70 protein-coding genes (1 of these 70 cut by a window edge) are annotated in these 53,659 nt (G+C 64.1%); 33 read left to right on the forward strand and 37 right to left on the reverse strand.

The window, feature by feature from the left end; genetic code table 11:
• The 10 genes from E4P29_RS23250 to E4P29_RS23290 all read right to left on the reverse strand — a co-directional run.
• Window positions 1-613 (reverse strand): HMA2 domain-containing protein (locus E4P29_RS23250; RefSeq protein ID WP_348539777.1); only part of this gene is annotated, 613 nt, incomplete at its 3' end.
• A 25-nt stretch (window positions 614-638) separates the two neighbouring features.
• Window positions 639-923 carry a DUF1490 family protein gene (locus tag E4P29_RS23255; RefSeq protein WP_135047367.1) on the reverse strand — a complete coding sequence of 95 codons (285 nt, stop codon included), beginning with the start codon at window positions 921-923 and terminating at the stop codon, window positions 639-641.
• 33 nt (window positions 924-956) lie between these two features.
• Window positions 957-1,505 (reverse strand): hypothetical protein, encoded by a 549-nt coding sequence (locus E4P29_RS23260; protein WP_135047368.1) that lies wholly within the window; start codon window positions 1,503-1,505, stop codon window positions 957-959.
• The gene (locus E4P29_RS23265) at window positions 1,495-2,256 is read right to left on the reverse strand and encodes a class I SAM-dependent methyltransferase (protein WP_135047369.1); all 762 of its coding nucleotides are present in this window, start codon (window positions 2,254-2,256) and stop codon (window positions 1,495-1,497) included. The genes E4P29_RS23260 and E4P29_RS23265 overlap by 11 nt, the downstream gene beginning before the upstream one ends.
• Before the next feature lie 9 nt (window positions 2,257-2,265).
• Window positions 2,266-2,748 (reverse strand): GNAT family N-acetyltransferase, encoded by a 483-nt coding sequence (locus E4P29_RS23270; RefSeq protein WP_135047370.1) that lies wholly within the window; start codon window positions 2,746-2,748, stop codon window positions 2,266-2,268.
• Between the two features lie 14 nt (window positions 2,749-2,762).
• Window positions 2,763-3,098, reverse strand: coding sequence for a hypothetical protein (locus tag E4P29_RS23275; protein WP_135047371.1), 336 nt, complete (start codon window positions 3,096-3,098; stop codon window positions 2,763-2,765).
• Between the two features lie 39 nt (window positions 3,099-3,137).
• Window positions 3,138-3,647: a putative immunity protein gene (locus E4P29_RS23280; protein ID WP_135047372.1), complete on the reverse strand. Its 510-nt coding sequence runs from the start codon at window positions 3,645-3,647 to the stop codon at window positions 3,138-3,140.
• Window positions 3,648-3,659: 12 nt separating this feature from the next.
• A complete protein-coding gene (locus E4P29_RS23285) occupies window positions 3,660-4,031 on the reverse strand; it encodes a VOC family protein (protein WP_135047373.1) in 372 nt (123 codons plus the stop codon).
• A gap of 1 nt (window position 4,032) precedes the next feature.
• Window positions 4,033-4,173 carry a hypothetical protein gene (locus tag E4P29_RS26145; protein ID WP_165712588.1) on the reverse strand — a complete coding sequence of 47 codons (141 nt, stop codon included), beginning with the start codon at window positions 4,171-4,173 and terminating at the stop codon, window positions 4,033-4,035.
• 184 nt (window positions 4,174-4,357) lie between these two features.
• Complete coding sequence (locus tag E4P29_RS23290) at window positions 4,358-5,290, reverse strand: YafY family protein (RefSeq protein WP_135047374.1); 933 nt, start codon at window positions 5,288-5,290, stop codon at window positions 4,358-4,360.
• A 103-nt stretch (window positions 5,291-5,393) separates the two neighbouring features.
• Between E4P29_RS23290 and E4P29_RS23295 the strand changes: the two genes are divergently transcribed.
• Genes E4P29_RS23295 through E4P29_RS23305 form a run of 3 tightly spaced genes read left to right on the forward strand, consistent with a single transcriptional unit; the run spans window position 5,394 to window position 7,628 of the window.
• Entirely contained in the window at window positions 5,394-5,987 is a 594-nt protein-coding gene (locus E4P29_RS23295; RefSeq protein ID WP_209205495.1) for a TIGR03086 family metal-binding protein, read from the forward strand.
• 47 nt (window positions 5,988-6,034) lie between these two features.
• Complete coding sequence (locus E4P29_RS23300) at window positions 6,035-6,715, forward strand: thiamine pyrophosphate-dependent enzyme (RefSeq protein ID WP_135047375.1); 681 nt, start codon at window positions 6,035-6,037, stop codon at window positions 6,713-6,715.
• A gap of 1 nt (window position 6,716) precedes the next feature.
• Window positions 6,717-7,628, forward strand: coding sequence for a transketolase (locus E4P29_RS23305; RefSeq protein ID WP_135047376.1), 912 nt, complete (start codon window positions 6,717-6,719; stop codon window positions 7,626-7,628).
• Here E4P29_RS23305 and E4P29_RS23310 read toward each other — a convergent pair whose 3' ends face one another.
• Window positions 7,629-8,090, reverse strand: coding sequence for a DUF6194 family protein (locus tag E4P29_RS23310; RefSeq protein ID WP_135047377.1), 462 nt, complete (start codon window positions 8,088-8,090; stop codon window positions 7,629-7,631).
• Window positions 8,091-8,129: 39 nt separating this feature from the next.
• Window positions 8,130-8,564, reverse strand: coding sequence for a PaaI family thioesterase (locus E4P29_RS23315; RefSeq protein WP_135047378.1), 435 nt, complete (start codon window positions 8,562-8,564; stop codon window positions 8,130-8,132).
• Between the two features lie 56 nt (window positions 8,565-8,620).
• Here E4P29_RS23315 and E4P29_RS23320 point away from each other — a divergent pair, with 56 nt between their 5' ends.
• Both E4P29_RS23320 and E4P29_RS23325 read left to right on the forward strand, forming a co-directional pair.
• Window positions 8,621-9,241 carry a TetR/AcrR family transcriptional regulator gene (locus E4P29_RS23320; RefSeq protein ID WP_135047379.1) on the forward strand — a complete coding sequence of 207 codons (621 nt, stop codon included), beginning with the start codon at window positions 8,621-8,623 and terminating at the stop codon, window positions 9,239-9,241.
• 187 nt (window positions 9,242-9,428) lie between these two features.
• Complete coding sequence (locus E4P29_RS23325; RefSeq protein WP_135047380.1) at window positions 9,429-9,953, forward strand: HD domain-containing protein; 525 nt, start codon at window positions 9,429-9,431, stop codon at window positions 9,951-9,953.
• Here E4P29_RS23325 and E4P29_RS23330 read toward each other — a convergent pair.
• The gene (locus E4P29_RS23330) at window positions 9,937-10,560 is read right to left on the reverse strand and encodes a hypothetical protein (RefSeq protein WP_135047381.1); all 624 of its coding nucleotides are present in this window, start codon (window positions 10,558-10,560) and stop codon (window positions 9,937-9,939) included. The two genes, E4P29_RS23325 and E4P29_RS23330, sit on opposite strands and share 17 nt — an antisense overlap.
• Before the next feature lie 183 nt (window positions 10,561-10,743).
• Between E4P29_RS23330 and E4P29_RS23335 the strand changes: the two genes are divergently transcribed.
• Window positions 10,744-11,019: a PLD nuclease N-terminal domain-containing protein gene (locus E4P29_RS23335; RefSeq protein ID WP_027495096.1), complete on the forward strand. Its 276-nt coding sequence runs from the start codon at window positions 10,744-10,746 to the stop codon at window positions 11,017-11,019.
• On the opposite strand, the gene E4P29_RS23340 is transcribed toward E4P29_RS23335, so the two are convergent.
• Complete coding sequence (locus E4P29_RS23340; protein ID WP_135047382.1) at window positions 11,012-12,406, reverse strand: PLP-dependent aminotransferase family protein; 1,395 nt, start codon at window positions 12,404-12,406, stop codon at window positions 11,012-11,014. The two genes, E4P29_RS23335 and E4P29_RS23340, sit on opposite strands and share 8 nt — an antisense overlap.
• Between E4P29_RS23340 and E4P29_RS23345 the strand changes: the two genes are divergently transcribed.
• From E4P29_RS23345 to E4P29_RS23370, 6 genes are all read left to right on the forward strand, one after another.
• A complete protein-coding gene (locus tag E4P29_RS23345) occupies window positions 12,405-13,346 on the forward strand; it encodes a DMT family transporter (RefSeq protein WP_135047383.1) in 942 nt (313 codons plus the stop codon). The genes E4P29_RS23340 and E4P29_RS23345 overlap by 2 nt on opposite strands.
• Window positions 13,343-14,563: a pyridoxal phosphate-dependent aminotransferase gene (locus E4P29_RS23350; RefSeq protein ID WP_135047384.1), complete on the forward strand. Its 1,221-nt coding sequence runs from the start codon at window positions 13,343-13,345 to the stop codon at window positions 14,561-14,563. Before E4P29_RS23345 ends, E4P29_RS23350 begins: the two co-directional genes overlap by 4 nt.
• Before the next feature lie 177 nt (window positions 14,564-14,740).
• Window positions 14,741-15,385, forward strand: a complete 645-nt coding sequence (locus tag E4P29_RS23355) for an ABC transporter permease (RefSeq protein WP_032367688.1) — start codon at window positions 14,741-14,743, stop codon at window positions 15,383-15,385.
• Window positions 15,382-16,590 carry an ATP-binding cassette domain-containing protein gene (locus tag E4P29_RS23360; RefSeq protein ID WP_032367689.1) on the forward strand — a complete coding sequence of 403 codons (1,209 nt, stop codon included), beginning with the start codon at window positions 15,382-15,384 and terminating at the stop codon, window positions 16,588-16,590. The genes E4P29_RS23355 and E4P29_RS23360 overlap by 4 nt, the downstream gene beginning before the upstream one ends.
• On the forward strand, window positions 16,587-17,324 hold the full coding sequence (locus E4P29_RS23365) for an ABC transporter permease (protein ID WP_167735591.1): 738 nt from the start codon (window positions 16,587-16,589) through the stop codon (window positions 17,322-17,324). Before E4P29_RS23360 ends, E4P29_RS23365 begins: the two co-directional genes overlap by 4 nt.
• Entirely contained in the window at window positions 17,321-18,295 is a 975-nt protein-coding gene (locus E4P29_RS23370) for a glycine betaine ABC transporter substrate-binding protein (protein ID WP_032373453.1), read from the forward strand. Before E4P29_RS23365 ends, E4P29_RS23370 begins: the two co-directional genes overlap by 4 nt.
• Before the next feature lie 7 nt (window positions 18,296-18,302).
• Here E4P29_RS23370 and E4P29_RS23375 read toward each other — a convergent pair whose 3' ends face one another.
• Window positions 18,303-18,500, reverse strand: coding sequence for a helix-turn-helix transcriptional regulator (locus E4P29_RS23375; RefSeq protein WP_135047385.1), 198 nt, complete (start codon window positions 18,498-18,500; stop codon window positions 18,303-18,305).
• Window positions 18,497-18,904, reverse strand: a complete 408-nt coding sequence (locus E4P29_RS23380) for a hypothetical protein (RefSeq protein WP_230592058.1) — start codon at window positions 18,902-18,904, stop codon at window positions 18,497-18,499. Before E4P29_RS23380 ends, E4P29_RS23375 begins: the two co-directional genes overlap by 4 nt.
• A gap of 181 nt (window positions 18,905-19,085) precedes the next feature.
• Between E4P29_RS23380 and E4P29_RS23385 the strand changes: the two genes are divergently transcribed.
• Together E4P29_RS23385 and E4P29_RS23390 are read left to right on the forward strand one after the other, a co-directional pair.
• Window positions 19,086-20,027, forward strand: a complete 942-nt coding sequence (locus E4P29_RS23385) for a DUF808 domain-containing protein (RefSeq protein ID WP_032367693.1) — start codon at window positions 19,086-19,088, stop codon at window positions 20,025-20,027.
• Window positions 20,027-20,512 (forward strand): GNAT family N-acetyltransferase, encoded by a 486-nt coding sequence (locus E4P29_RS23390; RefSeq protein WP_135047386.1) that lies wholly within the window; start codon window positions 20,027-20,029, stop codon window positions 20,510-20,512. The genes E4P29_RS23385 and E4P29_RS23390 overlap by 1 nt, the downstream gene beginning before the upstream one ends.
• A gap of 54 nt (window positions 20,513-20,566) precedes the next feature.
• Here E4P29_RS23390 and E4P29_RS23395 read toward each other — a convergent pair whose 3' ends face one another.
• On the reverse strand, window positions 20,567-21,241 hold the full coding sequence (locus E4P29_RS23395; protein ID WP_245154459.1) for a DUF1109 domain-containing protein: 675 nt from the start codon (window positions 21,239-21,241) through the stop codon (window positions 20,567-20,569).
• An 18-nt stretch (window positions 21,242-21,259) separates the two neighbouring features.
• Entirely contained in the window at window positions 21,260-21,631 is a 372-nt protein-coding gene (locus tag E4P29_RS23400; protein WP_135047387.1) for a VOC family protein, read from the reverse strand.
• Between the two features lie 62 nt (window positions 21,632-21,693).
• Between E4P29_RS23400 and E4P29_RS23405 the strand changes: the two genes are divergently transcribed.
• Window positions 21,694-22,128 (forward strand): MarR family transcriptional regulator, encoded by a 435-nt coding sequence (locus E4P29_RS23405; RefSeq protein ID WP_135047388.1) that lies wholly within the window; start codon window positions 21,694-21,696, stop codon window positions 22,126-22,128.
• Window positions 22,129-22,130: 2 nt separating this feature from the next.
• Here E4P29_RS23405 and E4P29_RS23410 read toward each other — a convergent pair whose 3' ends face one another.
• The 3 genes from E4P29_RS23410 to E4P29_RS23420 are packed head-to-tail and all read right to left on the reverse strand — an operon-like array spanning window position 22,131 to window position 24,142.
• The gene (locus E4P29_RS23410) at window positions 22,131-22,940 is read right to left on the reverse strand and encodes an alpha/beta hydrolase (protein WP_135047389.1); all 810 of its coding nucleotides are present in this window, start codon (window positions 22,938-22,940) and stop codon (window positions 22,131-22,133) included.
• A 30-nt stretch (window positions 22,941-22,970) separates the two neighbouring features.
• Complete coding sequence (locus E4P29_RS23415) at window positions 22,971-23,693, reverse strand: pirin family protein (RefSeq protein ID WP_135047390.1); 723 nt, start codon at window positions 23,691-23,693, stop codon at window positions 22,971-22,973.
• Window positions 23,690-24,142 (reverse strand): MarR family transcriptional regulator, encoded by a 453-nt coding sequence (locus tag E4P29_RS23420; RefSeq protein ID WP_027495110.1) that lies wholly within the window; start codon window positions 24,140-24,142, stop codon window positions 23,690-23,692. Before E4P29_RS23420 ends, E4P29_RS23415 begins: the two co-directional genes overlap by 4 nt.
• A gap of 85 nt (window positions 24,143-24,227) precedes the next feature.
• Here E4P29_RS23420 and E4P29_RS23425 point away from each other — a divergent pair, with 85 nt between their 5' ends.
• Together E4P29_RS23425 and E4P29_RS23430 are read left to right on the forward strand one after the other, a co-directional pair.
• Window positions 24,228-24,719 (forward strand): VOC family protein, encoded by a 492-nt coding sequence (locus E4P29_RS23425; protein ID WP_032373460.1) that lies wholly within the window; start codon window positions 24,228-24,230, stop codon window positions 24,717-24,719.
• A 34-nt stretch (window positions 24,720-24,753) separates the two neighbouring features.
• Window positions 24,754-25,536 (forward strand): pirin-like bicupin family protein, encoded by a 783-nt coding sequence (locus tag E4P29_RS23430; RefSeq protein WP_135047391.1) that lies wholly within the window; start codon window positions 24,754-24,756, stop codon window positions 25,534-25,536.
• Here the strand turns inward: E4P29_RS23430 and E4P29_RS23435 are convergent.
• The gene (locus E4P29_RS23435; protein ID WP_135047392.1) at window positions 25,533-27,098 is read right to left on the reverse strand and encodes a Na+/H+ antiporter; all 1,566 of its coding nucleotides are present in this window, start codon (window positions 27,096-27,098) and stop codon (window positions 25,533-25,535) included. The genes E4P29_RS23430 and E4P29_RS23435 overlap by 4 nt on opposite strands.
• 58 nt (window positions 27,099-27,156) lie before the next feature.
• A complete protein-coding gene (locus tag E4P29_RS23440) occupies window positions 27,157-27,960 on the reverse strand; it encodes an SDR family oxidoreductase (protein WP_135047393.1) in 804 nt (267 codons plus the stop codon).
• Window positions 27,961-28,031: 71 nt separating this feature from the next.
• Here E4P29_RS23440 and E4P29_RS23445 point away from each other — a divergent pair, with 71 nt between their 5' ends.
• Both E4P29_RS23445 and E4P29_RS23450 read left to right on the forward strand, forming a co-directional pair.
• On the forward strand, window positions 28,032-28,796 hold the full coding sequence (locus E4P29_RS23445) for an ABC transporter ATP-binding protein (RefSeq protein WP_032373463.1): 765 nt from the start codon (window positions 28,032-28,034) through the stop codon (window positions 28,794-28,796).
• A 26-nt stretch (window positions 28,797-28,822) separates the two neighbouring features.
• On the forward strand, window positions 28,823-30,376 hold the full coding sequence (locus E4P29_RS23450; RefSeq protein WP_245154460.1) for an ABC transporter permease: 1,554 nt from the start codon (window positions 28,823-28,825) through the stop codon (window positions 30,374-30,376).
• On the opposite strand, the gene E4P29_RS23455 is transcribed toward E4P29_RS23450, so the two are convergent.
• Window positions 30,368-30,928 (reverse strand): sugar O-acetyltransferase, encoded by a 561-nt coding sequence (locus E4P29_RS23455; protein WP_135047395.1) that lies wholly within the window; start codon window positions 30,926-30,928, stop codon window positions 30,368-30,370. The two genes, E4P29_RS23450 and E4P29_RS23455, sit on opposite strands and share 9 nt — an antisense overlap.
• 10 nt (window positions 30,929-30,938) lie before the next feature.
• Window positions 30,939-31,445, reverse strand: coding sequence for a GNAT family N-acetyltransferase (locus tag E4P29_RS23460; RefSeq protein ID WP_135047396.1), 507 nt, complete (start codon window positions 31,443-31,445; stop codon window positions 30,939-30,941).
• A 29-nt stretch (window positions 31,446-31,474) separates the two neighbouring features.
• On the opposite strand from E4P29_RS23460, the gene E4P29_RS23465 reads away from it, so the two are divergent.
• Genes E4P29_RS23465 through E4P29_RS23475 form a run of 3 tightly spaced genes read left to right on the forward strand, consistent with a single transcriptional unit; the run spans window position 31,475 to window position 33,721 of the window.
• Complete coding sequence (locus E4P29_RS23465; RefSeq protein ID WP_135047397.1) at window positions 31,475-32,428, forward strand: D-2-hydroxyacid dehydrogenase; 954 nt, start codon at window positions 31,475-31,477, stop codon at window positions 32,426-32,428.
• 54 nt (window positions 32,429-32,482) lie between these two features.
• Window positions 32,483-32,932 carry an SRPBCC family protein gene (locus E4P29_RS23470; RefSeq protein WP_032367705.1) on the forward strand — a complete coding sequence of 150 codons (450 nt, stop codon included), beginning with the start codon at window positions 32,483-32,485 and terminating at the stop codon, window positions 32,930-32,932.
• A 27-nt stretch (window positions 32,933-32,959) separates the two neighbouring features.
• Window positions 32,960-33,721, forward strand: coding sequence for a class I SAM-dependent methyltransferase (locus E4P29_RS23475; RefSeq protein WP_167735592.1), 762 nt, complete (start codon window positions 32,960-32,962; stop codon window positions 33,719-33,721).
• Here E4P29_RS23475 and E4P29_RS23480 read toward each other — a convergent pair.
• The 4 genes from E4P29_RS23480 to E4P29_RS23495 all read right to left on the reverse strand — a co-directional run bounded on the left by E4P29_RS23480 (window position 33,718) and on the right by E4P29_RS23495 (window position 37,703).
• Window positions 33,718-34,317: a hypothetical protein gene (locus tag E4P29_RS23480; RefSeq protein WP_032373468.1), complete on the reverse strand. Its 600-nt coding sequence runs from the start codon at window positions 34,315-34,317 to the stop codon at window positions 33,718-33,720. The genes E4P29_RS23475 and E4P29_RS23480 overlap by 4 nt on opposite strands.
• Before the next feature lie 106 nt (window positions 34,318-34,423).
• A complete protein-coding gene (locus E4P29_RS23485; RefSeq protein WP_135047442.1) occupies window positions 34,424-35,653 on the reverse strand; it encodes a molybdopterin-dependent oxidoreductase in 1,230 nt (409 codons plus the stop codon).
• 311 nt (window positions 35,654-35,964) lie between these two features.
• Entirely contained in the window at window positions 35,965-36,804 is an 840-nt protein-coding gene (locus E4P29_RS23490) for a DUF692 domain-containing protein (protein ID WP_230593522.1), read from the reverse strand.
• Entirely contained in the window at window positions 36,801-37,703 is a 903-nt protein-coding gene (locus E4P29_RS23495; protein WP_135047399.1) for a TIGR04222 domain-containing membrane protein, read from the reverse strand. Before E4P29_RS23495 ends, E4P29_RS23490 begins: the two co-directional genes overlap by 4 nt.
• A 160-nt stretch (window positions 37,704-37,863) precedes the next feature.
• Between E4P29_RS23495 and E4P29_RS23500 the strand changes: the two genes are divergently transcribed.
• Genes E4P29_RS23500 through E4P29_RS23510 form a run of 3 tightly spaced genes read left to right on the forward strand, consistent with a single transcriptional unit; the run spans window position 37,864 to window position 41,477 of the window.
• Entirely contained in the window at window positions 37,864-39,123 is a 1,260-nt protein-coding gene (locus E4P29_RS23500; RefSeq protein ID WP_052062931.1) for an HNH endonuclease signature motif containing protein, read from the forward strand.
• A 60-nt stretch (window positions 39,124-39,183) separates the two neighbouring features.
• Entirely contained in the window at window positions 39,184-40,482 is a 1,299-nt protein-coding gene (locus tag E4P29_RS23505) for a lipase family protein (protein WP_135047401.1), read from the forward strand.
• 14 nt (window positions 40,483-40,496) lie between these two features.
• Window positions 40,497-41,477 (forward strand): endonuclease/exonuclease/phosphatase family protein, encoded by a 981-nt coding sequence (locus tag E4P29_RS23510; RefSeq protein WP_135047402.1) that lies wholly within the window; start codon window positions 40,497-40,499, stop codon window positions 41,475-41,477.
• Here E4P29_RS23510 and E4P29_RS23515 read toward each other — a convergent pair.
• From E4P29_RS23515 to E4P29_RS23545, 7 genes are read right to left on the reverse strand one after another with little or no spacing between them, the layout of a single operon-like run.
• Complete coding sequence (locus E4P29_RS23515) at window positions 41,470-42,069, reverse strand: hypothetical protein (RefSeq protein ID WP_135047403.1); 600 nt, start codon at window positions 42,067-42,069, stop codon at window positions 41,470-41,472. The genes E4P29_RS23510 and E4P29_RS23515 overlap by 8 nt on opposite strands.
• A gap of 13 nt (window positions 42,070-42,082) precedes the next feature.
• Window positions 42,083-42,625 carry a DUF6286 domain-containing protein gene (locus tag E4P29_RS23520; RefSeq protein ID WP_135047404.1) on the reverse strand — a complete coding sequence of 181 codons (543 nt, stop codon included), beginning with the start codon at window positions 42,623-42,625 and terminating at the stop codon, window positions 42,083-42,085.
• Window positions 42,622-43,032 (reverse strand): Asp23/Gls24 family envelope stress response protein, encoded by a 411-nt coding sequence (locus tag E4P29_RS23525; protein ID WP_167735593.1) that lies wholly within the window; start codon window positions 43,030-43,032, stop codon window positions 42,622-42,624. Before E4P29_RS23525 ends, E4P29_RS23520 begins: the two co-directional genes overlap by 4 nt.
• Window positions 43,025-43,204: a DUF2273 domain-containing protein gene (locus E4P29_RS23530; RefSeq protein ID WP_135047406.1), complete on the reverse strand. Its 180-nt coding sequence runs from the start codon at window positions 43,202-43,204 to the stop codon at window positions 43,025-43,027. Before E4P29_RS23530 ends, E4P29_RS23525 begins: the two co-directional genes overlap by 8 nt.
• A gap of 54 nt (window positions 43,205-43,258) precedes the next feature.
• Window positions 43,259-43,543 (reverse strand): hypothetical protein, encoded by a 285-nt coding sequence (locus E4P29_RS23535; RefSeq protein ID WP_167735590.1) that lies wholly within the window; start codon window positions 43,541-43,543, stop codon window positions 43,259-43,261.
• A gap of 19 nt (window positions 43,544-43,562) precedes the next feature.
• Window positions 43,563-43,853 (reverse strand): Asp23/Gls24 family envelope stress response protein, encoded by a 291-nt coding sequence (locus E4P29_RS23540; protein WP_135047408.1) that lies wholly within the window; start codon window positions 43,851-43,853, stop codon window positions 43,563-43,565.
• The gene (locus tag E4P29_RS23545) at window positions 43,850-44,338 is read right to left on the reverse strand and encodes an Asp23/Gls24 family envelope stress response protein (protein ID WP_027495128.1); all 489 of its coding nucleotides are present in this window, start codon (window positions 44,336-44,338) and stop codon (window positions 43,850-43,852) included. The genes E4P29_RS23540 and E4P29_RS23545 overlap by 4 nt, the downstream gene beginning before the upstream one ends.
• Before the next feature lie 120 nt (window positions 44,339-44,458).
• Between E4P29_RS23545 and E4P29_RS23550 the strand changes: the two genes are divergently transcribed.
• The 8 genes from E4P29_RS23550 (at window position 44,459) to E4P29_RS23585 (ending at window position 53,080) form a co-directional block, all read left to right on the forward strand.
• On the forward strand, window positions 44,459-45,016 hold the full coding sequence (locus tag E4P29_RS23550; protein ID WP_135047409.1) for a sigma-70 family RNA polymerase sigma factor: 558 nt from the start codon (window positions 44,459-44,461) through the stop codon (window positions 45,014-45,016).
• On the forward strand, window positions 45,001-45,459 hold the full coding sequence (locus E4P29_RS23555) for a hypothetical protein (protein WP_045841590.1): 459 nt from the start codon (window positions 45,001-45,003) through the stop codon (window positions 45,457-45,459). Before E4P29_RS23550 ends, E4P29_RS23555 begins: the two co-directional genes overlap by 16 nt.
• 98 nt (window positions 45,460-45,557) lie before the next feature.
• Window positions 45,558-45,641: a potassium-transporting ATPase subunit F gene (locus E4P29_RS23560; RefSeq protein WP_072691966.1), complete on the forward strand. Its 84-nt coding sequence runs from the start codon at window positions 45,558-45,560 to the stop codon at window positions 45,639-45,641.
• A 7-nt stretch (window positions 45,642-45,648) separates the two neighbouring features.
• Window positions 45,649-47,313 carry a potassium-transporting ATPase subunit KdpA gene (kdpA, locus tag E4P29_RS23565; protein ID WP_135047410.1) on the forward strand — a complete coding sequence of 555 codons (1,665 nt, stop codon included), beginning with the start codon at window positions 45,649-45,651 and terminating at the stop codon, window positions 47,311-47,313.
• On the forward strand, window positions 47,310-49,310 hold the full coding sequence (gene kdpB, locus E4P29_RS23570) for a potassium-transporting ATPase subunit KdpB (protein WP_135047411.1): 2,001 nt from the start codon (window positions 47,310-47,312) through the stop codon (window positions 49,308-49,310). The genes kdpA and kdpB overlap by 4 nt, the downstream gene beginning before the upstream one ends.
• Window positions 49,311-49,312: 2 nt before the next feature.
• Window positions 49,313-49,969 carry a potassium-transporting ATPase subunit C gene (locus E4P29_RS23575; protein ID WP_135047412.1) on the forward strand — a complete coding sequence of 219 codons (657 nt, stop codon included), beginning with the start codon at window positions 49,313-49,315 and terminating at the stop codon, window positions 49,967-49,969.
• Window positions 49,953-52,406 (forward strand): sensor histidine kinase KdpD, encoded by a 2,454-nt coding sequence (locus tag E4P29_RS23580; RefSeq protein WP_135047413.1) that lies wholly within the window; start codon window positions 49,953-49,955, stop codon window positions 52,404-52,406. The genes E4P29_RS23575 and E4P29_RS23580 overlap by 17 nt, the downstream gene beginning before the upstream one ends.
• On the forward strand, window positions 52,403-53,080 hold the full coding sequence (locus tag E4P29_RS23585) for a response regulator (RefSeq protein WP_032369992.1): 678 nt from the start codon (window positions 52,403-52,405) through the stop codon (window positions 53,078-53,080). The genes E4P29_RS23580 and E4P29_RS23585 overlap by 4 nt, the downstream gene beginning before the upstream one ends.
• On the opposite strand, the gene E4P29_RS23590 is transcribed toward E4P29_RS23585, so the two are convergent.
• Window positions 53,081-53,659, reverse strand: the final stretch of a protein-coding gene (locus E4P29_RS23590; RefSeq protein WP_135047414.1) for a GTPase. Its footprint extends 855 nt past the window's final position; only the last 579 of its 1,434 coding nucleotides appear in the window; the start codon falls outside the window, past its right edge — the gene reads right to left on this strand; the stop codon is at window positions 53,081-53,083. It abuts the gene before it with no gap.

Here is a 53,659-nt window from a genome sequence, read left to right on the forward strand (position 1 = left end):
GCAGGTACTCGCCGATGTTCAGGAGCCACAGCACCGTGAGAGCGACGACGTTCTCGCGCAGCACGAGGCTGGCCACGGTTGCGGCGCTGACGAGCGCGTCGGTTCCTGCCGTCCTGTTGCCGGCCAGCGAGCGCACGGCTCCCTTGAGAAACGGGTAGCCGGTGAAGATCGTTGCGCCGGTGGCAACGAGACGACTGGTGGGACCGAGGATGGGCGGCCGACGGAACGCGTAGCGGCGAAGACCGAGAAGGACCAGTGCCGCGCCGCCGATGGTCATCCGCAGCACGTCGCCGCTTGTGACGTCAGCTGAGCGCGGACTACGGACCGGTACCAGGGCCCAATTCGTCGACCGCCCGGCATTCACTGCGTCGAAGAGTTCGGCCCTGTCGATTCGTGTGCGGGAGTACCAGATGACGACCGACGCCGTCCGCGGGTACGCATGAACGGCGCGCACTCCGCGGATCTTGTCCACGTGGTCCTCGACCGCAACGGCACGGCCCGGGCTCGAGCGGAGCCAGTCGACGCGAAGCCGCATGCGGCCGGCGGCATCGGAGAGGATCTCGATGCCATCCGCGCGGTCGGGAGCCGCATCGAGTGCGGGTTCGACGAGCATCGTCATAGTCGACCGACTGCCGTGATCAGTGCGAGTGGCCGGGGCCGACTTCGGTGGCCGAGGGTGGAGGCACTTCTTCGCCGAGTCGGTCGCGCGCCTCCGCAACGACGTCCGACACTGCCAACCGTGCGGATTCGGCGTGGATTTCGGCTTTCCGGGCAGCGCGGAGACCGATTTCGGTTGCCGATACCGCCGCCTTGCGAACGGGAGCCTTCTCGTACAGCTTCTTGGCTCCGTTGTAGGCGGCGACGCCGACTGCGCCTGTCACGACCGTCGATACTGCCTTCGCGACGATGATCGGAAACGCCATGTTGTAGCTCCTCGAATTCGAACCGATACCCACTTATTGGGAATCGTATTCGTTTCCAGTGATCATGGCGACTCGCGGGGTCCCAGGGCGCAGGGCCACCCATACGTCGATCGGGCCCGGGTGAGGTTGGGCGAGCCAGTCGCAGGCACGTCGATCGAGGTGCACATACCCCAATGTCACCACCAGTGTTCCATCGCTGTCGCGATATGCGCCCGTCGCGCTACGAAGATCCGACTCGCTCTGCTCTACGGATTCCAGGACGGCATTCCTGGTCCAGGTACTCCCGGCCGGACCAGGAATGCGCAGTGCGGGTTCCCCAGGAAATTCGGGCCTGTCGATGCCATCGATCACGTCGGCTTCGATGGCTCCATCGAGCAACGTGCCGCTCAGCGACACCCACCCACCCGATGGCATGACGGGGCTGCGTACAGACACCGGGACGGTCGCTGCGCTTTCGGCCGCTGCCCGCTCGTCGGGGGCATTGGGCGTGAAGCGAATCGATCCGTCACGGACGATCAGTGCGCCGATTCCTACGATCGAATCGCCTGATTCGACAACGAACGAACCGATGTCAGATGTCATCGGTTCGCCTGGTGGATCGAAAAGCTCTGGTCACATAAGGCAGGTTGATCGTTGTGGACCCATGCAGCCCTATCTCGTCGAACAAGGTGGCGAGATTCTGATCTATGCCGTTGCGCTCGTCGGCCGTCGCGGTGATGTAGAAGCTGCGCGATCGAACCAGGTCGGTCAACAGCGACCGGTTCACCGTGCGAGACCACGCCCATTCTCGCTCTTCGAGATGATCGAAGGGCTCGGCTATCGGCGGCGGACCGTCGTCGAACATGGCCATCGCTCCGCCACGTGAGACCACGGAGTTGAGGCGTCGAACCCAGGCCTGCGACTCGTCGCGAATGTTCCAGATCAAACCCAGCACACCGCCAGGACGCAGGACCCGTCCGATCTCGCGTGACGCGGCCACTGGATCGACCCAGTGCCAGGCCTGTCCGAGCAGCACTCCATCGAGACTCTCGTCGTCTATTGGGAGGGACTCGGCAGTACCGACCGTGGTCGGGACACCCGGTACCGCGATCCGCAGGGCGTCGAGCATGGCGCTATCAGGGTCGACGGCAATGGCGTCGCAACCAGCGCCAACGATGCTGCGGGTGAGCTTGCCCGTGCCGGCACCGACGTCGGCGACTCGTGGACGACGATCGGACGCCAGAGTGGGCTCCAACATCCACGCGACTGCGTCCGACGGGTATTCGGGACGAGCAGATTCGTACACCTCGGCGGCGGTCCCGAACGACGTCGAGCTGTTATCTCGGCTAACCATAAGGTCACGTTACCCGTCCGGTTCGAGCTCGAGTTCGTAGTAAAGAGCCTTCGGTCCCTCACCGCGTCCTTCATGGCAGTCGAAGCCGCGCTTCTCGTACACATGGCGCGCTGCCTCGTCGTCTTCCGAGGTGTTGAGGTCCATATAGGTCGCACCCCTGCCGCGGGCATGGTTGATGATGTCGTCGAGAAAGGTTGTGCCGTAGCCCTTCCCGCGATGGACTGGCTGAATGTAGAACTCTGCGAGATAGGCCTCGATGTCGGCGGTCCACGTTCCGGTCCGGAATCGAAGAACTGCAACACCGATCGCGGGAGTCCCGAATGTCAAGACGCTTGTGTCACCGGATGTGACCAGCCTGTTCAAATGGGCTGCAAGCCATTGGGGCTCGGGTGCCGGGTCGTCGTACTCGCGATTGAAATCGACCAACAGGGTTGCGGCCTCGACAAATTCGACGGGATCCTGAGCGGTACGTGTACCGCTGACCGATGTCATCGCCTTCTCCCCTGTCAGTGATCCGGTTGAACGAGATTCTTGGCGTCGAGCAGTCCGAGGCCGGGATGCATCTCTCGCAGCGCTTTGATGGCGTAGACAGTTCTGCCGCGTTCTTCCACTACCGCTGCGACATCCTCGGCGGGTACGGATTCGGGACCGATCTTGTTGGGTACCGGCCGGTGCCGACCGCCTTGGTACCAGAGCGCTGGGGCGGCTACTGCCAGCACCACCAGCTTCGACCAGTTCCAGACAGAAGGATCGGACACGAGGTCGCTGATCGTCAGGAACGCGAGCGCGGCCAGCAAGATGACAAGCGCGTATCGGGTCCAGGGGCGTTCTCGGGCCTTCATGCCTTCATGCTGTCACCGCACCCCGATTGGGGCAACGGTTCAACGACGCAATTCGCTATCGAGCTGTGCTAATAGTTTGCCGAACGTGGTGCGCCCTGCGACCGGTGGTGGAAACCGTCCAAGGACCGACCGGAATGTTGCATCGGCTTGTGTGTGGATCCATTCGATCTGTTCTACAACAGCTTTGGAGTCCGTCAGCACCAGATGCACGGCAGAACCGAGAATGTGCTTGACCTGATGGGGGCTGTACAGCGGATGGACAAAGGCGGCACCGGCGGCGTGCATTGCGGACAGTGCGGCGTCCGTGGCCGCAGATGCCGGCACCTCGCGGGCAGCTTTGTGCGCTGCCCAGGCGAGTTGGCGGAGTGCTGCCGTGCGTTGGCCGGTCTCGGCAAACGTCTCAGCCCCGTCGATCGCCGCGCGAGGACGGAGATCGTTCGGGTGCGAGGCCTCGAAAATCGGCAAGGCACGACGGGCGCAGGTAGCTGCGAACGCCGCCACGTGCCGAATGTCGTCGATACTCAGGTCAACCTCAGCGGATTCGCCCACCTCAGAATCGCCTCAACCTTCGTACACCTCTGTGGTGATGCAGAAGGGGTGGCCGGCGGGGTCGAGGAGAACTCGCCACCGCGGGTCCGGTTGATCCGCTGCTTCTGTCGCCCCACATTCGACTGCATAAGCGACGGATTCGTCGAGGTTCACTCCCGCATCGAGATCGAAGTGCACGATGGACGCCGACGGCCATGTGGGCGGGATGTAGTTCGCCACCTTTTGCGCGTCGATGTTCAGACCCGAGTCCGTGCGAATCCCCGAGCTCGACGTGTTCTCCCACAACAGTTCTCCGCCGAGTAGCGCGAGGTAGAAGCGAGCGAGCTCCCGCGGCCCGGAGCAGTCGATGGATATTCCTGCTACGTCGAGGTATGGGCGCGGCATGTCACGAGAATACGGTGGCTCCCAGCGTGACGACGACAATCACGAAGATGGCCAGGAGTAGCCAGCCCTCCCAGGTGTGCGGGCTGATTCCCCAGCCGTACCGTTTCGGGCCGAACCACGTTCGGGGTGGATTGAAAGCCATAGCGCCGTCCTGAATGTTCGGAGTCGCGTCCACCCTACGAAATGATCAGGTTATTCGCAATGGTAATGACCTGGTCATCGGTGGTGCGCTGAGTGTCCATAATTTGGCTCGAGAATCGGGAAAGCGCGTCGGCCTAGTAATAGTGGACACTGAGCGCACCTTCCGAGAAGATCCAGCCGGGAAGTCAGCTGTACAACCGCGCTGTTGCCGCTGCTCGTTGAGCCAGTTCGTCGCGAATTATGTTCGGCTGCAGCACTGTTACTGCAGGTCCGCAGTGCCACAACGCGCCCACAGCGTGATTGTGGCCGGAGAACTCGATGACTGCGAGGCGTCGTCCGTCGTCCTGAACCTGGTCGCTGATCACTCGAACGACGTTCTTGGTCAACGAGATCCATACCGATTCTTCGACGAGGCAGGTGATTTCGATATGGGCCAAACTTGCGCGAAATGATCTCCAGTGTGCGGTGAAGGCCTCTTCCAGATCCACCGCGGCGCTGCGATGGGCAGGCTCGTCGAGGACGGTCAGGGTATCTATGCGGGATACTCGATAGACACGTTCGGTGCCGTCTCGGGCGGCGAGCAGGTACCAATGATCGCCGGCATAAACGAGCCCGACAGGGTCGAGGGTGCGATCGGACAACTCACCGCCGCGGTTGCGATACGACACCCGTATACGTAGACCGTCGATGACGACTCGTTGCAATTCCGGTAGATGGACCTCGGACTCATGGGGATACGCGAAACCGTCGGGTCGTACCAGGATTCGTTGTGACGCAGTGCTTGCCGCCGCTCGGTGGGCGTCGGGTATTGCGGCGATCACCTTGCGCATTGCGCTCGCGAACGCCGGCGTGGCGACGCGTCCCGCGCCGGAAGCGAGCAATGCCGTCGCCTCGGCGGACGTCAGACCGGTCAGCTCGGTGCGATAGCCCTGCAACAGACTGATTCCACCGCCGCGACCGCGATCGGTGTAGACCGGAATGCCCGCCGAGGACAAGGCTTCGATGTCACGCAATACGGTGCGCGTGGACACTTCGAGCTGGGCGGCGATGTCGGCAGCGTTCAGTCTGCCCCGATGTTGGAGCAGCATGACGATGGACAACAACCGGTCTGCGCGCACCCGAAAAGTCTCTCATCGAAACATGACAGAAGATGTCATGTTCACCCGATCTACTTCTACCCAGCAGACCACACCCGGTGGCCGCGAAACGGAAGGATCGACAATGAACACCATCGAGACCACGCAGCAGACGGATCCGCGCGAGGTGTACTTCACGTCCGCCGCATGGGTGAGCGGTCTGATCGGTGCGGTGCGCGCCGACCAACTGGACCTTCCCACTCCGTGCGACGAGTTCGACGTCCGGACGCTGGCCGGTCACCTCGTGGCCACGGTCCGAAGGCTGATTGCGATCGCCGAACTCGGGAGTCCGGACTTTGTGTCGCCCTTGTGCTCCGATCATGATGCCGCGTCCTTCGACACGTCGGTGATGCAAGCCCGTGCCGCGTGGGCCGAAGATGCATTGCTCGACGCCCCGGTCGCGGTCCCGTGGGGTGAAGTCCCAGGGCGATCGGCTGTGTGGGGATATGCGCGGGAGTTACTGGTGCACGGATGGGATCTTGCCGTTGCGACAGGACAACCGGCCCAAGCCGACCCGGCGCTCGTCGATCCGGTTGCCGTGGAACTTCGAGCACTGCTGCCGGCGGAGAGTCGGGTTCCAGGAGTCCCCTTCGGACCCATCGTGGAACCCCGTTCCGAGGCAGGGCCGCTGGAACGCCTGGCGAACTTCGCGGGCCGGTCGTCGGACGGTTGGGTGTAGTGCGACGCCCTTGACCTCGAGTGCACTCGAGGTTGCAGGGTGGTCTCATGCAGATGACCTTCGACGAGTTGCCCCAACTCATGACCCTGATGGGCGGCGACGAAAAGCACGGTGCGAGCGCCACATCCACGCTGGACGTGCTGTGGGTGCTGTACTCCGACGTTCTTCGTCTCGACGCGGCGAAGCCTGATGATCCCGATCGCGACAGGTTCTATCTCTCCAAGGGGCACGGCCCGATGGCGTACTACGCAGTGCTCGCTGCACGGGGCTTTCTGACGCCGAACGAGCTCGCGTCGTTCGGCAGCTACCACTCACCGTTGGGCAATCATCCAGACCGCACGCTGATTACCGGGGTCGACATCGGATCGGGGTCGCTCGGTCATGGTCTAGCGCTGGCAGCCGGAACTGCTGTGGCGCTTCAGATTCAGCGAAGCAAGGCTCAGGTGTTCGTACTGATCGGTGACGCCGAGCTCGACGAGGGCAGCAACATGGAAGCTATCCAATTCGCCGGCCGATCGCAGCTGGGCAACCTGACCACCGTGGTGATCGACAACGATTCGGCTGGTCTGGGTTGGCCCGGCGGCATCGCGTCGCGCTTCGCCGTCGAGGGGTGGTCCACCTCCGACGTCGACGGTCGAGACCACAGTGCGCTCCGGCAGGCGTTTCGCATCGACCACGGCGACCGACCGCATGTGCTGATCGCCCACGTGGAGAAGAAGGAGAACTAAAATGACGTCGACGATGAACAGGACCGCGGATCAACGCGAGTCCTTCTACCGGCTGGTGCCGGAGCTGTTGGCCCAGGACGAGCGAATCGTTTTGGTACTGGCCGAGATCGGCGTGGCCTATCTCGAACCGCATCTGACGTCCGATATTCGGTCGCGTGTGGTCAACGTGGGTATTCGAGAGCAGACGATGATCGGTGTCGCGGGAGGAATGGCGCTCGCGGGTCTCCGCCCGATCGTGCATACCTTTCCGCCGTTCCTGATAGAAAGGCCCTTCGAGCAGGTGAAACTCGATCTGGGACATCAGGATGTCGGCGCGATCCTGGTCAGCTCGGGAGGCTCTTACGGGTGGCCACAAGGCGGTGAGACGCACTTCGGCCAACGCGATGTCGCGCTACTGGACACCCTGGACGGGTGGACGGTGCACGTGCCAGGGCACGTCGACGAGGTCGAATGGATGCTGCGCGGTGCGGCTGTATCCGACGATCGCGTCTACATCAGGCTCGACGGCGTCTCGAACGATCACTCGTACGGTCGCCCCGGAGGTTCGATGACCGTTCTGCAACATGGTAATTCCGGCACTGTGATCTCGGTCGGTCCTATGACGGACCGGGTCCTGGCCGCAGCCAGTGGGCGTGACGTGACCGTGCTGCACGCGTCGACGATCAGGCCCTTCGACGGTACGACTCTCCGAGAAACGCTGACTGCGCCGGACATCATGATTGTCGAGCCCTATCTCGCGGGAACCTCTGTGTCGCAGATCGATCGAGCGGTGGCGGACATACGGCATCGAGTGCTGGGCATCGGTGTGGAGCCTGGCGAGCGTAGGAAGTACGGAACGGTGGCCCAACACGACCGAGCCAATGGCCTCGACATCGAAGGACTGTCCCGATCGATGGACGACTTCTTCGAGTGATCAGTGTTGGCGTCGTTCGTACCTGGCCTTGGCGACGCTGTGAGCAGATTCGAGGAGTTCCCCGATCTGCGACTCGGTCTGCGAAGACGGGTTGACCACCGACAACCAGCCCGCAGTGCCGTACTGAGGATGGGCGGAAAGGGTGTCGTCGGTATCGGCCTGGGGTGCGTGGGCTGCTTCGCGTGGGGGCACTCCCAGTAGCCGTTCGAACTCCTGCTTTCCGGCAATGACATTGACACGGAACGCGTCGGGCCGGTCCAGCCGGGACAACTCGTCACCCGGATAGTTCTTCGCCACGATGGTTGCGAACGGCTGGGTGGACGTCGGAACAGTCCCGTCCGGCGAGTAGTAGAAGAACACATCACCCCATGCGAGTTCCGGAGTCCCATCACCCTCCCGAGGCCGCTGCGCCAACGTGCCGTCGAAGCTGCCGACCAGATTCACGATGTCATCGAGTGTCATGCATCGATGGTCACATGTTCTGCGGTCTCTGCCCAGAGTTCAGCCCACTTTGTAGGTTCCCGTACCGGTTGCGACGAGGCGACCGGATTCGGTCCCGACGATGTCGACTCGACACGTCTTCAGGCTCCGACCGGCATGCATTCGAGTACCGACGATATCGACACCCTCGGCATATACCGGTTCCATGAACTGCACAGACATGGAGACAGTGACGCCCCGAAGCTTCTCGGGCACTTCGGATCCGGCCCATGCTGCGGTCATGATCCCGATATCGATGCAGCCGGCGATCACGCCGCCGTGCAGCATCCGGCCGACGGTGGACAGCTCGTCGCGGTACGGCAGCCGCAGTCGAGCTGTGCCCTCGTCGATGTCGACCAGTTCGATGCCCAATTGCTGCACGAACGGTGATTGCGGGAGAAACATGGTCATTGCCGCGCTGCCGCTGTTCGGTGCCAGTACTTCGTTGGCTGTCATCGATACCCCTCTATCATAATTGGATTCTGATATCGGAATCAGAGTACGATAAAGCCATGGTCTTGGATACCCCCACCGACAAGCGGAAGCGTCGAACGCACACTGCGGTGCTCGACGGCGCTCGCTCGCTCTTCCTACGCCACGGATATCGGGCAACGACGATCGAGATGCTGGCCACCGCAGCCGATGTGGCGGTGAGTTCGATCTACGCAAACTTCCCCGCCGGCAAGGTGGACATCTACGCCACTCTCGCGTGGCGAACCGCCCAGAGCCACGCTGAGCAGATGACTGCCCCCACCGATGCGGTCGAATCTGCGCACGTCGTTGCCGAGTTCCTCGATCGCTACATCGCGTTTCACCGCGACAATCCACTGGCGTTGCGGCTGCTGGCGCTGACGGATGTGGACAAGTCCGAGTCCGCGTCGGTCGGTGAGGCGAAGAAGAAGATCGACACTGCGCTCGGTGAACTCATCGATTCGGTGACGCGTGCGGTGGACGACGCCGGTGCCGACGTCGTCCCCCGTGCATTGGTTCTCAATGCCTGGGCGGCGATGAACGGTGCTGTGTCACTGCATCAACGACGCATCGTCGATCGATCCACGCTCGACGCCATGCTCGCGATCACGCGGGCGGATATGCTCCGCCATCTGAAAGCGGCGCACGATGAAACCCGGTGAGCTCAGCGCAGGGCGTCGTGCGCGAATCGTGGGAGCTGCTGTGCGAGGACAACTCGCGATGTTGCCCGGTACCGTGCTCGGTCCCCGGCGGCGTTTGTCTGGTGCTGCATGGCACACAGTCGATACGCCGGATTCACGGTTGTGCCGGGACGCACTCGAAGAGGCGAGGGAGTGTCTGAGCGAGCCCATGCTGATGCACAGCGTCCGGTGCTGGCAGTACGCCTCGGCCTTTGCGGACATCGATTGTCTTCGGCCGGATACTGAGGCGCTGTACGTCGCGTGCCTGTTGCATGACATAGCTCTCGGCGCAGAACAGAACCCGGTGGCTGGATGTTTTGCGCTGATCGGTGCGGAGCGAGCCGAAGAGTTCGTCCGCCGACACGAAGGCGACGACCGAACGGCGCAGATCGTGCACGAGACTATAGCCAGGCACATGGACGTCGAGACACCGATGGAATCGGAGGCGGCTCTACTGCACGATGCGGCACACCTGGACGTCAGTGGCCGTCGGGTTCGAGACCTCGATCCGCACTGCGTCGATGTCATCGAATCCAGCTATACGCGAGAAGGTTTCGCCGCAGACTTCGCATCCAGGATGAAGATCGAATCGAGAAGGAGACCGCGGTCGACGGCGGCGACGTTGTGGCGCGCAGGAATGTACCCGGCGATGAAGGCGAATCCCCTGGAGCGCATGGTCATATCGTCGAAGTAGCTGTCGCGCGATGGATGATCTGTTCGATTCGATCTGCGTCGTCGGAATCTCTCGGTGCGTAAAGGAAGACGTAGGTTTCGGGAAGTCCGAGGCCAGGGCGTCCGGCGAGGGGGTGTAGTTCACCCCAGCCCGCGGAGATGACGGTCTGAGCATCGTCGGGCTGCATGACGACGTGCATCGATCCTTCGGTCTCGTGGACGTGGAGTATCTCGCCGTTGGTTCGCGAAATCCATGGTGCAGCAGCGGTGACATCCGTCAGATACAGCGCGTCCCCTCGCCTCTCGAAGTGGCTGCGCGCCAGGTGGTATCGATTGTTCGTGCGCGCTTCGGTAGCAACTGCGCCGGTGATCCTCTCTGTCAGTACGGGCGTAGCACGGTCGGTGAGCTGGCGATGTGGAATCGGGTACGGGGCGATCGTCGGACGCGGTCCTCGGCGCGGCTCGAGGTGCCAGTGCCGGCCTGCGCGCGACGCGCCGGGGACGGTCGTAAGGTCACGTCTGGACAACGGTCGTAGCGCGGTGGCGATCAACCACCCGCCGACGTTGGCCGGTAGGCCGCCCGGCCCCAAGGCCCTCCACGTCGTGTAGTCGTTCTTGACGGTCTGCACAAGTCCTCCCCCCAGGTTGGATACGTCCGCACCACGGTAACCGGGTGACGACTCCGGCGGTAGACCTACATCGTCCGATGTACGACGAGATACACGTGCAGACCGATGTGCAGGAACATTCGGGCCCATAGCGTTGTGGTCGTCAACGAAACAGCGAAGAACAAGCACAGCAGAGGAACCGTCATGCACGCCGCAGTACTACTTTCACAACAACATTCGACCACCGAGCAGGTACTCGGGTTCGGGCTGGGAACCATCGTCTTGGTGGCGGTGCTCGGCGCGGTCGTTCTGTTCGTCGCCGCGCTCGTCAGCATCCTTCGCTCACCCAATTACAGTGTCGCGGGCCGTGCGGTGTGGATCTTCGTCGTGCTCGCGTTTCCGTTCCTCGGGCCACTGGTCTGGTTCGTGTGGGGTCGCACGTCGACGTTCGCCGTCGAAGCGTCGAACAGTCTCAGATGACCGATCCGATCGTCCGTGCCGCGTCCGGGAACTCACCGGCGTTCGAGCCCGCGTAGTTCAAACGCAGGAACTTGCCGGTGGGTTCGGCCGGGAAGTAATCGTCTCCCGCTCCGACGATGACACCCGCTGATTTGCATTTGTGCACAACGTCTTCCAGGTCGATGTCGTCACGCAGGCGCATCCACAGATTGAGTCCGCCCCGGGGGATCCGATCGAGATGACCGCGAGGAGCGAACTCGATCAGGCTGTGGGCCAGTAGGTCTCGACGCGCTTCGAGTTGCGTGCGTAGGCGTCGTAGGTGTGTGCGCCAGGCGGGTTGGGTGACGACGTCGAGAGCGACGGTCTGCAGGATGCCGCTGACGTACATCGATTCGGCTCCCGTGTCGGCGAGGATACGTTCGTGGGCCGGGCCACGAGCGATCAAGCCTGCCAATCGAATCGACGGTGATACGACCTTGGTCAGCGAACGCAGGTACACCACATGTCCGCCGTCGTCTCGCGCGGCCAGTGGGCTGGGTTCGGCGGTGATGCCGAAATCGTGGGCGGAGTCGTCCTCGATCAGGAACGCACCGTGTCGTCGAACGATGTCGAGCACACGTTCGGACAGGTCCGGAGACCACTGCGCTCCGGTGGGGCTGGCGAAGGTCGGTTGAGCGTAGAACGCCCGCGCGCCGGACTCGGCGAATGCCTGCTCCAGCGCGTCCGGGTCGGGTCCGTCGACCCCGGTGGGGACCGGGACCACGCGAACGCCCGCCTGCGTTGCCGCCAGGATTGCTCCCCAGTACGTCGGCGATTCCATGAGAAGTGGGCGTCCCGCACCGACGAGCGCCCGAAAAGCCGTGCTCAGGCCGGTCTGGCTGCCCGGGATGATGACCACGTCGCTGGCCGAGGGCGGCGCGACGCCCAGCGGGGTGGAAGCGCCCAGTTCAGTGGCGAACCAGGCTCGAAGCTCGGGCAGACCTGCGGTCGGCGGGCGGGCAATCACTGCGTCGGTGCGTGAGGCTCGGGTGAAAGCGCCGTGAACGAGTCGCTCCGGCAACAGCTCTCGGGCCGGGTAACCGGAATGCAGAGCGATCACGTCACTCGACGTGGACTGCAGTGCGGCGGGCAGTTGCAATCTGTTTCCGGGTGCACCGAGCGCGGCAGTCTGCCACCCGTAGTCGTTCGGGCGGGCCGTGTGCACGGTCTTGACGAATGTTCCGACGCCAGGCCGTGTTTCGATGACACCCTGCGAAATGAGGGTGCGCAGTGCTTTCTGCACCGTCACGGGGCTGGCCGAATGCTGGGCCACCAGCGCACGGGTGGACGGCAGCTTCGCCTCGGGCGGGGCGGTTGCGATCCAGGTTCGCAGCGCAGACACGATCCGGGAACTGCTATCGTCGGACATGACACAGCATAGTAGCGCTACCCAGCTCGCGCCGGGTCTGCTATCCCGAGCCGGCCTCCTGTGGGGACTGGCGGGTGTCACGGCGTTCTCGTTCACCTTGCCGCTGACTCGGATCGCCGTGACCGGTGGCCTGTCGCCGCTGTTCGTCGGGTCCGGACGCGCCGTCGTCGCCGCGGCCGTCGCTGCTGCCGCCCTGGCCCTGACCTCGCAACGGTTGCCACGCGGACGGCAATGGGTTCGACTGTCTATCATCGCGGCAGGGGTCGTCATCGGTTTCCCTGTGCTCACGTCGTTCGCTCTGACCACCGCCTCCGCCGGTCACAGCGCCGTCGTCATCGCACTGCTCCCGGCGGCCACCGCCGTTGTTGCGGTCGTGCGAGAACGGCAACGAGTCCGGCCGCTGTTCTGGCTTGTCGCAGCCATGGGAGCTGTCGTCGCGATCGGATTTGCGGCCGTTCAGGGCGGACGGCTGACCGGGCTCGGGTGGTCGGACCTGTTGCTCCTCGGGGCGGTTGTCGCAGCGGCGGTGGGCTACGCCGAAGGGGGCTTGCTGGCCCGCGAACTCGGGGCCTGGCAGACGGTCTCGTGGGCTCTGGTGGTGAGCGTTCCGGTGACCGGTGCGTTGGCCGCTTTCTCGTGGTGGGAGCAGCCGTCGACAGCAGGTGCACCCGAGTGGGCATCGTTCGCCTACCTGGCGGTGGTGAGCATGTACCTCGGGTTCTTCGCCTGGTATCGGGGCCTGGCGATCGGTCCGATGTCGAGCGTGAGCCAGATTCAGCTGATCCAACCGGTGCTCACCATCTGCTGGGCCGCGATTCTGCTCCACGAGGGGTTGACGTGGCCGGTGGTCGGGGGTGGAGCAGCGGTCATCGTATGTGCAACAGTGGCGGTCCGAACTCGGATGTCGCCGTCCGTTCGACAGGAGGAACTTTCGTCATGACGCGATCGATCGATCAGGCACGCAAGCTCGAGAATGTTCGCTACGACATTCGTGGCCGCATCTTGGACAAGACCGAGGAGCTCGAGGAGCAGGGGCACAAGATCCTGCGCCTCAACGTGGGCAACCCGGCCCCGTTCGGTTTCGAGGCACCCGACGAGATCATGATGGCGATGATTCGCAATCTGCCTACCGCGCAGGGATATTCCGACTCGCGCGGCCTGTTCTCGGCGCGCACCGCGGTGGTGCAGTACTACCAGACCAAGGGTCTCAGTGACCTCGACGTCGGCGATGTCTACCTGGGCAACGGGGTCTCCGAGCTGATCACCATGACGATGCAGGCGCTGTGCAACCCCGAGGACGAGGTGCTGATCCCCTCCCCCGACTACCCGCTGTGGACGGGCTCGGTGGCTCTCGCCGGAGGCACTCCGGTCCACTACTTGGCAGACGAGACTCAGGACTGGGCTCCGGACTTCGAGGATCTGGAATCGAAGATCACCACCCGTACCCGGGCCATCGTCGTGATCAATCCCAACAACCCGACTGGCGCGGTGTACTCACGCGACGTTCTGCAGCGTTTCGTCGACCTCGCGCGCGAGCACGATCTGATTCTGCTCGCCGACGAGATCTACGAGAAGATCGTGTACGACGGTTCCGAGATGACCAATCTCGCAACTCTCACCGGTAAAGATGTGCTGTGCCTGACCTATTCGGGGTTGTCGAAGGCCTACCGAGTGTGTGGTTTTCGTGCCGGGTGGCTGGCGATCACCGGTCCGCGACGCCGTGCGGCGAGTTTCATCGAGGGCATCACGTTGCTGTCCAACATGCGCATGTGCGCGAATGTGCCTGCACAACATGCAATACAGACAGCGCTCGGCGGCCGTCAATCGATCGAGGACCTCCTGCTGCCGACGGGCAGATTGACCGCGCAGCGGGATCTGGCGCATCGAATGCTGAACGCCATCGACGGGATCAGCTGTGTGCAGGCTGCGGGCGCGCTGTACATGTTCCCCAAGCTCGACACCGACCGTTTCGGCATCGTCGACGACGAGAAGTTCGTCCTCGACTTGCTCGAATCCGAGAAAATCCTGGTCAGTCACGGGCGAGCGTTCAATTGGGATGTGCCCGACCACTTCCGGCTCGTCACCTTGCCCAACGTGGACGATCTCTCGACCGCACTCGAGCGGCTCGGTAACTTCATGAGTTCGTACACGCAGTAGAACCGATTCTGCTCGAGCTGATTTTAAGTCCGTGCGGGCGCTCGGCAAGGGCGTATTCGCGCAGATGAACCCGCGTATCGCTCTGCTGCACGGCCTTTGGCGAACCCGCATTTCCCCGTCGCCCCGGGGAAATGCGGGTTACGCTCGTCGTCCGATCTGCCGGGCGAGAGGGAATTCGTGGATCTATGGGGCTATTTGCAGGGGCGGGGTGAATCCCTCGCGTTTCTGACCTATCAACATGCGTCGCTGGCGTTTCAGACGGTTCTGGTGGGCACGGTCGTGGCCGTGCTCATCGCGATCGCAGTCCATCGTCTGCCTCTCTTCTCGGCACTGACGCTGACGACCAGTCGAGTAGCGCTGACGATTCCGTCTCTGGCGTTGCTCGCGCTGCTCATCGTCCCGTTCGGCTTGGGTGTGGTGCCCTCGTTCATCATGCTCGCGTTCTTCGCCGCCATGCCCGTGATCGGCAACGCCATCGTCGGACTGCGTGGAGTTCCCGACACCGTGATCGAGTCGGCGAAAGGAATCGGATTCTCGCGCAGCCGCATCCTCGTCTCCGTCTCGCTGCCCATGGCATGGCCGGTCATTCTCACCGGAATCCGCGTCTCGACGCAGATGGTTGTCGGTGTCGCGGCGATCGTCGCGTACGTACTCGGGCCTGGCCTCGGGTCACTCATCTTCAACGGCCTGTCGAGACTGGGCGGGACCAATTCCGTCGAGATGGCAGTGACCGGCACAGTGCTCATCGTCGTCATCGCCCTGGTGTTCGACGGCCTGCTCGTCCTTCTCGGGCGCCTCACCATCTCGAAGGGATTGTCATGACGGACAACACAACCGGCGAGCGAACGGTCACCGGCGCCTCGATTCGCCTCGACGGTGTGGTCAAGCAGTACAAGGGCCAGAACAAGGCGGCGGTGCAGAAGATCGACCTCGATATCGAGGCCGGCCACATCGTCGCGTTCGTCGGTCCGTCGGGTTGCGGTAAGACGACCACGCTGAAGATGATCAACCGCCTCATCGAGCCGACGGAGGGCCGAATCTTCATCGGCGACCGTGACGTCACCGGTGAGGATGCGGACAAGCTGCGGCAGTCGATCGGGTACGTCATTCAGTCCGGCGGACTCTTCCCACATTGGTCGGTCGCCAAGAACATCGGAGCCATTCCACGGGTACTGGGGTGGGACGCGAAGAAGATCGACGAGCGAACCGATTACCTGCTGGATCTGGTGGGACTCGACGTCGCCGACTTCCGCGATCGTCTACCCAAGGACATGTCGGGCGGACAGCAACAGCGAGTGGGTGTGGCGCGAGCACTCGCCGCCGATCCACCGGTGTTGCTGATGGACGAACCGTTCGGTGCCGTCGACCCGATCACCAGGGTTCGGCTGCAGGACAGCCTCATCGCCATCCAGCACGAACTGGCGAAGACGATCGTGATCGTCACCCACGATTTCGAGGAAGCGACGAAGCTCGGCGACAAGGTACTGATTCTGTCCGAGGGCGGCCACATCGAGCAGTATGCGACGCCAGAAGAAATCTTGGCCAAACCCGCGAGCCCGTTCGTCGAGGAGTTCATCGGATCCGGGGCCACGCTGGCACATTTGACGTTGTCCCGCGTCAAAGACGTCGACCACGACTCGGTCGTCACCGCCGAGGTGGGCGATGCGTCGCAGGAGGTCATCGCTCGTGCTCGGGCTCAGGGTGCCACCTGGATCGTCGTCATCGACGAACACGGCCGGCCCCGCGCCTGGCCGTCGCTGGACGAAGTCGCCACCAAGGAGCGCATCACCGACTATGTCGACGAGCGATTGCCCACCGTCGCACCGTCGTCCACGCTCAACGACGCACTGGACACGATGCTGGCCGCCAGTCAGGGCGGCGTACTCGTCACCGACGGCCGCGGTGCCGTCACCGGCGCCCTGACGATCGCAACCGTGATGGCCGTCATTCGGGGCCAACTCTCGGATGCTCGCTCCGGTGACGGTCACGTCTCGTATTCGGCCCATACCGAGGGCGCAGCAACATGAATCGACTTCGACGCGCACCGTTGGACGTGTGGTTCGAGCCGCTCCTCATCGTCGTGCTCGGGGTCGGTTACATCCTGTGGTACCGCTCCACGACGCTGACGACTACCGAGCTGGCATCACTGGGCTGGGACAATCTGAAGACGACGATCGTCGACCACATCGTGTTGACGTTGACCGCGACCGTGATCGTCGTCGCCATCGCAATTCCGTTGGGCATCCTGCTCACTCGCGACAGGGCAAAGAATTTCCGACCGGTAGCCGTCAACTTCGCCAACATCGGCCAGGCCGCTCCGGCGGTCGGTCTGATCGTGTTGCTGACGATGTGGCTCGGAACCGGGTTCCGAACCGCCGTCATCGGATTGGTGGTCTACGCGATACTGCCGATTCTGCAGAATACGATCGTCGGAATCCAGCAGGTCGATCAGCGGACCATCGAAGCGGCCCGGGGAATCGGGTTCTCCGGCCTCCGCACGCTGGTGCAGGTGGAGTTGCCGCTCGCGGTGCCTGTGATCCTCAACGGCGTACGCACCGCGTTGGTCATTCTCGTCGGCACCGCGACACTGAGCACCTTCATCGGGGCGTCCAGCCTCGGCACGCTCATCACCACGGGTACCACGCTGTTCCTACCGAAGTTACTCATCTCCGGTGCCGTTCTCGTCGCGCTGCTCGCACTGATCATCGACTGGCTCGGCCGTGTGGTCGAACTGATCGCGACCCCACGAGGAGTGGCATGATTCGCCGACTGTCCACGGCAGCAACCGCTCTCGCGCTGACGGCAGCACTCGCCGGTTGCGGGTTGGTCAGCTCGTCGGGAACGTTCGAGAGCACGTCACTTCCGGACGGTGCGACCCCCCTGGACGGCGCATCGCTTGTGGTGACGAGCAAGAGCTTCACCGAGGGCGTATTGCTCGGAAAGATCACGGCCACATACCTTGCCGCTGCCGGCGCGAAGGTGACCGACTTGACGGGTGCACCGGGGTCGGCGTCGTCGAGACAGGCTCAGCTCAACGGCGACGCCGACATATTGTGGGAGTACACCGGCACGGGCTGGGTCAATTACCACAGCCAGACCGAGACGATCAGTGATCCGCAGGAGCTGTGGGAGCGCGTCCGCGACATCGAGAAGAGTGAGCACAACCTCGATTGGCTACCGCCCGCGAATTTCAACGACACGTATGCGTTCGCCGCCTCGGCCGAGACGGCACAGCGTCTGGGTGTCGCATCTTTGTCGGATGTGGCCAAGCTCCCCGTGGCCGACAGGACGTTCTGCGTCGACGACGAGTTCTTCTCTCGCTCCGACGGTTTCGGACCGATGCTCGACACCTACGGCATCGGACTGAACGCACCCGACGGCGTACCGTCGGGCAACGTCACGCGGATGGATGCGGGTGTCGTCTACACCTCGACCGCCGACAGCTCACCGTGCAACTTCGGCATGGTCTACACCACCGACGGCAGAATCAAGAACTTGAATCTGACTGTGTTGCAGGATGACAGGGCCTTCTTCCTGCCTTACAGCGGGACCGCGGTGGTGCGCGACGCGGTGCTCGAACAGCATCCCGAGATCGCCGATCTTTTGGCCGTCGTATCCGAGCGATTGACCGACGACCTGATGCAGGAGTTGAACGGGCGGGTCGACATCGAGGGCGAAGACCCATCCGATGTCGCCTACGAGTGGTTGAAGAGCGAAGACCTGGTGACGTGAGGTCCGGTCAATTCGTATCCGGCTCGAACAACTCCTCGATCGTGCAGTCGAATGCCGCGGCAAGGCGGAAGGCGACAGGCAGGCTCGGGTCGAACCGCTCCTTCTCGATGGAGATGATCGTCAGTCGGGTGACGTCGATTCGCTCGGCCAATTCGCTCTGAGCCCACCCCTTCTCGGTGCGGCGCCGTCGAACATCGTTCTTCACTCGGACAGGGCCCGGTAGCGCGCGAACGCGTACCGCGCGGTGAACGATGCGAATGCCGCCAGCAGCAAGCCCGTCAGCAGCAGCGTGGCCGGGGGATCGACGCGGGCGATGGACACCACCGCAAGAGTCAGACCCAGCACGGTCACCAGATCGGTGGCCGTACCGCTGGACGCGGATGTCGTCCAATGGCTTTCGACGCTGTCGCCCGAGGTGTAGGTCTGGTCGGCGGTGACCGGCGCGACGAACAGTATCCAGCCCAGCATTGCACCGAACGGGAGTGCGGTGAACCCGAACACCACCGCCGCCACCCCCGGTGCGACGGGCGAGACGAGCCAGGCGAGCAATGCCGTGGCCAACGCCGTGGCCAGGCCGACAGCGGCGACCGATATCCATCTGAGTCTCACCTGAATGCTCCATTCGTTGGTATAGCTCACTATACGTATAGGAAACCATACATCGCACTTCGATGTGTGGTCCGCAGCGAGCTACTGGCGGTATGGTTCGAGCACGTGGATTGCCGGATTTCGGCGTCGTACTCAGCCCTAGGAGCCTGATCGTGCATTCGTCTTCACTCGGAGATCACTGATGGCCGGCGGACTGGTAGCCCTGCTCGACGACGTGGCCGCGCTGGCACGGCTGGCGGCAGCATCGATCGACGACGTGGGAGCCGCTACCGGCAAAGCGACGGCAAAGGCCGCCGGTGTCGTGATCGACGACGCAGCGGTGACCCCGCAGTACGTTCGCGGCCTTGCTGCCGAGCGGGAACTCCCGATCATCAAGCGCATCGCAGTCGGCTCGCTTCGAAACAAGCTGCTGATCATTCTGCCGATCGCCCTGTTGCTCAGTCAGTTCCTCCCATGGCTGCTGACGCCCATTCTGATGCTCGGTGGCTGCTACCTCAGCTACGAGGCAGCGCACAAGATCTGGGGCGCGCTGTTCGGCCACGGCGATCATCACGCCGAGGCAGAGGACGAGCCGCGGGACGAGGACAGCGTGGTGTCCGGTGCCGTTCGGACCGACCTGATTCTCTCCGCCGAGATCATGGTCATCGCTCTCGACACCATTGCGAGCGAGGGCTTCTGGAGTCGCCTCATCATCTTGGCGGTCGTTGCGGTGGTCATCACCATCGTCGTCTACGGCGTCGTCGCACTCATCGTCAAGATGGACGACATCGGTCTGAAGCTGGCCGAGGGCTCGTCCGGGTTCGTCGAGAAGTTCGGCCGCGGACTGGTCAAGGGCATGCCGAAGGTGATGGCAGTGCTGTCGGTTGTCGGGACCGCAGCCATGCTCTGGGTGGGTGGGCACATCCTTCTCGTGGGCATCGACGAGCTCGGCTTCCACCCAATCTACGAGCTGGTGCACCACGGTGAGGACGCGGTGCGCGGGGTCGCGGGTGTCGGTGGAGTGCTGGCGTGGATCGTCAACACTCTCGCGTCGGCAGTCATCGGTGCGATCGTCGGCTGCATCATCGTTGTTGCCCAGCTCGGGATCTCGAAGGTGCTCGCCAAGCGGGCCGCCGCGAAGTAGTGCCTGTATCGGCGACGTTCGCCGTCGTTCATCCCTCCTCGGAGCCGGCGCTCGACATCTTGTTTCGCTACAACGTCGATATCGTCGGACGCTTCTACGGCCGCGAGGCGTCGGACGAGGAAGTACGACGAGTCATGGTCGACGAGCCGAGCGACGATCTCGTGGGTGATTCGGGCCTGTTCGTTGTCGCATACCTGGGCTCGACGCTGGTCGGTTGCGGTGGTGCTCGTTTCGTCTCCGACGACATCGCAGAATTGACTCGGGTCTTCGTCGACGCGCGCGCCCGTGGAAACGGCGTCGGTGCGTCGATCGTCGAGTTCGTCGAAGAATCGGTCCGCCAATCTCGTCGCTCGACAATGCGGTTGGATACGCGAGCGGACCTAGTCGAGGCCCGGGGCCTGTACTCCAAGCTCGGCTATCGGGAGGCACCGGCGTTCAACGCCGAGCCCGATGCAGAGGTGTGGCTGGAAAAGCGGCTCCTCTGAACAGCTTTCGTCACCGACGAGCTAGCTCGAGGACCCGTCGCTCGGATCCGGAAATCAGTCCCGCCAGATGGCCGTGAATTCGTACCAGGGGCCGTCCAGGTGCCTAGCGGTGAAGTCGTCGAATCCCGCGGGCGGCCCACCTGGGGCGTAGGCCCATCCGGCGGAGCTCATGAGCGAGAAGCCGCTGTCGTCGGTGAAGTAGACCTCGCCACCCGATGTGGCGCGTGCCGAGCTGATGTCGAACGGGCCGATCTCGATGTGTTCGCGGCTACTCGGGGGCTGTGTACTCAGTTCTCGCGCAGCGGCCTCGAATTCGTCGCGATGGTCCAGCATGGAGTCCGGGGGCAGCAGTACCAGAACAGCCGCTGCCAAGGCCACCACCAACGGAGCCGGCGCTATCCACCACGACCATCGTCGATCCTGGCCGACGACGTGGAGGGTGCGAATCGCCCAGATGAGCCCGACGATCAGCAGCACAAGGATCGATGACGCTCCGGCGAGGAGCGGATCGAACCAGGCGAACTGTCCGTAGGGCGAGGGCCACCAGTTTCTGGACGCGCACACCCACGTGACGGCGGCGATCGTGGTGAACGCCAGCAAGATCGGTCCGGGCGGTTTCGCAGCTTTTCGAGGTGCGTTCGCCGACTCGATGAGGCGGTTCTTCAGGCGCTCGATGATGGTCGTGTTCCCTACGTGTCGGAGGTGGCATCCGCGCTCAGGGTCCCACATCTGTCGATGACTTCGGGACTAACTGTTGTGCACGGTGACGGCGTATCCGTCGGGGTCACGTAGGACGAAGGTCTTTCCGAAGGGGCCGTCGAAGGGCGGGGTCACGATCGTTACGCCGGCAGCAACGAGATTTTCGTGGAGCGCTTCGGCGTCGTCGCATACGAGCCAGAGGGCAACTCCGAGTCCCGGCTGACCACTGTCGAGATCCGTTTCGGGAGCGGGGTTTCGGACGGCGAACGGTATCGGTGAGGTGGTGAACACCACTGCGCCGGGTGGTGCCTGGGGTGCGCGGACGAGGCCCAGCTGCGATTCGTAGAAGTCTGCACTTACGGCGAGGTCGCGGACTTGGAGGGAGAGGAAGCTCGGTCCGGACACGGTAGCGGTGGTCATGTTGGTTCCTTTCAGTGGTTCGTCAAGTTCTTGACGAACCCAACGTATGTCAAGATGTTGACATGAGTCAAGTGGATGTCGACACCTCGATCGGTTACGCCCTCAAGCGGGCCACGTCCGCCCTGCGTTCGGCGATGGACGACTGCCTACGCGATCTCGACATCACCGTCTCGCAGTACTCGAGCCTCGAACTTCTCGCGCACAAGCCGGGACTGTCCAACGCCGAACTGGCGCGCGCGGTGTTCGTCACCAGGCAGGCAACCCATCAACTGTTGGCCGGCCTCACGCGCGGCGGTTTGGTGGAGATCGAGGGGGCAGGTCGAGATCAGCGGCTGTACGTGACAACCCTGGGCAGGGAGCGCCTGCGGCAAGCGTCGGCCGCTGTCGCCGCTGTGGAACACGCCATGATTGCGTCGCTGTCCAAGACTGAGCGAGAAGTGTTGCACTGCAACCTCGTTACGTGTGCCGAGGCTCTGGACGAGCGCGAGCAGTCGTAACCTCAGTCGATCGAGTCGAGGAATTTCAGCATCGCTGCATTGAACTCGTTCGGCCGGTCCATGTTGGCAGCGTGACCGCAGTTCTCCAAGACCACAGATCGACCACCCGAACTGAGTTTCGCGGACTCGGAAGCATGTGCAGCAGGCCAGAACTGGCTGTCGCGTCCGGCAATCATGAGGTACGGCCTATCGGTACCGGAGATGGTTGCGCGCCAGTCCTGCGCCGCATGATCGGCTAGTAGCGCCTTCATCGGGGCCGTGTCGGGTGATGCCATCTTCGGCATCGCGCGCAATGCAAACGCGAGTTTCAGCAGTGCAGGCACGGACTTCCACTGCGGTCGGCCGTGTCCCGTATCGGGTATTCCGCTGTCGAAGAACGACGTTCGATTGCTGTCGGTCAGACCGTAGAAGCCGTTCGACCAATCGTCACTGTTCACCATCTTCGGTGTCTGATCCACCGACACGATGGCGCGAACTCGGTCGGTGCCGAACTGCGAGACGTACGACCAGATGGTGTTGGCCCCCATGGAACCTCCGATCAAGACGGCTTCGTCGACGCCCACCTCCGAGAGGAAATTCGCGATATCGCGTCCGTGCCGTTCCATCGACGCTCCGTGTGTCGGTGCATCGGAGGCACCGTGACCCCGTCGATCGAGGGCCAGAACACGGTATCCGGCTCCCACCAACGCTTTCTGCTGCAACATCCAGGTGGTTGCCGGTGCGCAGAAGCCGGCGACGAGAACCACGGCCGGGCCGGTGCCCTCGTCGAGATAGTTCAGGGAGACGGCATCGTCGGTGACAACGGTTGGCATGGTGAATCTCCCTGTGTCAGAAGAACTCGATCAGGCGAAGCCGGCGTGCATTTCCCAAATCAAGATCTCGCTTGCCGTCGATGCTGTCACACGGTGACCTCCGGTGGCGGTGAGTCGGACCGCGTCGCCCTGGGCAACGTCTCCGACGGTCTCGAACACGGCGGAACCGTCGGCGACGAAGACGTGACCGTACGGCGCGTCAGGGACGGTGACGGACTCCCCCGGTGCGAGTCGGGCGGCATGCAGCGTCGCGTAGCGGTTGCCGATCCGAACGCCGCCGCGGCCCGGCATGCCGGACGCCACCGGAACCAGCTCGCCATTCGCCAGCTGGTCCTGCACGTCCAGCTCTTCGTACGAGGGGTCGGTTCCATCGGTGTCGGGTGGGATCCACATCTGCACCACGCGCAGCTTTTCTCGGCTGGTCCGGCTCGACGCATTGGTCTCGGTGTGGCGAATTCCGGTTCCGGCACTCATGCGTTGAACGAGACCGGGGTAGACCAGTCCCGAATTGCCCTCGGAATCAGTATGTTTCAGCGTCCCCTCCAACACCCACGTGACGATCTCCATGTTCTCGTGCTGATGGGAGTCGAACCCCTCGCCCGGGAACACCGTGTCCTCGTTGTGCACCATCAGTAGCCCATGTGCATTGGCCGCCAGGTCGTAATTGCCGGTGGCGGGAAACGACTGCTTCGAGTCGAGCCACTCGTTCCACCAGTGATGGCGTTGTGCACCGCGTATGTGAGTCACGGTCACGATGCGTGGTTCCGCATCGCCGTGAAAGTCCGGGTCAGAGCCGCGAGATCGTTCGGGTCCACCAGATCGAACATTTTCTCTCGCACTGCTTCGACGTGTCCCGGGCTGGCGGCGGCGAGGGTGTTCATGCCCGCTTCGGTGAGTTCGGCGGACATTCCTCGCTTGTCGTCGTCGCATTTGACGCGCGTGACCCAGCCGTTGTCGACCAGTCGGCTGATGGCCCTGGTGACGCCGCTGCGAGTCGTGGTGACGGCGTCGGCCAGTTCGCTCATTCGTCGGCGACGGTCGGGCGCTTCGGACAGCACGACCAATAGCTCGAAGTCGGTGAAGGAGATCCCGGAGTCGCGTGTGAGTTGATTGTCGAGGTCGCGAAGCAGCAGCCGCGTCGCATCGAGGTATGCGCGCCAGGCCTGCTGTTCGTCGGCACCGAGCCACCGTGGTGAGTCCATGCCCCCATGCTAGTTGACAACGCAACTAACGGGTGTACTCTTCTCGGTAGTTGACGAAGCAACTACTTGACCGGAGGCTGAAGCGATGACCGAGACAGATCCACACACCACAGAGCGGGACCGCATCCGTCAGCAGTACATGAAGCCTGCTGGCGAGCGTCCGGCATCGTCTGCCCGCGGACTTCATCACACGGCATTGGTCAGCAGCGATGTCGAGGCGACCGTGCGGTTCTACCAAGACCTGCTCGAGTTCCCTCTGACCGAGCTCATCGAGAACCGCGACTACCCCGGCTCCTCCCACTTCTTCTTCGACATCGGCAACAGCAACCTGTTGGCCTTCTTCGACTTCCCGGGCCTCGACGTCGGTCCGTACGCGGAGGTGCTGGGCGGCCTGCACCACGTGGCCATCAGTGTCGAGCCCACCCGCTGGGAGCACCTGCGCACCAAGCTGATCGACGCGGGAATCGAATTGATCGAGCACAGCGAGGTCTCGCTCTACTTCCGCGATCCCGACGGCGCACGGCTCGAACTCATCGCCGATCCGCTCGGTGAGATGTACGGCTCGCACGTTCTCTGAGAACACACCTACTTTCGAGATTCGAGGCAATGACATGACCTCTGCAGCAATCACACTCGACATCCGCCGCGCCGACGACCGATTCAAGACCAAGATCGGCTGGCTCGACTCCAAACATTCCTTCTCGTTCGGCAATCACTTCGATCGCGGTAACACCCACCACGGCGTCCTCATGGTCAACAACGACGACATCGTCACCCCGGGAATGGGATTCGATACCCATCCGCACCGCGACATGGAGATCATCACCTGGGTTCTGCAGGGATCGCTGGTGCACCAGGACTCGATGGGTCATTCCGGCGTCATCTACCCCGGCCTCGCGCAACGCATGAGCGCGGGCACTGGAATTCTGCACTCGGAGAAGAACGATTCGTGGCGACTCGGCGATACTGCCGGCTCGTATGCGGGTAAGCACGGCGATCCGGTTCGCTTCGTCCAGATGTGGGTCGTGCCCGACGAGCAGGGCATTACGCCCGGGTACGAACAGCTCGAGATCGACAACGAATTGCTCAGCGGTGGTTTGGTTCCCGTGGCCTCCGGCATGCCCGACCATGCTGATCACGCAGCCATCCGCATCAAGAACAAGTACGCCGCCATGCACGTGGCGCGCCTACAGCCCGGGCAGGCTCCGGTGGAGATCCCCGACGCACCGTTCGTGCACATCTTCGTGGCCGAGGGTGAGGCGATGCTCGAGGGCGTCGGACCCCTCGCGCAGGGTGACGCCGTGCGCGTCAGCGGAGGTGGCGGTCAGCAACTGAGTACCGCGAGCGGTTCGGAAGTGATCGTCTGGGAGATGCACGCCGCGATCGCCGGTTAATCGGTCTCTCGGTGTGGCCGGAACGAGTGCTCCTCGTGATCGAGTTCGTGTTCGAGACTGCGCATGCTGTTGTCCGGTAGCCGGCCGGCATCGCGCCAGCACAACAACTCTTCTCGCTCCACATCGAGGATTCGGCGGCGCGTACTCATCGCGGCAACCTGTTCCGGTGAGATGACCGCGTCGCCGACGTCTGTCTCGTCGAGATGATCGAGTCGGCGGTGGTACCGGTCGATGCGATGCTCGAGCTCGTTCCGAAGGATCTCGCGGCCCTCGTCGTCGAGGTTCTCTTCGTCGGCGATGCGATCCAGTTGTGACAGTGCGGCTTTGGCCGATCCCTCACGTGCTTCGTTCCGCAAGCGGGCTTCGGCGGCGGGGTCCGCGACGACGTTCAACGCGCGCACCAATGGCGCGAAGGTAAGCCCCTGGCCCACCACGGTGACCAGTACCACCAGAAAAGCGCAGAACAGCAACAGGTCTCGGCTCTCGAACGGCTCGCCCGAGTCGATCGTCAGAGGAAGCGTGAACACCGCAGCGACGGTGATGACGCCGCGGGTGCCGGCCCAACTCATCACTACCGCCTCGCGTACGGACAGCCCGGTCGTGAGCAACCACAGCGGACGCAGCAGGAGCACGCCGGCCAGAGTGACCGTGACCGCGAGGGCGATGGTCGTTCCGGAGTATGCCGAGAGGCCGCCGACCACAGTGGGCAACTGCTCTCCGATGAGCAGAAACACGAATCCCTCGAGCAGTAGATCGATCAGTCGCCACACGGCACTGGTCTGCAGTCGGCTGGCTCCGGAGATAGCGTGACGAGTGTGGTGGCCGATCACCAGGGCCGCGACGACCACGGCGAGAACACCCGACGCGTGAACTTCCTCTGCCGCCAGGTACGCCACGAACGGGGTCGCCAGCGACACGATGTTGAGCAGCAGCGAATCGTGAACGTAGCGCTGTACCAGGCGGATCAGCAGCGCGATCACCAATCCGACGATGATGCCGCCGGCCGCCGCCAGCACGAACAACCCGCCCGCGTGGACGAAGGTCATGTCCTGACTGGATATCGCCGCGATCGCGACGGTGAGCATCGTCAGCGCCGTCGCGTCGTTCAGCAGTCCCTCACCTTCGATGAGGGTGACGAGTTTCGGTGGGATGCCGGCGCGACGACCCACGGCAAGGGCAGCGACCGGGTCCGGCGGCGCAACAGCAGCACCCAGCGCCATACCGGCGGCCAGGGTGATGCCCGGGACGAGCAACCACAGACCGACGCCCACGAGGGCGGCTGTCGCCACCACAAGGGCGACCGACAGACTCAGGATCGTCCACACATTGCGACGGATCGCGATCAACGAGGAGTTCAGCGCGGCGCTGTAGAGCAACGGCGGAATCACCAGGGTCAGAACGACCTCGGAGTCGAGAACGATGTCGGGCAATGCCGACGCCGAGACGGCCAAGCCGGCCAGAGTCAGCAGCGCTGCCGATGGCAGCGTCGTTTTCTTCGAGATCACCTGCGCCGCGACGATAAGCCCCGTGGCGGCCAGAACGAGCCCGAGAGTGCCTAACACGTTCGGTCGAGAGAAAAGAAGTTCACACGGCCGGGTTCCCGCTGGTCAGCGATTCAAACTATCTCTTCAACCCGAACATCTTCGCGATCGTCTTCTCCATGAATGTCGCCGGCAGCAACCGTCGCGCCAGAAACACGACCGGTGCGTTGCTTCCTCTGGCGTACAAGGGTTTCGGCTTGTCGGCCTCGATGGCCTTCAGTACTACCTCGGCGACGTCCTCGGCGGAGATGCCGGTTCCCTCCTTGCGGTCCAGTGACGAGATCGCTGTGTGGAAATCGTCTCGGTGGACCGAATCCGCTGCGATGTACTTGGTGCGGCGTTCGCTGATTCCGGTGTTGATCGATCCCGGCTCCACGGTGGTCATCCAGACGCCGAACGGAGAGAGTTCCAGCCGCGCGGCGTCGGAGAAGCCCTTGATGGCTGCTTTCGTCGACGCGTACGAGGAGCGGTAAGCGAGCGGAAAGCTCGCCAGCATCGACCCGACCATGACGATGCGGCCGTACCCGCGCTCACGCATACCGGGAATGACGTTCTGCGACAGCGTCACTGCTCCGAAAACGTTCAATTGGAACAATCGCTCGATGGCGTCGGTCGGCAGTTCCTCGAAGGGCCCGGACTGGCTCTCGCCCGCGTTGTTGACCAGAACGTCGACGGCGCCCAGCTCGGCAACGAATGCGCCGATCGACGTGGTGTCGGTCAGGTCCAGAGCTCGATACTCGACGCCTGCTGCCCGTTGATCGGAGGGCATCGAATCCGGATTCCGAGAAGTGCCGATAACGCGGTAACCGCGGGCGACCAGCGCCGACGCGACGGCCCTTCCGATGCCCGACGAAGCTCCGGTGACCACTGCGGTGCGATTCATGCCCAGATGGTACCGGTGCAGTCGGTTCGTAGCGCATGACGAAACCGCCCATACCGGCTAGTCTGTTACCCATGCAAACGAATCCTCCCGCTTTGCTACTCGAGCACATGTGCATGGCCTTCGGCCCCAAGATTGCGGTCGACGACCTGTCGTTGATGGTTCCGCCCGGGTCGATGTTCGGGTTGGTCGGCCCCAACGGTGCTGGTAAGACGACATGTCTGTCCATGGCGGTCGGGCTGCTCAGACCGCAGTACGGCCGAAGCCTCGTTTTCGGGCGTGACGTCTGGGCCGATCCGATCGCGGCGAAGGAGCTGCTCGGCGTGCTGCCCGACGGACTGACCTTGCCCTCCCAGTTCACCGGCCACGAACTCCTGACGTACATCGGTCGACTGCGCGCGATGCCGGAGGACGTCATCGCGCAGCGTCGAGACGAGCTGCTGAACGCGTTGGGTCTCGCCGATGCCGGCGGAACCGTCATTGCCGACTATTCCGCCGGAATGACCAAGAAGATCGGACTGGCCTCGGCGCTGTTGCACGGACCTCGCCTCTTGGTGTTGGACGAGCCCTTCGAGGCCGTCGATCCCATCTCGTCCACGACGATCCGCAACATCCTGATTCAGTTCGTTCGCTCCGGCGGCTCGGTGATCCTGTCCAGTCACGTCATGGCCCTCGTGGAACGGCTGTGCTCCCACGTCGGTGTCATCACCGGTGGTCGAGTCGTGGCGGCGGGAACGGTCGACGACGTGCGCGCCGGCGGCACCCTCGACGACGCCTTCGTGCGCCTTGTCGGTTCCCGAGATCAGAACCCGGACGGCTTGTCCTGGATGCGCTCGTGATGTCGGTCGGTCGCACCGTCCTGCAGATGCGAATCACGCTCTACCGCAGACAGTTCAAGGGCGGACAGGCGGTAATTAAGACCGTGTTCGGATTGCTGGGGCTGGCCTTCGCGGTTCTCGCGTGCGTGATGGCGGCTCGAACCGACGCGTCGCAGGTATTGGTGGGCGGCACCGCAAGCCTCGGACTGACCCTGACGGGCCTGAGTTGGGTGCTCTTCCCGGTGCTGTCGGGTATCTCCGACGACAACATTCAGCCCCGCCACTTCCAATTGCTGTCCGTCGATCCCGCGCGCCTGGCCCGTGCACTGTTGACCACGTCGGTGATCGGCATGGTGGTTCCGCTGACAATCGTTGCGACAGCGTCCATTCCGGTCTACGCTCTGTCCCGGTCGGTTGCCGCAGTGCCTCTGGCGCTCGTGGCCTGGCCCGCGACGGTGGTGTTCTTCGTGACGCTGTCGAGGGTGGTGACGCTGGCCATGTCGCAACTACTCAAGAGTCGCCGCAGCCGCGAGTTCGCGTTACTGGCGTTCGGTGCCGTCTTCGGAGGCCTGTACTTCCTGCAGTTCCCCATCACACAAAATCTCGATCGTGTGCTGTCGGGTGAAGTGACGTGGCCGCTGACACTGGCCCATTCGATTCCCTTCGGCTGGGGCATCACGGGCGTCGATGCTGCGCTGGAGGGCAATTGGCTGTTGGCGATCGGCGCGGTGCTGGGATTGCTGCTTCTCGACGTCGCGCTTGTATGGGCCTGGCAGCGCCTGGTTCTACGCCACTTCGAGGGACGGGTCTCGACGTCGTCGGGATCGACCCGTAAGCAGACGGCAGAGCAGGGGCGTGACGGCGCGACGGGGTGGCGAGCGACGCGGGTCGGCGCGGTAGTGACCCGCGAGCTGTCCCTGTGGCGCGGTGACATGCGTCGTCGGAGTCAGCTGCTGTCGGTGCTGATCTTCGCAGTGCTGGCCGGCATCGGCCCGCTGGTGACCGACTCGATTCCGTTCAGCGCAGCCTGGGGTGCGTGGATCGCGATCTTCATGGCGATGGGTGCAGGATCGAATTCGTACGGTCTCGACGGTGGTTCGATGTGGCACCTGGTGATGATTCCGCAGGCTCTCCCCGACGACATCCGTGGTCGGCAGATCGCCTGGTTGCTGGTTGCTACCCCCTTCGCGATCGTGCCGGTCCTGGTGGTTCGAGTGTTCGGAGATCTAGGGCTCGACCGATGGGAGATCCCTGTCGCCGTGACGATCTCGATGCTCGGAGTCAGCGCCGGTCTGACTGCCGTGAACTCCGTACGCGGTGCTTACCCGGTGCCCGAAGCTACGAAGTCGTTCTCGATGAACACACGGGGGTCGTTCACCGGAAGTGCATTCGTATTCCTCATACTCGGAATAATGGTCCTGGCCGTCTCGGTCGTGCCAGCGCTGCTTCTCGCGCTGCTACTTCCGGGAGCGTGGGCGTATCTGTCGATCCCGATGGCCGTAGCGATCGGCTGGCTGGGAATGTGGTGGGGCGCGCGGATGGCAGTCGGCACGCTGGTTCGTGACTCCGACAGAATCCTGAACTCGGTGATCTCACGGTAGTGCGCGGATAGCCCGGCACGGGTTCCCTGCAGCGAACGTATGCGGCGGTACGTCGCGGGTGACGACACTTCCGGCTCCGATGACCGAGTTCTCGCCGATCGTGACTCCGGGGCAGACGATGACGCCTCCGCCGAGCCAGACATTGTCTCCGATGGTGATGGGAAGGGCGCTCTCCCAACGAGATCGACGAGCGTCGTGGTCTTCCATGGGATGCAGCGCCGTCAGTAGTTGCGCACGCGGACCGATCGAGACGTCGTTTCCGATCGTGATCGGAGCACAGTCCAACAGAATGGCGTCGTAGTTCAGAAAGCTGTTGGACCCGATGGAAATGTATGTGCCGTAGTCGCATTGGAATCGTGGCATGATCCACGAGTCCGCTCCGATGGAACCGAGTAGCTCGCCGAGCAGTTTACGTCTTGCTTCGTCCTGGTCTGCCTCGGTCGCGTTGAATCTGTCGAGCAACTTTCCACACGACACCCGAGACGCCACCAGGTCAGGATCGCCGTCTCGGTAGAGTTCGCCGCGCAGCATCCGATCACGGTTCTCGCCCATGGGGGACACGCTACAAGCAGGTCGGCTTCTCGAACAGCGCCACGCTGAACCACGAACTGCCACCGTCGAAGTCGCGACGGCCGACGTACTGGAAACCCTGCCGAAGGTAGTAGTTGCGAAGAGCGGTGTTGGTCTCGGCGCAGTCCAGCCGTAGCAGCCCTCGCCCTTCCTGTCGGGTCCGCTGCGTCGCCCACTCGAGCCACGAGGTGCCCAGTCCCGTTCCGGCTTCGCTTCTGTCGATCACCAATCCGTGCACATAGCCTGCGTCGTCGTCTGGCTCCGGCCAGACGGCAGGATCGGCCCAAATCAGTCGCAGGGCTCCGACGATCGGGCCACCGGCGTGACGTCGAGCGATGTAGAACTCCCCTGCGTCTATCTGGGCCGCAACAGTCGACAGAGGTACCTCGCGCGGTGCCCACTGATCGATGCTGCGGGCGGCCAACCAATCCTCGGCGGCGTGCCGGAGGTCGAGTATCGTTGCTGCGTCGGCGGCAGACGCGAGTTCTACGGTGAGCACCCTGCCATCGTACGGAGGTGACGGGTCCTATGGTGAACGTGCTTGTGGTCGAAAGTGATTCGGACCGAAAGGCCTTCCCGTCGATTGGTGGAGTCCACTTCCGCAGTTGCACGATCCCCGAACTCGTCGACGCTGTATCGTGGGCGGAGGTTCTGCTGTTCCGCACGTTCGAGACGGTCGACCTGCGCAACGTGTGGCCGCACGCCGACAAGCTCCGATGGATTCATGTGTCGAGCGCTGGGGTCGATCGGGTTCTGGATCCGGTTCTGCGGGAAACTCCCTGGGTGCTGACCAACTCCGGCGGCATTCTCGACCGTGCAATTGCCGAATACGTTGCTGCGGGCGTTCTGGCGTCGATGAAGAAGCTGCCCGAAGCGCTTCGGCGACAACGTGAACGGGTCTGGGAGCATCGCCTCACCAGTGGAATTCACAATCGGAGAGTGCTGGTCGTCGGTCCGGGTTCGATCGGCCGCGCCATCGGTCGCGTTCTCGGGGCACTCGGTATGCGTGTCGACGCGGCCGGCACATCCGAGCGGCCGGGAGACGCGGAGTTCGGGAGAATTCGTTCGGTGGACGAGTTACCCGCCTACGCAGGTGAATACGACGTGGTGGTGCTGTCCGCGCCGCTGACCGAGAAGACCCGGGGGCTCGTGAATGCAGAGGTCCTCGGGGCGATGCGTCACGACGCGGGGCTGGTCAACATCGCCCGTGGGCCCGTTGTCGACGAACAGGCCTTGTGTGAGGCGTTGGATTCCGGGGCGATCGGATGGGCCGTGTTGGATGTCTTCGAGGTCGAGCCACTTCCGACGTCGAGTCCGCTGTGGGAGATGGACAACGTGATTCTGACGGCGCATCTGGCCGGTGACGCCGACGACTTCGCCGATCGGCTGTGGACGCTGTTCGAGGACAATCTCGATAGGTATCGGCGGAAAGAGTCCCTGGTCAATGTGGTGGACAAGCAGGCGGGCTACGTCCGCCGGTAGAAGCCGACGCCAATCTATGTGTAACACGCCGTCGCGTGTATTAGTGTCGGTGGAATGCGTGAGATAAACCATTCGGCGGTCGCGTCGACACCCCGCGATGCGGCGTTCGCCTACCTCGACGACTATCGAAACGTCCCGCGGTGGATGTTCGGGATCACGCGGTTCGAGCCGAGGAGTGAGACCACCTCCGGTCTCGGGGCGACGTACGACGCAACCATGCAGATCGGCCCCAAGTCGTTGAATTCGATCGTGCGCGTCACCGAATGGGTCGAGAACGAGCGACTCACGCTCGAATCGGTCGAAGGCCTGTCCAACTCCTCGACCTGGTCGTTCACGGACCTGGATGAGGGCCGGACCCGTCTCGACGTCATCTTCCGTTACAGCCTGCCCGGGGGCATCGCCGGAAAGGTTCTCGGGGCCGTCGTGGAGCCCGTCGTCGGGCAGGCAATTCGGCACACCGAGTCCACTCTCCGATCGCAGCTGGAATCGGCCGAACATCGGTAGTCCCGAATAATCGGTACTCTGGCTAACGTGACGGACGAGCCGGAACGACCCCGCGGTTTGACCTTCGGCCGAGTCGCCGAGGAGTACGACCGCGCTCGTCCTGGATACCCGGCGGCGCTGTACACGGATGTTCTTGCCGGCGGTGCGACCCGCGTGTTGGAAGCGGGAGCCGGCACCGGCAAAGCCACCGTTGCGTTGGCCGAACGCGGCGCTTCTGTGGTTGCGGTCGAGCCGGATTCAGCTATGGCCGAGGTGATCCGACACCGAACCGAGAACATGGACGTCGATGTTCAGGTCACCCGGTTCGAGGACTACGTCGGCGCGCGCTCATCGTTCGATGTCGTCGTGGCCGCTCAGGCGTGGCACTGGGTCGATCCCGATCGAGGAGCCGCGGTGGCGGCTCGTGCATTGGTCCCCGGGGGATCACTTCGGCTGTGGTGGAACATGCCCGGTCAGCTCGACGGGCCGGTGTGGGAGTCGGTGCGGGCTGCGTACATCGCCACCGAGCCGGAAGCCGCACCGCTGTTGGCGCACTCTCTCGGCGTGCAATCCGAGACCGCGGTACCCCGCGCGGCCGGCTTCGGCCCATGGTCCACGTCGACCTACGAGTGGGTTCAGCGTTACACCGCGGACGAATTCTGCGCCATGGCCGCGACGTACTCGAGTCACCTGATTCTCACCGACACACGTCGGCAGGAAGTGCTCCGAGCGGTCCATGCGGCTATCGACAGCCACGGCCACCTGGACTATCACTACGTCACGCAGATGATGACGGCGAATCCAGGCTAGGACATCGTTGTGGTGCAGACGACGAATTGCCGTGCTTCGTAGGCGAATCCGCCTTCGGGGCAGTCGTTGGGGTCGGCGGTTCCGGTCTTGATCTCGGTGACCTTCTCCACGCTCGTCGCGCTGGGGTCTGCGCAATCGACTCGGGCGGGCTCGTCCATTCCGGTACTCGGCACGCTCATGCAGCCGTCGATCACCCAGTCGACGTCGAGGCACAATGCGCCCTGCTCGACACCGTTCAGAGTCTCGTAATACGTCTGGTTGACGTCGGTGGGGCACTGCTCGTTCTCTTCGGCTTTGGCGATGACCTTGTAGTTGGACTCCATGCTGCCGCACTCGGCGTTGTCGATCTCGGCGGCAGTCATCGTGCCACCGAGTTTGACGCACTGGCCGATCTCGACGTCGATGTCGGTGGAGCCACCGGCGTCGATGCCTTCCTGGCCGGACACGTTGTCGGTGGTGGTGGGGGCTGCGGAACTGCTGGAGGCGGTGGTGTCTGCGGCAACGGCAGTGCCGGCGTCGGACGACGAACAGCCCGCGGCGAGCATCAGCGTGAGGGCTGCACCCGCGGCGAGAAGGCCTCGAGATAGTGCGTGCATCGTGGCATGACCTTTTGGACTCGTCCAGACGAAGGAGTAATCCTTCGTCGGCAGCCCCGCGGGCCACCGATGAAAGATTCTCGACTATCCGGGTGGTTTTGCAAAGTCACGAACGGAACACGATGCGCGTCACCCACTTGGTGTTGTGCACACCGGGAAGCGCGGGAACGATGACACGTGCCGGGTAGCCGTGATCGAGCGAGAGATCGACGCCGTTGACTTTCAATGCCAACAGCGAATCGGGATGGAGCGCTTGATTGCCCTGCAGCACAGCACGACCGAATGGGCCACCCTGTTCTATCGAGATGATTTCCGCGGACCTGGGTGCGGGTACCCCTGCCAATGCTGCGAGTTCGGCCAACGGAACTCCCGTCCAACTCTGCGTGGTCGACCATCCTTCGACACAGGCGATGGGAAGTTCGGCGGTGTGCTGAGTCATGGACAGCAGCCTGCCGCGGGAGAGAACCACGGGTTCCGAGTTCTCCGAAGCGCTCTCGACGGACAGAGTCCAGTCTGCGCCCGTCTGTTCTTCGGTGACACCGGCCGCCTCGGCGGTGCGGTTGATTTGAAAGTCGTTGGGCCCGTCGCCGTACGAACGCCCCCGCGGAAGCAGAATTGCTGCCTTGCGTAGGACGCCTCCGACGGTTTGCCCCACCGTCAACACGGCTACGAATCCCATTCCGGCGGCGACCAATCCGATCGCACCTCGTCGGCTCATGGTTTCGTGTGGCCGGCTCGGCGCTTCGTTGCGGGCGCGCAGGACGTCCATCAACGATTCCGATCGAAGGGTCCGCCACATCAGCGGCACTTTGAGACCGAGGTGCACCAGGAATCCGGAGATGAAAACCCAGGCACCGAAGTAGTGAGCGGCGTAGAAGTCGAAGCCGAACACGTAGTCGTACTGGATGTTCAGCACGCCGGTGACGATCTCGAACAGCAGGCCACCGACGAGTGCCAGCAGCGACAGTCGTTCGAGTGCATGTGCGGGCGACCGGACCGGTGGCAGTTCGACGAGCTTGGGCATCACCGACCAGAGCTTGGCGATGACGAGCGGGACGATGATCAGGCCCAACCCGACGTGCAGGCCCTGCGTCAGCTGGTACAGCCAGGCCGGGTTCGTCGGCCAGTCGAAGAACGGTAAACGCAACCACCCGACGGCACCTGGTCTGGCTTGGCCGAATTGCGGCCCGTAGGCACTGTAGGACAGCAGGCCCGTCAGAATCACGATCGGCAGCGCAACGAGCAGCACCGCGCCGAACACCGACGTCAACCACGTGCTGCGCAGCGGACTGCGAAAGCGCGCGAGCGGGTTGGGTGCGTCGGCCATGTATGGCATTCGCTGCCCGACCCGTCCCGGATGTGTGGCGGCGAGTTCCCCTTCCTGTTCCATGGCTCGGTAGAAGGCCTCGGCATCCTCGGCCGTCGACACCTTGGGGCGGCTCGACGCCCATCGGCGGAACAGCATTTCGTATCGGTCGCCCAACGCCGAGGGCAGTGCCGGATAGCGTGCCGCGATCTCGGCCGCTCGCTTGTTCAGCAAAGCCGCTCGGACAGTGTCCACTGTCGCAGAATCGAATTCGGCGGGCAGTGGCCCACCTGCCACGAGAGCGCGCACCAACTCTTCTTGACGGCGAGCCAGGTCGTCGTTCACCTCGTGTACCCGGACGTCCGTACCCCGGTGATGCGATCGAGTCCCGCGGCATCCGCGATCGAATCCAGTTCTGCGAGAAGCTCGGCCTCGGGTGGATAGTGACCGTCGCGTTCGAGCATCAGGGGCGTGCGATGCCCAGCCGTCGCAAAGGTTCGTAGTAGTTCGAGGACTTCGTCGGGCACCGGCTCAGTGTGGGTGTCGTGATAGATGCCGCCGCGGACCGTGCCACCGGCGATGTGGCAGTAAGCAATTCGATCCAGCGGCAGGCGTTCGAGTTCGGTCCACGGGTCGCGGCCCCGATTGAGTGCGTTCGCGTACACGTTGGCGATGTCGAGCACCAGGCTCACGCCGGTCCGCTCGACGAGTTCTGCCAGGAACTCACTCTCGGTCAACTGGTCTTCCGGCCAATCGAACAGGGCTGCAATGTTTTCCACCGCCAGCGGAACCGGCACACCATCCTGCGTTCGTGCGATGTTTCGCGCGAGCGCCGTCAGGGCTTCGTGGGTGCGCGGCACCGGAAGCAGATGACCGGCCTCGATGCCGTCGGCGCGGACGAAGGCGATGTGCTCGCTCACCAGTGGGGATCCGAGCATCGAGGCGACTCGTGCCAGTCGGTCGATACGGTGCTGCTCCACCGGCTCCGCACCGCCCAACGACAACGAGATTCCGTGCGCGACGACGGGAACTCCCAATGCGACGAGGCGATCGGGTGCCTGCTCACCGATCGATTCGGCGATGACCTCGCAGAACGCCAGCCCCGGCAGTTCCGAGACGATGCCGGATATCTCCGAGCGCCAACCGATTCCGAGCCCCACGGGCACTGCGTCGACGTTCAACCTCCACAACCTCCGCCGCCGCATCCCCCACCGCCGCCACCGCAACTGCTGCTGCCGCCGTCGCCTCCGCTGCCACCGCTGTCGCCGCCGAAGCCGAACGACGCGGCCCCACCGGCCTGAGCGGTGCCGTAGCTGAGCGCACCGGCCATCGCTGGATCGAGCATCAGCAGGGCGCCTGCTCCGAAGATGGCTGCCGACATTCCAGCGCGAGTCGGCCCGTATGCGGTGAAGGACGGTCGCGCGCGGGGTGAGAGGTAATCGTTCTCGGCGCGGAGCCGGCGTAGTTCGGTATCTCCCGCGGCTGTCCGACGGCGTCGACGAAGCAGAACCGGCACGGCCGCGAACAGGACGAACACGATCGCGACGAGAAACCAGACGGGCTTGCCGTTCGCGGTGCCGGCGACGATGCGGGCAATCCCGACTGCGATGACGAAGAGCACCGGGAATGCCCGTGTGACAGCGGAGCCGCGAGCGCCGTGCAGCAGACCCTCGTCGACGAGAGTGCTCCGCAGTTGCGCGCAAGTGCCGGACATGTTCGCCACCAGCCGGGAGCGAACCAGTGGGGCCTTACCGCTACCGAGGCGTTCGAGGACGGTGCGGGTGAACCAGTCCAGTTGGGAGCGCTCGGTGGCGGTCAGATCGCGGCGTTTCCTTCCCTGCGAGTCGATGATCTCGGCACCGCGAAGTATTGCCAACGACGCCATGACCGCCTGGGTGTCGCTGGTGAGCACACCGACCTCGGGTGGTGTGAGCACGCGGCCCGCCGACGTCGCCGGGACTTGTCGGTGAGCGGCAATCCAGTTCCCCGCCATCGTCAGGAGTATCGCGAGAACGGCCGCGAGCAGGTACCAGCGGAGAAAGTCTGTGCTGGGGATGCCCCAAGTGTCCGAACCGCTCATGGCCACACCCACTTTCCGTCGGATCCAGCATCTGATGCTCAGTATCGGGCCCGCGGGCGAGAAAGCAACCCCGACCACGTCCCCGCGGGGACGTGTACATCGGTTCGGCGGCGTTCTTGTCGGTGCCTCGTCGTACTGTCGTCGAACATACATTCGACGAATGGGGGCATTCATGGTCGAGACTGCAGACATCGAGACGGAAATTTGCGCGCTGGCCGGCCAGATCGCGGCTGCATCAGCGCAGTATCTGATCCTGGTCGGTGAGTTCGATGCTCGACGCGGGTGGGCCGCGTGGGAGACGAGGTCCTGTGCGCACTGGTTGTCCTGGCGCGCCGGAGTCGATCTGCATACTGCCCGTGAGCAGGTGCGGGTGGCCAAGGCGATGCGCGAGCTGCCCCTGATCACCTCTGCGTACCTGAGCGGCACGGTGTCTTACTCGAAGGTGCGCGCGATGACCCGTGTTGCCACTGCCGACAACGAAGCGTCATTACTGCAGAAGGCGCTCGATGCACCCGCCGCGCACATCGAACGTCTCTGCCGTGGTCTGAAGAAGGCGATGAGGCCGACCAGGGGCAACGGTGTCGATCTCGATCCGTGTGTGGGACGGTGGCGCTGGGACGACGAGGACGGCTCGCTTGTGGTGACGGCGCGCTTTCGGCCCGAGGACGGTAAGCGATTTCTGGCTGCGGTGACCAGGGCCGAGTACGAGCGCACCCGCACCGAGGTTGAATCAGAGGGTGACCGGTCGGCCCCGGCACCGACGAATCCCGTTCCTGCGCTCGTCGCAATGGCGGAGATGGTGTGTGACGCCATCGATTCGCCGGTCGTCTCACCTGCCGCGGAAGTGTTGGTACACCTCGGCGACAGCACCGAAGCAGGATGCGATCATGCTCATTTCGATGACGGGCCTGGTCTGGACGACGAAACTCTCGCTCAGGTGTTGTGCTCGTCGGTCATGCGAGTCGTCGGTCACGGCCGGTTGGGAAAAACTGTGCGGTGGAGTACCACGGCCAAGGCTCCGAGTCGAACCCAGTTGCGTCAGTTGATCATTCGTGATCGATGCTGCTCGGTACCAGGCTGTGGGCGCACCCGGTTTCTGCATGCTCACCACGTCACCTACCGCTCGCGGGGAGGTGCGACGTCACTCGACAACCTGGTTCTACTGTGCGGCGAACACCATCGGGCACTGCACGACGGCTACTTCTTCATCGAATCCCTCGGCCACCAACGGTTCACGTTCCAGCACCCATCGGGAGCAGAGATGGTTCACGCGCCCTCGCTGTCCGGAGATGCCGAGGTCCTCCGGCGGCGATATCAGCACATCGAACCCGACGCGATAGTCCCGAACTGGGGCGGGGAAGGCCTCGACCTGAGCTACGCGACCGACGTTCTGATCACCAACTGGCAGCAGGCTGCATGAAATCGAGCCGCTCAGGGCAAGTTAGTGTGACGGAAAGACTCGGACAAGAAGCGGTGGGATATGAGCGTCGACAGATCGATGGCGGACGAACAGTCCTGGCCGCTGGAACAATGGCCGAGCTGCGAGGATGCGACGAGGCCTGAGAACGACCCGTTCTACGCCGCGCCCGAGGGCTACGAAGCGGCTCTACCGGGGACGATTCTCAAGGTGAGGCCGGTCGAGGTCGCGATGTTCGGCCACGTGCGACAGCGAGTCGACGCATGGCAGCTGCTGTACCGCACCGCCGATCTGGGCGGTGTACCGCAGGCCAGTGTGACGACGGTGCTGCGGCCGCAGAATGCCGAACCGGTGTTGCTCTCGTACCAGTGCGCCATCGACGGCGTCGCGTCCTCGTGCTTCCCGTCCTACGCGCTTCGACGTGGCTCGAAGGCCCTCGGCGCAGTTCCCCAGTTCGAGTTTCTTCTGGTTCTGCATGCCCTGCGCCGCGGATGGACCATCTCGATCCCCGACCACGAGGGGCCGGACGGTCATTGGGGGTCGCCGCAGGAACCAGGATTCTGCACACTCGACGCGATCCGCGCGGCGCTGTCGTTCGAGTCGCTGGAGCTGCACGAGAGCACGCCCGTCGCATTGTGGGGATATTCGGGCGGCGGGCTCGCGACGTCGTGGGCCGCAGAAATGGCCCCTGAGTACGCACCGGAGCTCGAGCTCGTCGGTGCCGCCCTCGGCTCCCCCGTCGGCGACCCGGGTTCCGCGTTCACCAGGCTGAACGCAACGCTGCACGCGGCCTTGCCGACGCTTGTAGTCGCGGGATTGCGACGCACGTACCCCGACCTCGATCGCGTGGTGCGTCAGTACGTCAACGAGGACGGAATGCGCATTCTCGATTCCGTCGAATCCATGACGACCGTCCGTGCCGTCAGACGCTTGGCTCGGCACGATCTGGACAACTACATCGATATTCCGCTCGCCGACCTGCTCGCCCTACCCGAGATCGTGCAGGTGTTCCAGGACATCCAGCCCGGTCGTACTGCTCCGTCGGTGCCGCTGCTGGTCGTGCAGGCCGTGCACGACCAGATCATTGCCGTCGACGACGTCGATGGCCAGGTCGATCGGTATCTCGAAGCCGGCGCACACGTGACGTATCTGCGAGATCGGCTGAGCGAGCACCTGTCGCTGCATCCACTCAGTGCGCCCCTGACCCTCGATTGGCTGGCCGATCGATTCGCCGGGCTTCCTGTTGCCGAACCGGCGACCAGAACGGTGTGGTCGACGGCATTCTCGTTCGCGGCAGTACGTGGATTGATGTCTCTGACCTGGACCACCGCCCGAGCATTGACCGTCGGCGTCAGGGCGTAGCTACTCTCGGTGCGATGCAGCGAACCTGGGTACGGATTCTGACCGGAACGATCGCGACGCTGGGCATCGTCACCGGACTGGTAGCGATGATCGCGTACTACACCGACACCCGCATCAACGTTCTGATCGCGCTGGCATCGTTCGTTCCTCTGATGCTCGTCGCCGTCGTCGTCGGTGCTGTCGTCGCGCTGATCGGCAGGCAATGGATTCTGGCGGCGGTGTCCGCGGTCGTGTTGGCAGCAGCCGCAGTGGCGTACGCACCTCTGTACGTGGCCGACGCGGCATCCCAGGACGAGGCGAGTGGCGATGCCGTCCGGCTGCGGGTGATGCAGGCCAACCTGATGGTGGGCAGCGCCGATCCGTCGGTCGTCGTTGGATCGGCACGCGACAATGCCGTCGACGTCGTGACAATCCAGGAACTGACAGATGCGTCGGTGCTCGGGCTGAGGGATGCCGGCATGGAGCAACTCTTTCCGTACAGCTACCTGCGGGCGTTGCCGACGGGTGGTGGAGGTGCCGGAATCTACAGTCGCATACCGCTGTCCGACAACCGCGAACTCGCCGGCTACGGGCCCGTGAACCTGGCCGCCTCCGTCGACGTTCCCGGATCGGAGCCAGTGACGCTGCTGGCCGTCCATCCCGGCCCCGCATACGTCACCCCGGCCGATATCTGGACCGCCGAATTGGACACGCTCCGTGGCGATCTCGAGGCGGTGTCTGCGAGCGGTCCCGTCATCGTCAGCGGTGATTTCAACACCACGTATTCGCACAAGAAGTTCAGGAACCTACTCGATGCCGGATACTCCGATGCTGCAGCACAATTGGGGATGGGGCTGATACCGACCTATCCCACGGACAAGGGCACTCCCGCCGTCGTCGGCATCGACCACATTCTCACCAATTCCGGGCACGCCCGATCGCTGGAAAGAATCGACCTCCCGGGATCGGACCACCACGGTCTGATCGGGGAGATCGAGTTCTCCCGAGTCAGCTGACGCGCGCCGACTGTTTGCGAGACTTGCCGCACTGCAACAGAATTCGCACCTTGGCCGGGGTTCCGTCGAGTGAGGTCACGATGTCGTCGCGGGTCTGTGCTGCGGCGTCGGACACCTGCTCGAGGGACGTGACGGCCGGGTCGAGCGTCGCGACGATCTCGACCACGCGCTGTCCCCTGTCCGAGACCGAGCGACCGGAGGCCGAGACGACACCGTCGTGACCTGCCAGCGACTTGGCTGCACTACGGGCCGCGGTGCCCAGGTCGACGCTGAGCCTGCCGTCGACCTGCACTCCGTCCACGTCCGTGACGTCGGCCGGCGTGGATCCGAAGGCCACGGTCCCGACCGATCGACGCGGCAGATGCGCGAGCAACCACCACAGACCCAGCAGGATCAGCACGACAGCGGCTACGCCGAGGGCCCAGGGCCACCAACCGGCGTCGACGGCGGTGTCGACGAACGCGGCGTCCAGCCGCTCGCGGCCGGGAAGCTCGCCGCGTTCCCACGCGATGGCTCCGCCGCCGAGTGCGATCAGAGCCAGCCCGACGACGGCTGTGCCGGTGCGGTCGAGCGATGCGGTTGCACGTTTCACAGCTGCTGTCCTTTCATGAGGCCTGTCCTGTCGTTCGCACTCGGGTGCGGACCTTGGGTGCCGACGCGAGTGGACGGAGGGCGTCGTCCACGGACGTCGCGACTGCGGACTTCAGAGCCGAGGTGTCGGTACCGGCCACGGTCGATACGGCGACGGTGACCTTCTTGTTGCCTGCCTTGGCGGACGCGGTGTCGACGCCGACACTGTCGAGGGCTGCAGATCGCGCGACGGCGGCGATGTCGCCCTTGCGAAGCCAGACACCCTGCTCGGTGAGAGCACGGTGGGTGCGACGACGCGGGCGAAGTGCCACGAACACGAGAACGAATCCGACGACGACCGCGGCGATACCTGCGGGCAGCATCCACTGTTGAGCGGTGAGCCCGTCGAGGTTCGAGGCGGCCGGGCCGACCCACTCGGAACCGTCGAGAGCGCCCAACTTCAGCAGCGCCTCGCGGCCGAGTACGACTCCGGCCGCGATGAGAACGAGAGCGAACAGGACGGCCGGAACAGCTGCGGTGGGGTTGGCCACCGGCTTCTTACTTGCTTGCTCTGTCACTGCACTCTCCCTTCTTCGCTGGTGGGCTCGGCCGGCACGCATTCGACGGTCACGTCGACTCGGTCGACGGTGTAGATACCCAGTTCGGACAGATCTCTGGCCACGGCGGCGCGAACGTTCGCAGCCACCTTCGCCAACGGGGAGGGCCAGGTGACTCCTACGGAGACCTTCGCTCGCACTCGCGTACCGGTGATCGTCACATCGGCCTTCGGCAGATCACGCCCACCCAGAAGGTGCAGTCCGGGTTGACGGTCGGTGACGGAGTCGGTGCCGCGGGCAGCCAGGACGGCCAGCCGTTCGACCGCTTTGTGCTTGATCTCCAGGGAACCGCGATCGCTGGGATCTGCGAGGGTCCCTGGGGCTGCCGGTGTCGCTGGCGTTGTCGGGGCTGCTGCTGTGTCAGTCACGACCGCGACCACGCATGATCGAGTTCAGGTCCAGTTCACCGTCGATGTAGCGGCCGACGAAGTAGCCGAGCCCACCGAGGACGATGGCGATGAGGAAGCCGGTGAAGCCGCCGGCTGCTGCGGCGATGGCCAGCAGAAGTCCCACGAACAAACCGATGGTTGCAGTGGTCATGGTCTTGATCTCCAGTCAGAGTGTTCGGAATCCAAGGGTTCAGATGTCGAGGTGTCAGATGTCGAAGTAGTTGCGTCGAGTGACGCGTTTGCGAAGCCGGGCGATGCGTTTCGGCAGTGTGCGCAGTGGCGTCGGTACCGAGGACGAACGGAACGCTGTCGGTGCGCTGGCAGTGTTGGTCGGAGTCGACGGAAGTACGGCGAACCGGCGGTCGACTTCGGCCAGCTCTGCCATGTACCGGGCGGGATCACCACCGATGTCGGGGTGGTGTTCTCGGGCCACAGCGCGCCGGGCCGCCTTGTACTCGGCGGCCCGGTTGCGCGCTGAATGCTCGTTCACCTGGTCAGACTCGCACAATTCAGACCCGCACGACATCCTCGACGGTGACGTGCACGGGCCCGTCGACCATTGCCGCGACGGTGCTACGCACTGCCTCGGCGGTCTCCCGTACGGCGACGCCGAACTGGAGAGTGACGTGTACCTCGGTGCCGTCGTCTGCGATCCGGATGCCGGCGACGCGGCGTCCGGGTAGATAGGTCGCAGCCTCGCCGAACATGCCGCCGTGCAGCCCGACGACACCGTCGATCGCCAGTACGGCATCGGCGATGTCCTCGGACTTGTCACGGTCCGTCGGGTTCGGGTCGGTCACTGCACTCGGGTGGAGGCGGTCTCGGTGGTCTCCTCTTCGTCCGAGCCGTCGTCGAGGTAGATGTCGTGGACGACGATGTTGACCTCGGTGACCTCGAGGCCCGTCATGCGCTCGACGGCATTGATGACGTTGCGGCGGATGCCTGCTGCGAGGTCTGCGATCGAGACGCCGTAATCGGCGACGATGTCGATGTCGACCGCTGCCTGACGCTCGCCGACCTCGACCGAGACGCCCTGCGACTGGTTGACGCGGGCACCCGGGATGCGCTCGCGCAGGGCACCGATCGCGCGGCTGGCTCCGCCGCCGACGGCGTGGACTCCCTGGACCTCACGGGTGGCGATGCCGGCGATCTTCGAGACGACGGTATCGGCAATGGTGGTGCGGCCCTGCGAGCTGACGAGCACGGAGTCCGACTTCGTGGTGATGTCGGTCTTGCCTTCGCCTGCTGCGGATACGGTTGCCTTGGTGTCCGTCGTGGAGCTCATGACTGCCTCTCTTCGCTGAGTAGTGGTGCACAGTGTGTGTCAGGAGTTGGTCGTAGCTCGATCACCGAAACGCACGTACAAATAAAGTGACCTACGTCATAGATTACGTCTGGGGGCCCGATGGAGTGGAGAGATGCATCGGACCGCGTACTCGTCGGCGCAGCCGCGCTCGGCGAGACGGATGCGTTCGAGGAGATCGTGGGGCGATACGGACCGGAGATGTTTCGGTACGCCCGAAACATGCTGTCCGATCAGGGTGCAGCAGAGGAGGTGGTGCAGGACGCGTTCGTCGCAGCGTGGAAGGGGCTCGACAACTTCCGGGGCGATTCGGCTCTGCGCACCTGGCTGTTCTCGTTGGTCTCGCACAAAGTGATAGATCATCGCCGGCGTCGTAGCGTTCCTCCTGCGGAAGACTGGGTATTCGAGCGCAAGAGCACAGGCGCGGGAAGTGATCCCGAGGCGGACGTCGAAGCAGACAGCTTCATGGCCGAACTGGGTGTCGCGCTGGCGGAGTTGCCCTATCGGCAGCGGGCCTGCTGGTTGCTTCGGGAGGTCGAGGGCCTGACCCATCCGGAGATCGGCGTGATCATGACGTTGTCCGCAGGAGCAGTACGAGGTCAATTGACCAGAGCACGAGCAACATTGAGCGAAAGGTTGGCGACATGGCGAACCCGGTAGAACCGAATGCGGTTCTCGCGCGTGCTGCCACCGAGCTTCGGGAGGCACCGCAAGAACCGAACTGGGTGGACATCAGCTCGTCCATCCTCGCGAAAGTGCGCAACACGACGCGTCGCACCTGGCCGATCGACAGCGCCTTCCCGGCGGGTTCAGCGGCCGATCCACGGGACTCACTGCGAATCAGCGATCACATCGTCAAGACGACGCTCCGCCGTGCTCTCGCGGGCGTACACGGCGCGCAGCCCACCGAGATCGACCTCGATCTCGACGATCACGCCTGCACAGGTCTGTTCGTCGCGGTGATCGGCGTGTACGGCGACGATCTGCAGGCGGCAGGCGAAGAACTGGCATCGATCGCCATCGATGTGGTCGCGGACCTGCTCGGAGTCACCCTTGGCAGGGATGCGGTCGAAATCCGCGTCGACGACATCGAGGAGCGTTAGCGGGGTCGGTGTAAAAACTCCGTCATGACCGCAGGTCGTGGGCGTAGGAAAGCGTAAGGAACGCGTTTTCGCTCGGCCGCGGGATTCAAGATCGAGCAATGACCGAATTGCTCTGTCTCACGGTGGCCGCGTTCGTCGCGGTCTACCTCTTCGTCGCTCTTCTCGATCCGGAGAGGTTCTGACGGCGCCATGAATCCTGCTCTGCTTGCCGGTCTTCAGATCGGCATCGTGATAGTCGTGTTGGCGGCGGCGTACGTGCCGCTCGGTGACTACATGGCCCGAGTGTTCGGTTCGACCCACGACACTCGGGTCGAGAGTCTGCTCTACCGGGTGGCCCGGGTGAACTCGTCGTCGGAACAGACCTGGGTCGGCTATTCCACCAGCCTGCTCGGATTCTCGTTCGCCGGAGTCGCATTCCTGTTCGTACTGCAGCGGATTCAGGGTGTGCTCCCGCTGAACGGCGGTCTGTCGGGGGTGAGTCCGGCAATGGCGTTCAACACCGCGGCGTCGTTCGTCACCAACACCAACTGGCAGTCGTACGTCCCCGAGACGACGATGTCCAACCTGACGCAGCCGCTGGGGCTCGCGGTGCAGAACTTCGTCTCTGCTGCAGTCGGTCTCGCGGTGGCGATCGCCGTCGTGCGCGGCTTCGTTCGGGTGTCGACGGGTGGTGAACTCGGTAATTTCTGGGTCGACCTCACGCGCGGGACGCTCCGTATTCTGCTGCCGCTCTCCGTGCTCGTCGCGGTGATCATGCTGACTCAGGGCACCGTGATGTCGTTCTCGACCGGCTTCACCTCCACCGGCCTCGATGGGCAGACGGTCACCAATGCGCTTGCGCCCGTTGCCTCGCAGGAGGCGATCAAGGAGATCGGCACCAACGGTGGTGGCATTCTTGCGGCCAACTCGGCGCACCCGTTCGAGAACCCGACTCCACTGACCAACATCGTGCAGGTCATCTCGTTGCTGCTGGTCCCGGTGGCCCTCACTCGTACGTTCGGCACGATGATCGGCAACCGCAAGCAGGGCCTGACTCTGTTGGCGGTGATGGCAACGCTGTGGGCCACGCTGTTGGCGGTGACGTTGTTCGCCGAATCCGGTACTCGTGGAGTCGCAGCAACGGCCGCGGGCGCGATGATGGAAGGCAAGGAAGTTCGCTTCGGCATCCCGGCCTCGGCCCTGTTCGCTGTCTCCACCACCGGAACGTCCACCGGCGCAGTCAATTCGGCGCACGACAGTATGTCTGCGCTGGGCGGCGGAGCAGTGTTGCTGAACATGCTGTTCGGCGAGATCGCGCCGGGTGGCGTCGGCACCGGGCTCTACGGATTGCTGGTGCTTGCGGTCATCGCGGTCTTCGTCGGTGGCCTGCTCGTCGGCCGGACCCCGGAATTCCTCGGTAAGAAGCTGGGTCGACGGGCCATCACGATGGCTGCGCTCTCGGTTCTCGTGATGCCGATCCTCGTGCTCGTCGGAACGTCGATCACGGTGATACTCGAGTCGACGACGAGCTATCAGGGCAACCCCGGCATCCACGGATTCACCGAGGTGCTCTACGCCTACGCCTCCGCTGCGAACAACAACGGCAGTGCTTTCGGCGGCTTGACGGTGACGAGCGACTGGTTCCAGATCTCCCTCGGTATCGCGATGCTGCTCGGCCGGTTTCTGCCGATCGTCTTCGTATTGGCCCTGGCCGGTTCGCTTGCGACGACCAAACGCAGCGCGCCCAACGCCGGCACCCTGCCCACCGATGGACCGTTGTTCGGCACGCTGCTGATCGGTACCTCAATCCTGGTCGCGGCCCTCACCTTCTTCCCCGCACTTGCTCTCGGACCCATAGCAGAGGCCATGCAATGAACCTGTCATTGAACACCGCTCTACCCGGCGCGTTCCGCAAACTCGATCCGCGTCACCTGGCTCGCAACCCGGTCATGTTCGTCGTATTCCTCGGCTCGATCGTCACGACGATCCTGTCGATCGCCCAGCCGTCGGTGTTCGCCTGGTTCGTCACCGGCTGGCTGTGGTTCACGGTGCTGTTCGCGAACCTCGCCGAATCGGTCGCCGAAGGTCGCGGCAAGGCGCAGGCCGCCAGCCTGCGAAAGGTCAAGCAGGACACTGTTGCTCGCAGACGGACCGCCGCTGGCGTCGAGGAGGTCGCAGGTGCGGAATTGGCCGTCGGCGACGAGGTGATCGTCTCGGCCGGTGAGGTCATTCCCGGCGACGGCGACGTCATCGAGGGCATCGCAACCGTCGACGAATCTGCCATCACCGGTGAATCGGCTCCTGTGGTCCGTGAATCCGGCGGCGACCGCTCGGCCGTCACCGGCGGCACCATCGTGCTCTCCGACGAGATCGTCGTCAGAATCACTGCAGCGCAGGGCGAGACGTTCGTCGACCGGATGATCGCACTCGTCGAAGGTGCGGCGCGGCAGAAGACGCCGAACGAGATCGCCCTGAACATCCTGCTCGCGTCGCTGACCATCGTCTTTCTCTTCGCGGTCGTCGCCATCGGACCGATGTCCGATTACGCTGGGCAGCAGCAGGACCCGATTCAATTGATCGCTCTGCTCGTCTGCCTCATCCCCACCACCATCGGTGCTCTGCTCTCCGCCATCGGCATCGCAGGCATGGACCGCCTGGTGCAGCGCAACGTACTGGCGATGTCCGGCCGCGCAGTGGAGGCCGCGGGTGACATCGACACACTGCTGATGGACAAGACCGGAACCATCACGTTCGGTAACCGTCGCGCCACCGGCCTGCATCCGGCGACGGGCGTCGACGCCGCCGAATTGGCTCGCGCCGCTCGGCTGTCGTCGCTGGCCGACGGCACCCCCGAGGGACGCAGCATCGTCGAACTGGTCGAGCGAGACTTCGAATCCGTTACGGCAGAGGGTGAATCCGAGCGCGGCGAGTTCGTGGCGTTCACGGCGCAAACCCGGATGAGCGGGTTGGACCTACCGGGCATGGAGATCCGTAAGGGCGCAGCGGATTCGGTCTACAGCTGGATTCGCGAGGGCGGCGGGACGGCCGATCTGGACGGCACCGTGCACGACATCGCCCAGAACGGCGGCACTCCGCTGGTGGTCGCGGTACGCGAAACCGGCTCCGCTGCCCGTGCTCTCGGCGTCGTCGAACTCTCGGACGTCGTCAAACCCGGCATCGCAGAACGGTTCGCGCAGCTGCGGGCCATGGGCATCCGAACCGTGATGGTCACCGGCGACAACCCGCTGACCGCCAAAGCCATTGCCGCCGAGGCAGGCGTCGACGACTACCTGGCCGAGGCCACTCCCGAGGACAAGCTCACGCTCATCCGGCAGGAGCAGGAAGGCGGCAGGCTCGTCGCGATGACCGGCGATGGGACCAACGACGCCCCGGCTCTCGCCCAGGCCGACGTCGGTGTCGCGATGAACACCGGCACTTCGGCGGCCAAGGAAGCCGGCAACATGGTGGACCTCGATTCCGATCCGACCAAACTGATCGAAATCGTCGAGATCGGCAAGCAGTTGCTCATCACACGCGGAGCTCTGACGACGTTCTCACTGGCCAACGACCTGGCGAAGTACTTCGCGATTCTGCCGGCGATGTTCTCCACCGTCTACCCCCAGCTGGGTGGGCTCAACATCATGCACCTGGCGACCCCGGAATCGGCGATCCTGTCCGCGGTGATCTTCAACGCGCTGGTGATCGTGGCGCTGATTCCGTTGGCACTCAAAGGTGTTCGATACACTCCGGCGTCCGCGGCTGCGTTGCTGCGGCGGAACCTACTGGTCTACGGCGTCGGTGGCGTCATCAGTCCGTTCGTCGGTATCTGGCTCATCGACCTGCTCGTTCGTCTCATTCCAGGGATTGGCTGACCATGCGTTTCGTACAGGGATTTCTCCGTCAGGTCGTCGCCGGCTTCGCAGTGCTGCTGGCGCTCACCGTGATCCTCGGCATCGCGTATCCGGCTGTGGTCTGGGGCATCAGCCGCATCGGCACCGACTCCGCCGAGGGGTCGCCGCTGCGTGACGGACAGGGCTGCGTCGTCGGAAGCTCGTTGATCGGCGTCGACCCGCAGGTCGCTCCGGGCGATCCGGATCCGTACTTCCACACCCGGGTGACCGGTTCGGTCACCGACGACAACGCATTCGCTCCCGGTGACCCGGCCGCCGCACTGCCGACCAATCAGGGCCCGTCGAGCGAGGTACTCGCGTCGTTCGTCGAGCAGCGCCGGGCCGCCATCGCCGCCCGGGAGAACGTGGACCCGTCCGCGATCCCGGCCGACGCCGTCACCGGCTCCGGATCCGGTATCGATCCCGACATCAGTCCTGCCTACGCGGCCCTCCAGGTCGCCCGGGTGGCGCAGGTCAACGGCGCGCCGGTGAGCGAGGTGGAGGCTCTGGTCGACGAGTACACCCGCGGCCCGCAGTACGGTGTACTCGGTGCCGAAGCGGTGAATGTCCCGGAGTTGAACCTGGCACTGCGGGACGCATACCGGCCGGGTGAGGAGACAGGCTGTGGCGGACAGGGGTGAGTTGCGGATCTACCTCGGCGCCGCGCCCGGCGTCGGCAAGACGTTCGCCATGCTCGGCGAAGCTCGCCGGCTGCAGGATCGCGGACGTGACGTGGTCGCGGCCGTCGTGGAAACGCACGGTCGGGCGCGAACCATCGAGGCGCTCGAGGGCATCGAAGTCCTGCCGATGGCCACGGTCCGTTATCGCGGATCCTCGGCGCATGAACTCGATCTCGACGCGGTCCTGACTCGTCGCCCCGAGGTGGTACTCGTCGACGAGCTGGCGCACACCAACACCCCGGGCAGTGTCCACGACAAGCGGTGGCAGGACGTCGAAGTGCTGCTCGACGCGGGCATCGATGTCATCTCCACCCTCAACGTGCAGCACCTCGAATCTCTGAACGACGTGGTGCAGCAGATCACCGGTGTTCCGCAGCGAGAGACGGTTCCCGACAGCGTGGTTCGGGCCGCAGACGAAGTCGAGCTGGTCGACATCACACCCGAGGCGCTGCGGAGCAGGCTGCGGCACGGCAACGTCTACGCCGCCGACAAGGTGGACGCCGCGCTGAGCAACTACTTCCGCGGCGGCAACCTGACGGCTCTGCGTGAGCTCGCACTGCTGTGGATCGCCGACCAGGTCGACGCCGCATTGGTGAAGTACCGCAAGGACAATCGCATCACCGACACCTGGGAGGCACGTGAGCGAGTGGTCGTCGCCGTGACGGGCGGCCCCGAGTCGGAAACCCTGCTGCGGCGGGCGAGTCGGATCGCCTCGAAGTCGAGTGCCGAACTGATGGTCCTGCACATCGTTCGCGGAGACGGCCTCATGGGCGTGTCCGCACCGCAGATGGGTTCCGTGCGCAAGCTCGCCGCCGGCCTCGGTGCGAGTGTGCACAGCGTGGTCGGGGACGACGTGCCCACCACTCTGCTCGATTTCGCGCGCGGAGTGAACGCCACCCAGTTGGTGATCGGCACCTCGAGAAGGTCCCGCGCCGCCCGCATTCTCGACGAGGGTATCGGCGCGGCCGTGGTGCAGAACTCGGGAAAGATCGACGTGCACATGGTCACTCACGCCGAGCAGGCCCGTCGGCGGAGTCTGCAGGTCGATTCGGGGCGTCGACGGGTGATCGCCTGGCTGGCCGCGGTTCTGGTGCCCTGCCTGGCCGCCGCGGTGTTGAGCACGGTCGGTCCGGACTTCGACTCGAGCGGCGAGAGCGCCCTGTTCTTCATGGTGGTGCTGTGTGTGGCGCTGCTGGGAGGTGTTGCACCGGCGGCACTCTCGGCGCTGATCGCAGGATTTCTGCTCAACTACTTCTTCACCACACCCCGATACAGCCTGACGATCGCCGAGCCGGACAACTTCGTCGTGACCGTCGTACTACTGCTGGTCGCTGTTGCGGTCGCGGCCCTGGTGGATGCCGCCGCTCGGCGGACGCGTCAGGCACGCCGGGCGACCCAGGAAGCCGAACTGTTGACGCTGTTCGCGGGGTCCGTCCTGCGCGGTGCCGATCTGGGTGCGCTGCTCGAGCGCGCACGCGAGACGTATCGGCAGTCCGGCGTCGCATTGTGGGACAACCAGTCCCGCACCGTCGTGGGCAGCTCGGGCGAGAATCCGCCGACCGACCGGGCCGGAGCCGACACCGAGATCGACGCGGGAGATTTCACATTGCTGCTCGTCGGCGAACGCACCCGCGCCCACGATCGACGTGTCCTGGCAGCGGTGGCCAACCAAGCCGCGGGCATGGTGCGCCAAGCCCGGCTCGCCGAGGAAGCCAGCCGCGCCAACGCATTGGCCGAGGCCGACGCGTTGCGTCGAGCATTGCTCTCGGCCGTCAGCCACGATCTACGGACGCCGCTGTCGGCGGTCAAGGCAGCCTCGTCGTCGCTGCGCAGCACCGACGTTCAGTTCTCGCCCGAGGACACCGATGAACTGCTCGCCACCATCGACGAGTCGGCCGACCAGTTGACGGCACTGGTGACCAATCTCCTCGACTCCTCGCGGCTGCAAGCCGGCGTGGTGCAACCCAGTCTGCGTCCCGTCTTCGTCGACGACGTGCTGGCGGGCGCGCTGTTGGGGGCCGACGAGCGGGTGCGGGTCGAGGTGGGCGACGTCGAAGTGCTCGCCGATCCCGGACTGCTCGAACGAGTGCTCGCGAATCTGGTGGACAACAGTGCCCGCTACGCCCCCACCGGCGAGATCATCGTGCGCGCCGCAGTGCACGGTGAAGTGGCCACGATCTCCGTCGTCGACCACGGCCCCGGCATCACCGTCGGGGCGGAAGCGACGATGTTCGACGCGTTCCAACGCCTCGGCGACCGTGACAACTCGGTGGGCGTCGGACTCGGCCTGTCGGTGGTGCGAGGATTCGTGCGGGCCATGGGCGGTACCGTCACGGCGTCGGACACCGTCGGCGGAGGGCTGACGATGACGGTCGAGTTGAAGGCGGCGAGCAGGTGAAGGTACGGGCGCTCGTCGTCGACGACGAACCACAGATAGTGCGGGCGCTGCGGATCAATCTGAACGTCCGCGGATTCGAGGTCGTCAGCGCGGCTACGGGCGGGGAAGCACTGCGGGTGGCCGCGAACTTTCACCCGGACATCGTGATCCTGGACCTCGGTCTGCCCGACATCGACGGTATCGACGTCATAGCAGGTCTGCGTGGATGGACCGATGTGCCGATTCTGGTGCTGTCGGCGCGCACCGACTCGGCCGACACAGTCGAGGCACTCGATGCCGGAGCGGACGATTTCGTGACCAAGCCGTTCGGCATGGACGAGCTGTTGGCGCGGCTCCGCGCGGCCCTGCGCCGCGGTCCGCAATCGGTGCCGGACCCTATCGTCGAGACGGCAGACTTCACCGTCGACCTCGCTGCCAAAACCGTTGTTCGGCAGGGCGAGAACGTGCACCTGACGCGCACCGAGTGGGGGGTGCTGGAGTTGCTCGTCCGCAACGAAGGAAAGCTGGTGTCGCAGAAGGAGATTCTGCGTACCGTGTGGGGGCCCGGGCACGAACGCGAAACGCATTATCTGCGAATCTATCTCGGCCAACTACGGCAGAAGTTGGAACGAGACCCGGCGGCACCGGTGCATCTGATCACCGAAACCGGTATGGGCTATCGATTCGTGAGCTGATCATCGGTGCCCCGGGTGCCCGAGCATCGTGTTGTAGGTCCGTACGAGGGTGACCAGCGCGGCGTCTTCGGCAGCAGTGGAGGTGGACAACGACCGGCCGTGCACCCACGCGAGTCTGTCTCGAGCTGCTTCCATGATCAGGTGCTCGTCGGCGTCGGGCGAGAGACCGAGTTTGGTTGCCGGAGTGGGATGTTTGACGAGGCGTCGGAGCTCCTGGGTCACCGGGGAGGTGGGGTCGGCGGTGAGCATCGCTTCGAGGTGCCCGAACAGCACGACGGTGTGCAGGGCCGGGTCGGACCGGAGCCGATCGACGATGTCGCGGATGTGGTCGCGTTCGGGGCGGCTGTACGCGAGTCGGTCGAGTTCTCCGATGATGCGGTGGGCGCGTTTGACGGCGGCGAACGCCGCGAGATGGGTCGAGAGAATACTGTGCAATCGCGGAACGCAGGACTGCGTGACGAGCCATTCGTTGAGCGCCGCGGCCCCCTGCGCGGCGACCTCGCGGCCGTGGAGAGTCCCGTATTCGCCGAGCAGGTCGACCAATCGGCCCCGCACCTGAGGTGGGACGGACGCGTCGTC

It is taken from the genome of Rhodococcus sp. 1R11, assembly GCF_004563845.1.
Lineage (GTDB): Bacteria > Actinomycetota > Actinomycetes > Mycobacteriales > Mycobacteriaceae > Rhodococcoides.

Coding starts and splice junctions, on each gene's coding strand:
- E4P29_RS23335 (WP_027495096.1), top strand. CDS start 10,744: ATGCACGCCGCAGTACTACTTTCACAACAACATTCGACCACCGAGCAG.
- E4P29_RS23510 (WP_135047402.1), top strand. CDS start 40,497: ATGCAGCGAACCTGGGTACGGATTCTGACCGGAACGATCGCGACGCTG.
- E4P29_RS23315 (WP_135047378.1), bottom strand. CDS start 8,564: ATGACAGCCAACGAAGTACTGGCACCGAACAGCGGCAGCGCGGCAATG.
- E4P29_RS23370 (WP_032373453.1), top strand. CDS start 17,321: ATGATTCGCCGACTGTCCACGGCAGCAACCGCTCTCGCGCTGACGGCA.
- E4P29_RS23420 (WP_027495110.1), bottom strand. CDS start 24,142: ATGGACTCACCACGGTGGCTCGGTGCCGACGAACAGCAGGCCTGGCGC.
- E4P29_RS23560 (WP_072691966.1), top strand. CDS start 45,558: ATGACCGAATTGCTCTGTCTCACGGTGGCCGCGTTCGTCGCGGTCTAC.
- E4P29_RS23310 (WP_135047377.1), bottom strand. CDS start 8,090: ATGACACTCGATGACATCGTGAATCTGGTCGGCAGCTTCGACGGCACG.
- E4P29_RS23545 (WP_027495128.1), bottom strand. CDS start 44,338: ATGAGCTCCACGACGGACACCAAGGCAACCGTATCCGCAGCAGGCGAA.
- E4P29_RS23305 (WP_135047376.1), top strand. CDS start 6,717: ATGACGTCGACGATGAACAGGACCGCGGATCAACGCGAGTCCTTCTAC.
- kdpB (WP_135047411.1), top strand. CDS start 47,310: ATGAACCTGTCATTGAACACCGCTCTACCCGGCGCGTTCCGCAAACTC.
- kdpA (WP_135047410.1), top strand. CDS start 45,649: ATGAATCCTGCTCTGCTTGCCGGTCTTCAGATCGGCATCGTGATAGTC.
- E4P29_RS23455 (WP_135047395.1), bottom strand. CDS start 30,928: ATGGGCGAGAACCGTGATCGGATGCTGCGCGGCGAACTCTACCGAGAC.
- E4P29_RS23400 (WP_135047387.1), bottom strand. CDS start 21,631: ATGACCACCGCTACCGTGTCCGGACCGAGCTTCCTCTCCCTCCAAGTC.
- E4P29_RS23295 (WP_209205495.1), top strand. CDS start 5,394: ATGAACACCATCGAGACCACGCAGCAGACGGATCCGCGCGAGGTGTAC.
- E4P29_RS23530 (WP_135047406.1), bottom strand. CDS start 43,204: ATGACCACTGCAACCATCGGTTTGTTCGTGGGACTTCTGCTGGCCATC.
- E4P29_RS23350 (WP_135047384.1), top strand. CDS start 13,343: ATGACGCGATCGATCGATCAGGCACGCAAGCTCGAGAATGTTCGCTAC.
- E4P29_RS23450 (WP_245154460.1), top strand. CDS start 28,823: ATGCGAATCACGCTCTACCGCAGACAGTTCAAGGGCGGACAGGCGGTA.
- E4P29_RS23275 (WP_135047371.1), bottom strand. CDS start 3,098: ATGAAGGCCCGAGAACGCCCCTGGACCCGATACGCGCTTGTCATCTTG.
- E4P29_RS23360 (WP_032367689.1), top strand. CDS start 15,382: ATGACGGACAACACAACCGGCGAGCGAACGGTCACCGGCGCCTCGATT.
- E4P29_RS23300 (WP_135047375.1), top strand. CDS start 6,035: ATGCAGATGACCTTCGACGAGTTGCCCCAACTCATGACCCTGATGGGC.
- E4P29_RS23440 (WP_135047393.1), bottom strand. CDS start 27,960: ATGAATCGCACCGCAGTGGTCACCGGAGCTTCGTCGGGCATCGGAAGG.
- E4P29_RS23255 (WP_135047367.1), bottom strand. CDS start 923: ATGGCGTTTCCGATCATCGTCGCGAAGGCAGTATCGACGGTCGTGACA.
- E4P29_RS23410 (WP_135047389.1), bottom strand. CDS start 22,940: ATGCCAACCGTTGTCACCGACGATGCCGTCTCCCTGAACTATCTCGAC.
- E4P29_RS23485 (WP_135047442.1), bottom strand. CDS start 35,653: ATGCCATACATGGCCGACGCACCCAACCCGCTCGCGCGCTTTCGCAGT.
- E4P29_RS26145 (WP_165712588.1), bottom strand. CDS start 4,173: ATGGCTTTCAATCCACCCCGAACGTGGTTCGGCCCGAAACGGTACGGC.
- E4P29_RS23505 (WP_135047401.1), top strand. CDS start 39,184: ATGAGCGTCGACAGATCGATGGCGGACGAACAGTCCTGGCCGCTGGAA.
- E4P29_RS23445 (WP_032373463.1), top strand. CDS start 28,032: ATGCAAACGAATCCTCCCGCTTTGCTACTCGAGCACATGTGCATGGCC.
- E4P29_RS23260 (WP_135047368.1), bottom strand. CDS start 1,505: ATGACATCTGACATCGGTTCGTTCGTTGTCGAATCAGGCGATTCGATC.
- E4P29_RS23365 (WP_167735591.1), top strand. CDS start 16,587: ATGAATCGACTTCGACGCGCACCGTTGGACGTGTGGTTCGAGCCGCTC.
- E4P29_RS23265 (WP_135047369.1), bottom strand. CDS start 2,256: ATGGTTAGCCGAGATAACAGCTCGACGTCGTTCGGGACCGCCGCCGAG.
- E4P29_RS23340 (WP_135047382.1), bottom strand. CDS start 12,406: ATGTCCGACGATAGCAGTTCCCGGATCGTGTCTGCGCTGCGAACCTGG.
- E4P29_RS23465 (WP_135047397.1), top strand. CDS start 31,475: ATGGTGAACGTGCTTGTGGTCGAAAGTGATTCGGACCGAAAGGCCTTC.
- E4P29_RS23395 (WP_245154459.1), bottom strand. CDS start 21,241: ATGTGGGACCCTGAGCGCGGATGCCACCTCCGACACGTAGGGAACACG.
- E4P29_RS23270 (WP_135047370.1), bottom strand. CDS start 2,748: ATGACATCGGTCAGCGGTACACGTACCGCTCAGGATCCCGTCGAATTT.
- E4P29_RS23405 (WP_135047388.1), top strand. CDS start 21,694: ATGAGTCAAGTGGATGTCGACACCTCGATCGGTTACGCCCTCAAGCGG.
- E4P29_RS23550 (WP_135047409.1), top strand. CDS start 44,459: ATGGAGTGGAGAGATGCATCGGACCGCGTACTCGTCGGCGCAGCCGCG.
- E4P29_RS23285 (WP_135047373.1), bottom strand. CDS start 4,031: ATGCCGCGCCCATACCTCGACGTAGCAGGAATATCCATCGACTGCTCC.
- E4P29_RS23425 (WP_032373460.1), top strand. CDS start 24,228: ATGACCGAGACAGATCCACACACCACAGAGCGGGACCGCATCCGTCAG.
- E4P29_RS23480 (WP_032373468.1), bottom strand. CDS start 34,317: ATGCACGCACTATCTCGAGGCCTTCTCGCCGCGGGTGCAGCCCTCACG.
- E4P29_RS23320 (WP_135047379.1), top strand. CDS start 8,621: ATGGTCTTGGATACCCCCACCGACAAGCGGAAGCGTCGAACGCACACT.
- E4P29_RS23500 (WP_052062931.1), top strand. CDS start 37,864: ATGGGGGCATTCATGGTCGAGACTGCAGACATCGAGACGGAAATTTGC.
- E4P29_RS23430 (WP_135047391.1), top strand. CDS start 24,754: ATGACCTCTGCAGCAATCACACTCGACATCCGCCGCGCCGACGACCGA.
- E4P29_RS23575 (WP_135047412.1), top strand. CDS start 49,313: ATGCGTTTCGTACAGGGATTTCTCCGTCAGGTCGTCGCCGGCTTCGCA.
- E4P29_RS23325 (WP_135047380.1), top strand. CDS start 9,429: ATGCTGATGCACAGCGTCCGGTGCTGGCAGTACGCCTCGGCCTTTGCG.
- E4P29_RS23385 (WP_032367693.1), top strand. CDS start 19,086: ATGGCCGGCGGACTGGTAGCCCTGCTCGACGACGTGGCCGCGCTGGCA.
- E4P29_RS23470 (WP_032367705.1), top strand. CDS start 32,483: ATGCGTGAGATAAACCATTCGGCGGTCGCGTCGACACCCCGCGATGCG.
- E4P29_RS23555 (WP_045841590.1), top strand. CDS start 45,001: ATGGCGAACCCGGTAGAACCGAATGCGGTTCTCGCGCGTGCTGCCACC.
- E4P29_RS23345 (WP_135047383.1), top strand. CDS start 12,405: ATGACACAGCATAGTAGCGCTACCCAGCTCGCGCCGGGTCTGCTATCC.
- E4P29_RS23495 (WP_135047399.1), bottom strand. CDS start 37,703: ATGAGCGGTTCGGACACTTGGGGCATCCCCAGCACAGACTTTCTCCGC.